Origin of the sequence: Nocardioides sp. GXQ0305 (assembly GCF_050880345.1) — a bacterium.
In the GTDB taxonomy this organism is placed as follows: Bacteria; Actinomycetota; Actinomycetes; order Propionibacteriales; family Nocardioidaceae; genus Nocardioides.
Window position 1 is genome coordinate 522,170 of record NZ_JBNYXG010000002.1, and the last position, 53,798, is coordinate 575,967.

The following is a 53,798-nucleotide window of genomic DNA, read 5'->3' on the forward strand; positions in this document are numbered from 1 at the left end:
TGGCCGCGATCCGGGCCGGTGACCAGGTCGCGGCGTCGCGCCCGGCCGGGGCCGCCGAGACGCTCACCCCCGGTGGGTCGCTGGCCGCGCTGCGGGACGCGGTCGAGGCCGGGGTGCCCGTGCTGATCGGGTACGTCGACAACCACGGCACCCGGACCGAGCGGCTCGTGCACCCGACCGCCGTCGAGGGCGGGCAGCTGGCGGCGTACGACGTCCGCAGCGAGGACCGGCGCCGGTTCGCGGTCCACCGGATCACCTCCGTACGCCCCGCCGGGCCTGCGCCCCGACCGTAGACTCCAGACGTGGACTTCGTGAGGTACGCCGAGGCGACGGCGGGGCTGCTCAACGCGGCGCTGCCCGACCGCGACGCCCTCGTGTCCCACCTGGTGGCCCGGGAGTGGCTGCACCCCTCCTGCACCGATCGTGACGCCAGCGTGCTGCGCCGGTTCCAGCGCGAGCTGCGACCGGTCTTCGAGGCCTCCGACGCGGCCGACGTCGAGGGCGTGATCGGCGGGCTCAACGAGCTGATGGAGAAGCACCCCCTCACCCCGATGATCTCCGACCACGACCCGGGCAACCTCCACCTGCACGTCGCGTCCCGGGCCGACTCGGTCTCCCAGCTGCTGATCGGTGAGGCGCTGCTCGGGCTGGCCACCCTGGTCTGCGACCTCGGCCCGACCCGGATGGGGGTGTGCGCCGCCGAGCGGTGCGACCACGTCTACGTCGACACCTCCCCCAACAAGTCCCGCCGCTACTGCTCGGACCGCTGCTCCTCGCGGGCCAACGTGGCCGCCTACCGCGCGCGACAGAAGGCCTCCGCTGTCTGAGGCGGAGCTCGCGGCCCGGTTGCGGGCGGCGGGGTGCGTCTTCGCCGAGGAGGAGGCCGCACTGCTGATCGGCGCCGCCTCCGGCCCGTCGCTGGAGGCCCTGGTCGGGCGACGCGTCGCCGGCGAGCCGCTGGAGCACCTGCTCGGCTGGGCCTCCTTCCACGGCCTCCGGGTCACCGTCACCCCCGGCGTGTTCGTCCCCCGCCGCCGTACCGAGCTGTTGGTGGACCTGGCGGTGTCGATACTTGGCCGCCGAAATCATCATTCCGGGCCGGCCGACGATGATTTCGGCGTCCAGCTATCGGCACCCCGCGTGGTCGACCTGTGCTGCGGGTCGGGGGCGGTCGGGGCGGCGGTGCAGCACGAGGTACCGGAGGCCGAGGTGTGGGCGGCGGACGTCGACCCGGTGGCGGTGGCCTGCGCGCGGCGCAACCTGCCGACGCAGCGAGTGGTCGAGGGCGACCTGTACGCCGCCCTGCCCGCCACGCTGCGGAACGCGGTCGACGTCGTGGTCGTCAACGCGCCGTACGTGCCCACCGACGCGATCGCCGACATGCCGCCCGAGGCCCGCGACCACGAGCCGCGGGTGGCGCTCGACGGCGGCGACGACGGGGTCGGCCTGCACCGCCGGGTCGCGGACGGCGTCCGCGACTGGCTCCGTCCCGGCGGCCGCCTGCTGGTCGAGACCTCGCGGCGTCAGGCCACCCTCACCGTCGCGGCGTGCGAGGCGGCCGGGCTCGAGGCGTCCGTCGAGACCGACGACGACCGGGACGCGACCGCGGTCGTTGCGGTGGCTCCGTAGGCTGGGCCGGTCATGACCCCACCCCACGAAGCCGCTCGCTGCGCTCACGCCTCCGCGGGGACCCCGGAATGAACGACGGTCCCCTCATCGTCCAGTCGGACAAGACGCTGCTGCTCGAGGTCGACCACGAGCAGGCGGCCGACTGCCGCAAGGCGATCGCGCCCTTCGCCGAGCTCGAGCGCAGCCCCGAGCACGTGCACACCTACCGGCTCACGCCGCTCGGCCTGTGGAACGCGCGGGCCGCCGGCCACGACGCCGAGCAGGTCGTCGACACCCTGCTCACCTACAGCCGGTACGCCGTCCCCCACGCGCTGCTCGTCGACGTCGCCGAGACGATGGCCCGCTACGGCCGGCTGCGGCTGGAGAAGCACCCCACCCACGGCCTGGTCCTCGCCAGCACCGACCGGCCGGTGCTGGAGGAGGTGCTGCGCGCGAAGAAGATCAAGGGAATGCTCGGCGCGCGCATCGGCGGGCCGGACGGGGACACCGTCGTCGTGCACCCCTCCGAGCGCGGCAACCTCAAGCAGGCGCTGCTCAAGCTGGGCTGGCCGGCCGAGGACTTCGCCGGCTACGTCGACGGCGAGGCGCACGCGATCGACCTCGCCGAGGACGGCTGGTCGCTGCGCGACTACCAGCGGGACGCGGCGGAGTCGTTCTGGCACGGCGGCTCGGGAGTCGTCGTGCTGCCGTGCGGTGCCGGCAAGACGATCGTCGGCGCGGCCGCGATGGCCCACGCCCGGGCGACCACGCTGATCCTGGTCACCAACACCGTCAGCGCCCGGCAGTGGAAGGACGAGCTGCTCCGGCGGACCAGCCTCACCGAGGACGAGATCGGCGAGTACTCCGGGTCGGTCAAGGAGGTGCGACCGGTCACGATCGCGACGTACCAGGTCATGACGACGCGCCGGAAGGGCGTCTACACCCACCTCGAGCTGCTCGACGCACGCGACTGGGGCCTGATCGTGTACGACGAGGTGCACCTCCTGCCGGCGCCGATCTTCCGGATGACCGCCGACCTGCAGGCGCGGCGCCGGATCGGGCTGACCGCGACCCTCGTGCGCGAGGACGGGCGCGAGGGCGACGTGTTCAGCCTGATCGGTCCCAAGCGGTACGACGCCCCGTGGAAGGACATCGAGTCCCAGGGCTGGATCGCGCCCGCCGACTGCGTCGAGGTCCGGGTGTCGCTGTCGGAGGGCGAGCGGCTGGCCTACGCCACGGCCGAGCCGGACGAGCGCTACCGGCTCGCCGCGTGCACCCCGGCGAAGACCCGGGTCGCCGAGCAGCTCGTGGCCCAGCACGCGGGCGAGCCGACGCTGGTGATCGGCCAGTACCTCGAGCAGCTCGACGAGATCGGCGCCGACCTCGACGCACCCGTCATCAAGGGCGACACCCCGGTCAGGGAGCGGCAGCGGCTGTTCGACGCGTTCCGCGGCGGCGAGCTGTCGCTGCTCGTCGTGTCCAAGGTCGCCAACTTCTCGATCGACCTGCCCGAGGCTGCGGTCGCGATCCAGGTCTCCGGTTCGTTCGGCTCCCGCCAGGAGGAGGCGCAGCGGCTCGGCCGGCTGCTGCGGCCCGGTCAGAGGGAGAAGGACGGCCCGCGAAAGGTCGCGCGCTTCTACGCGATCGTCTCCCGCGACACCGTCGACGCCGACTTCGCCGCCAACCGGCAGCGGTTCCTCGCCGAGCAGGGCTACGCCTACCGGATCCTCGACGCCGTCGACCTCTGAGCAGCCCCTCCTCGCCCGCCGGACCTGGCGCCTCCCTGGCGGGCGACCCGCGCGTGGGCGAGGATCGATGCCATGACGGAGCACGTCGTGGACCTCGCTGACCGGCTGGCCTCCTTCTCCGACCTATGGTCGCCGAAGGTGGTCGCCCGGATGAACGACTACGAGATCAAGGTCGTCAAGATCCAGGGCGACTTCACCTGGCACAGCCATCCCGACACCGACGAGCTCTTCCTGGTCGTCGACGGCGAGCTCACCATCCAGCTGCGCGACCGTGACGTCACCGTCGGCGCCGGGCAGCTGTACGTCGTCCCGCGGGGTGTCGAGCACTGTCCCCGCGCCGACGGCGAGGTGCACGCCCTGCTCATCGAGCCGCGCGGCGTGGTCAACACCGGCGACGCCGGAGGTCCGCTGACCGCGCCGCACGACGAGTCGCTCCTGTAGCGGTCAGCGCGCGTCGACGATGTCGTTCTCCAGCCACGGCGCCCGACCGTCACCGCCGATCGGCAGGCAGCGGACCACGACCCCGGTGGCCACGTCGAGCGCGACGTCGTACCCCGCCGGATAGACGCGTCCCCGGAGGTCGGCAGGCACCCGGGAGGGGTCGTCGAAGTCGGCCTGCAGCCCGGCCTCGCCGAACAACAGCTCGCAGCAGTTCCCGCCGCACCTCGGCTCGTACCCCGGCCCGGCCACCACCCGGGCCCGGAGCACGGGCCTGCCGGCGACCTCGGCCTCGCGGGGGGCCTCGACCCGTACGTCGTGGCTCAGCTCCACCGGGTCGAGCATCGCCACCCACGAGAAGTTCTCGAACATCGGGTCGTCGTAGTCGACGTCCCCGTCGCCCGGGCGCTCGGCGACCAGCCCGTCGGGCCGGTACGTCGGCGCGGCGAGGTGCGGCCACCGGCGGTCGCGCTCCGGCCACCTGCTGTAGGGCAGGCCGGTCTCGACGAACTCCCGCGCGTCGGCTGAGACGACCCGGGTCCGGCCGGGCCGCTCCACCCACGCCTCGACCTCGCCGCCGTACCTCGTGGTCGCCTCCGAGCGGTGCCGGAAGTGCAGCGACATCCACCGCCAGGGCGCGCTGCGCGCCAGGGCGTGGAAGGAGTCCTCGGTGGGTCGCACCTCGTCATGATGGGCGCCGAGCGACCCTGACCGCACCCTGATATCGGGCTCTCGGGGATGAATCCGGCGGCCGCGCGAGGCACGCTGGACGCATGACCACGACACCTGTCCCACGTACTCTCGTCCGTCCCCGGGACGACCGCTGGATCGCCGGCGTCTGCTCCGGGCTGGCGCGCCGGTTCGGCGTCTCGCCCAACACCGTGCGGCTGATCTTCGCCCTGAGCTGCCTGCTGCCCGGGCCGCAGTTCATCGCCTACATCGTGCTCTGGGTCCTGATGCCCGACGAGGGCTGACGCCGCCGCGCGAGCAGCAGCGACCAGGCCGCGCCGGCCAGGGCGACGACCGCGCCGGCCACGAAGGCCGCCGGGATGCCGCTGGCCTGGGCCAGCACCCCGGCGAGGATCGGGCCGAGGCCGAGCGCCAGGTCGATCGCGGCGGACGCGGTGCCGGAGGCGGCACCCCGCTCCGAGGGCGCGGCCGTCGCGAACACCGCCGTGAACAGCGCCGGCGTCGCGAACGCGACGCCCACCGACATCACGACCACGCCGGCCAGGAAGCCCGCCGGCGTCGCGAGCGCCGCCATCAGCACCAGGCCCACGGCGATGCCCGCGAGCGACACGGCGGCGAGCGGCAGCGGCGGCACCCGGTCGGGGACCCGCGCGAAGACCAGCCGACAGGCCACCACGACCAGTCCGTAGGCCAGCATCGGGACACCGGCGTTGTCGAAGCCGATCCGGCCGGCGTGCAGCGCGCCGAACGCGAGGAACCCGCTCACCGCCGCCAGCGAGGTCAGGAAGGCGACCGCCACCGGGATCGAGGGCCGGTGCAGCAGGTCGGAGTGGCCCCCGTCGCCGGCCTCCCGCTCCGGTTCGGCGATCAGCAGCGCCAGGACCGTGGCCAGCGCCACCAGCCCGGCCGAGACCTCCCACGCCACGACGAAACCGGCTTCGGACAGCACCCACGCCCCCAGCGGCGGACCGAGCGCGAAGCCGAGGTAGAGCCCGAGCGAGTTGTAGCTCAGCGCCTCCCCCAGCCGCTCGGCCGGCGCGAGGTCGGCCAGCAGGGCGAAGCCGGCCACGAAGAAGCCCGCCTCGGCCACCCCCTGCACGAGCCGGACCGCGACCACACCGGCCAGCGAGGTGACCAGCGGCAGCACGGCCATCCCCGCCGCACAGAGTGCGGCACCACCCACCATCAGCGCCCGGCGTCCGTGCCGGTCCGACAGCCGACCGGCGTACGGCCGGCACACGAGCGCGGTGATCGCGAAGGCCCCGAACGCCAGCCCCGCCCCCGCCTCCCCCGCAGCCACCGGACCGGTCGCCCAGCGGGGCAGGAGCAGCACCGCGACCCCGATGCCGGTGAAGTACGCGAGGTCGGCAGCCCCCAGCAGCACGAAGTCGCGTGTGACCAGCGGTGGCCGCCCCTCCCGGCTCATGGCGGCACGCTAGTCGCCCCCACGTACTCTCGGGAGCATGGCGACCCCGCTCCGTTCCCGGCTGGGCGAGGCGATCTTCCGGGTGACGGCCGGGCCCGACGGCCCCCGGCACCGCGAGCGGATCCACGGCCGCCCCGGACCACGGTGGTTCGAGCCCGACTCCCCCATCGGCCGCGTCCACGGCGACGCGTCGATGTTCATCGGTGGCATCCGGGCCCTGCTGCTGCAGACCCTCCACCCTGCCGCCATGGCCGGCGTGGCCGAGCACTCCGACTACCGCGCCGACATGCTCGGTCGGCTCGCCCGCACCAGCCGGTTCCTCGCCGTGACCACCTTCGGGCACGTCGACGACGCCCAGGCCGCGGTCGACGCGGTCCGCGCGATCCACGAGCGGGTGACCGGAACCCTGCCCGACGGGACGCCGTACGCCGCCAGCGACCCGCACCTGCTCCGCTGGGTGCACGTCGCCGAGGTCGACAGCTTCCTGCGCGCCCACCAGGTCTACGGGAAGCGACCGCTCGACGCCGCGGGCCGCGACACCTACGTCGCGCAGGCCGCCGAGATCGCGCGACGGCTCGGGGTCCTCGACCCGCCCACGACCGAGGCCGGGCTGGCGGCCGCCCTGGAGGGCTACCGGCCCGAGCTGCGGGCGACCGACCACGCGCGCGAGGCGGTGCGCCACGTCGTGCTCCGGCCGCCGATCGCGGTGCCCGCCCGGCCGGCGTACGCCGTGCTGGTCGCGGCGGCGATCGCGCTGATGCCGCGATGGAGCAGGCGGCCGCTGCGGCTGCCGTCGCTGCCCGTGTCGGAGCGGACGGTGGTCCGGGCGCTCGGCGCTGCCGCGACCCGCACGCTGCGCTGGGCGCTGAGCCCGGGCCGGGAGACGGCGCGCGGCCTCGCCGCACGGCGTACCGGCTGAGCCGACCGCTGCTTCAATGGCCCGCATGGACCTGGCCGGGCGCTGGCCGCTCGAGACGCACCTCGACGTGCGCGACGAGCTGCTCGCCGCCTGGGCCGGGCCGGACCGCGGCTACCACGACCTCCGCCACCTGGCCGAGGTGCTCGACCGGCTGACCGACCTGGGCTCCGACGACGACGTGGTGCGGCTGGCGGCGTGGTTCCACGACGGCGTGCACGACGGGGCCGCGGACGACGAGGAGCGCTCGGCGGTCTGGGCCGAGCGCGTGCTGCCCGCGGGACTCGGCCGGGAGGTCGGGAGGCTGGTGCGGACGACCGAGCGGCACCGGCCGGACGAGGGCGACGAGCGCGGCCGGCTGCTGAGCGACGCCGACCTGGCGATCCTGGCGGCGCCGCCCGGGCGCTACGCCGAGTACGTCGCGGACGTACGCCGGGAGTACGCCGCGGTGCCTGACGACGACTTCGCACGCGGACGCGCGGCGGTGCTCGCCGACCTGTTGGCGAAGCCGTCGCTCTTCCACACCGACACGGCTCGTCGGCTCTGGGAGGACCGGGCCCGCGCCAACGTCACCGCCGAGCTGGCCCGGCTCGAGGAGGGGTGAGGCTCGCCCCGGCTCGGCGCCGAGCGAGGCCCTGGTCAACGCTGGGGCTTGCGGCGGCGCAGGCCGGCGGCCACCAGGCGGGAGACCAGGTCGCGGGACGTCACGGGGACGGCGCCGGCGGCGAGCATGTCGTCGTACCACTCCGACGGAACGTCGTAGTGGTCGCGGTCGAAGCCCCGTTCGGGGATGCCGACGGTGCGGGCGAAGGCGTGCAGCTCGTCGTACGACGTGTCGCTGGCCAGGTGCGACCAGAGGCGTCCACGTCCCGCCGCGTTGGGCGGGTCGATCAGGATCATCCGGCGTCGGCCCCGCGCACGCGGGCGACGGCGTCGTCGACCAGCAACCGCCACGAGCGCACGTGCCCGGCGTCGACCCAGGCCTTCGCGGTGCCGCCCGGTCGGGCCTGCGGCCCGAGGTGGAAGGACCGGACCCCGGCCCGGACGAACCACGGGACGTGCTCGCCGAGCAGTCCCTCGCCCGGCATCAGCAGCCCGGCGACCCGCGGGGACCGGGAGGCGAGGGCGAGCAGGTCGTCGTACCCGACCGCGAGACCCCGGGGCGACCCGGCCGAGCGGACGGCGACCAGCCCGAGCAGGTCGACCACCCGCGCCCAGGCCCGCTCGGCGTCGAGGGACGCGTCGATCGCCTGGTGGAAGGTCCACGGGACCCCCGGCAGCTGCTCGGCGAGGTGGGCGCACACCTCGGCGTCGACCTCGAGGTCGCCGTCGAGGAACCCGAAGGAGACGCCCGCGGCACCGCAGCCGAGGTAGTCCTCGGCCAGCCCTGCGAGCCGGGTCAGCTCGCCCCCGGTGGTCGTCCACGAGTCGGTGAGCCGGAGCAGGCAGAACACGGGGAGGTCGGTCTCGCGGCACACCGTCGAGACGGTCGCGGGCTCCGGCGAGCGGTCGCCGTCGTCCGCGAGGTGCAGCCGGTCGGCCCCACCCTCGTCGGCCCCGGCGACGTCGCCCGGACCGCGCACCGCGACCTCCAGCAGCGGCTGGTCCATGGGGTCACTCTAGGACCGCGGGCCCTCCCACCGGTGTGGGCGCGCGAGGCACAATGGCCGAATGGACCACCGGCTGTTCCTCGCAGCCCGTGCGCTCGTGCTGGCCGACCTCGAGGCCCGTCAGCAGGCGACGGCGGCCGTGGTCTCGGCCCTCGAGGAGGCGGTCGCCTCGCGCCGGTGGTGGGCCGAGCAGTGGCCCGAGGGCGAGGTGTACGTCGCCGGGTTGGTCGCGCAGGACGTGCAGGACGCGGTCGTCGACGCCGGGGGTCGCTGGCCGGAGTGCCGGATCTGCCGACGCGGGCCGGTGCACGCTCTCCACATCCAGCCGGACCTCGGAGGACCGGACCCGGTGTGGGTGTGCGAGGAGTCGGGGACCGCGGTGGCCGAGCTCGGTCGCCTCAGCTTTCCCGGTCCCGGAGGTTGATCAGCTGTCCCGGCCGAGCTGGACCCAGAGGGTGAACCGGTCGGCCCGGTAGACCGAGCGCGACACCTCGACGACCTTGCCGCGCGACAGCGAACGGCGCGAGTGGCGCAGCACCGGGCTGCCGACCGGCACCTCGAGCATCTCGGCCTCGTCGGGCGACGCGACGTCGGCCGCGACGGAGTCCTCGGCCCTGGTGGGCCTCAGGCCACGGGCGCCGAGCGCCTCGTACAGGCTCGTCGGCATGCCGCTCTGCAGGAAGCCGGGGATCAGGACCTCGTTGAGGTAGGCGTCCTCGATGCACATCGGCGTGCCGTCGGCACGTCGCAGCCGCTTCCACCGGATCACCGGGTCGCCCGGCGTGATCTCGAGGGCGCGCGCCACGCCCGGTCCCGCCTGGTCGCGACGGGCGAGCAGGTTCTGCGACTCGGCGAGCATGCCCCGGGCCGTCATCTCCTCGGTGAACCCGCGCAGCCGGCCGATGCCGCGCCGCGGGTGGGACACGAAGGTGCCCCGGCCGGGCACCCGCTCGAGGAGCCCCTCGGCGACCAGGGCGTCCAGCGCCTGGCGCACCGTCATCCGGGCGACGCGGAACCGCTGCACGAGCTCCCGCTCCGAGGGCGCGGCCGTGCCGGGCTGGGCCTCACGGACCAGCCCCCGCACGTACTCCCGCACCTGCACGTGCTTGGGCACGTGACCATGCTCGGACAACAGGGCTTCCACGGTCGCGAGGGTACGCGGGGGCGCGGCCCCCCGTCCCCGGAATGGCCAACCTCGCCCTGTCGAACAGATGTTCGATTCCGTGGTAGCGTCCGGACCATGCAGTTCCAGGGGACGCTGTTCGACGCCGAACCCGGGCCCGCCCCGAGCGGCCCGCGGCCCCTCCGCCCCGAGCGCACCCCGCTCACCCGGGGCGCCTGGATCGACGTGCAGCGCAGCTGGCTGGTCGACCCCGACGAGGTGCTGACCACGATGGCCCACGACGTCCCGTGGCGTGCCGAGCGGCGACAGATGTACGACCGGGTCGTCGACGTCCCGCGCCTGGTCCACACCTACGGGGTCGGGGAACCGCTGCCCCACCCGGCGCTCGAGGCGGCCCGCGACGCGCTCTCGGCGCACTACCTGCCCGAGCTGGGCGAGCCGTTCGTGACCGCCGGGTGCTGCTACTACCGCGACGGCCGCGACAGCGTCGCCTGGCACGGCGACCGGATCGGTCGCGGGCGGAGCGTCGACACCATGGTCGCCATCGTCTCGGTGGGCGACCCGCGCCGGCTGGCGCTGCGCCCCCGCGGCGGCGGCGAGTCGATCGCCGTCGAGATGGGGCACGGCGACCTGGTCGTGATGGGCGGCTCGTGCCAGCGCACCTGGGAGCACAGCGTGCCCAAGGTCGCCGCGGCCGGGCCCCGGATGTCGGTCCAGTTCCGACCGCTCAACGTGTTCTGAGTTCGAGCCCTCAGTCGCGCGAGGCCAGCCACCAGATGACGGCGACGACCACGACCAGCACGGCGACCGCGGGCTTCCAGTACGTCCGCGCGAGCACCGGCAGCACGGTCGCGCCGAGGTCGATGGCGTCGTCCTGCTCCGACGGCTGGCGCGGCGCGGGAGGTGGGGGTCCCGCAGCCGGCGAGGTCGCCGCGGCGGGCGCACCCGCCGAGGCAGCCGGCGCCTGCGGTTCCGGCGCCGGCGCCTCAGCGGGGGTCTCGGTGGCCCTCTCCGTCGCGGCCGCCGGATCCGGCGTCGCCGCAGGCTCGGCGGGGGCGGCCCCCGTCTCGGTGTCCGCACCGAGCCGCTGCTCCAGGCACGCGACGAACTGGCCGAGCAGCTTGTCCGAGACGTCCTTGATCACGTTGCCACGACCGAACTGGGCCGCCTTGCCCGTGATGCTGAGGTCGGTGCTGACCTCCACGTCGGTGGAGCCCGGACTCGCTTCGGTCATGGTCGCGGTCACCACCGCGCCTGCGGTCCCGTTGCCGCGCTTGTCCTTGCCCTTGGCGTCGATGACCATCCGGTGGCCGGCCTCGTCCTTCTCGACGAAGGTGCCGCTGCCGTTGTAGACGAGCGCGATCGGGCCCAGCTTGACCTTCACCGTGCCCGAGAACGACTCGGTGTCCGCCTCGGTGACCGTCGCGCCCGGGAAGCACCCGGCCACACCCTCGATGTCACTGAAGTGGGCCCAGGTCTCCTCGACCCCGGCGGGGACGGTGAACCGGTGCTGCAGCTCCACCCGTCAGGCTCCTGCGGCCGCGAGCACGGCGCGTCGGGTCAGCACCGTCGCGATGTGCCGTCGGTAGTCGGCGTCGCCGTTGAGGTCCGAGGGCGGGTCGGTGCCCTCGGCGGCCCGGTCGGCCGCCGCACGTACGCCGTCCTCGGTCGCCTCGGCGCCGGCCAGCGACTCCTCGACCCCGGTCGCGCGGACCGGCGTGGAGCCCATGTTGGTCAGCCCGATCCGGGCCTCGGCGATGGTGCCGCCCTCGACCCGGACCGTCGCGGCGACGGCCACGATCGGCCACTGGTGGACGATGCGCACGAACTTCTCGTAGTGCGAGCCCCAGCCGGTGTGCTTGGGCACCCGGACCTCGGTGAGGATCTCGTCGTCGCCGATCGCGGTCTCGAAGAAGTCCACGAAGAACTCCGACGCCGGCACCGTGCGGGTCCCGCCGCTGCCGGCGATCACGAACTCCGCGCCGAGCGACAGGGCACCGGCCCCCAGGTCGCCCGCGGGGTCGGCGTGGGCGAGCGCCCCACCGAAGGTGCCGCGGTGGCGGATCTGCGAGTCGGCCAGCAGGTCGGTCGCCTTGGCGATCACCCCGGCGTGCTCCCGCACCAGGTCGCTGGTGCGGACGTCGTGGTGGGTCGTCATGGCCCCGATGACCAGCGCGTCACCGTCGTCACGGATGCCGCGCAGCGAGTCGATCCGACCGAGGTCGATCACGGTCTCCGGCGCGTTGAGCCGCATCCGGAGCACGGGCAGCAGGCTCTGGCCGCCCGCGATGATCTTGGCGTCGTCGCCGTGCTCGGCGAGCGCGGCCAGGGCGTCCTCGACCGACGTCGGGGCGACGTAGTCGAACTGTGCGGGGATCACTGGGCACCTCCCGTGGTCCGGTCGGCGGTGCCTGACGTGCCCGTCGACTCGTCGAAGTGGGCTGCGGCGGCACCCGTGGTCGGGTCGGCTCCGCCCGCCCCGGCGTCGTGGATCGCGCGCCACACCCGCTCGGGCGTGCACGGCATCTGGATGTCGGTCACGCCCAGGTGGCGTACGGCGTCGATCACCGCGTTGACCACGGCGGGCGTGGACGCGATGGTCCCGGCCTCGCCCACGCCCTTCGTGCCGAGCATCGTGTACGTCGACGGGGACGTCGTGTGGTCGGTCTCGAAGCTGATGGTGTCGGCCGCGGTCGGCAGCAGGTAGTCGACGAACGACCCCGAGACCAGCGTGCCGGAGTCGTCGTGGACCGCCTCCTCCCACAGTGCCTGGGCGATGCCCTGGACCAGGCCACCGTGGACCTGCCCGGACACGATGAGCGGATTGATGATGGTGCCGATGTCGTCCACGGAGACGTACTTGCGCATCGTGACGCCGCCGGTCTCGGTGTCGACCTCCATCGCGCACAGGTGCGTCCCGTGGGGGAAGGAGAAGTTGTCCGGGTCGAAGCTCGCTGACGCGTCGATCGACGGCTCGGCGCCCTCCGGCAGGTCGTGCCCCGTGAACGCGGCGAGCGCGATGTCCGTGATGCCGATCGCCTTGTCGGTCCCGCGCACGCCGAACCGGCCGCCTGAGAACTCGAGGTCCTGGACGTCCGCCTCGAGGAGATGGGCCGCGATCGGCTTGGCCTTCTCGATCACCTTGTCAGCGGCGCGAACGACGGCCTCTCCGCCGACCACCAGGGACCGCGAGCCGTAGGTGTCCATGCCGTGGTAGGACACCTGCGTGTCGCCATGCAGGACCTCGACGTCCTCGAACGGCACCCCGAGCCGGTCGGCGACGATCTGGCTGAACGCCGTCTCGTGGCCCTGGCCGTGCGGCGACGTCCCCGTGACCACCTCCACCTTGCCGGTCGCCAGCATCCGGATGTCGGCATGGTCCCAGCCGCCGGCCGCGTAGTTGAGCTGGCCGAGGATCCGCGACGGCGCCAGTCCGCACATCTCGGTGAACGTCGAGACTCCGATGCCGAGCTGCACCCGGTCGCCGGCCTCCCGGCGCCGTCGCTGCTCGGCTCGGAGCTCGTCATAGCCGAACATCTGCTTGGCCTTCTCGGTGGCCGCGTCGTAGTTGCCGGAGTCGTAGGTCATCCCGGCGACCGTGGTGAACGGGAACTCGTCGTGCCCGATCCAGTTGGCCGCGCGCACCTCGAGCGGGTCGCGCCCGAGCTCGGCGGCGAGCTCGTCCATGAGCCGCTCGATGGCGTACGTCGCCTCGGGTCGCCCGGCGCCACGGTAGGCGTCCACCCAGGTCTTGTTCGTGTAGACCGGCGTGAGGTTGAACTGGTAGGCGTCGAACTTGTAGATCGAGTTGAACATCCAGGCACCCAGGACCGGCACGCCCGTGCCCACCAGGGCGGCGTAGGCGCCCATGTCGGCCAGCAGGTCGACCTTGAGACCGGTGACCCGCCCCTCCTTCGTCGCCGCCAGGGTGAGTCGCTGCCACTGGTCGCGACCGTGGTGCCCGGCCATCAGGGACTCCGACCGGGTTTCGGTGTACTTGACCGGCTTGCCCATCCGGCGGCCCACGCAGAACGTGATCCACTCCTCCGGGATGATCGCCAGCTTGCCCCCGAACCCGCCCCCGACGTCCGGGGCGACGACCCGGATCTTGGACTCGGGCACGCCTGTCGTGGCAGCGAGCGCGAAGCGGACGATGTGCGGGACCTGGGTGGAGCTCCACAGCGAGATCTGCTCGCCGGTCGGATCGCACACGATCGAGCGCGGCTCCATGAACGCCGGGATCAGCCGCTGCTGGCGGTACTCGCGCTCGATGAGCACGCCCTCGGCTCGGGCGGCCTCGATGGCCTCGTCCACGGCGCCGCCACTCCCCTGACCTGCGGAGTCGAGCTGCCAGAACGTCGCCTTGTTGGTTCCCAGGTCCGGGTGCGCCAAGACTGTGTCGTCGGAGGCCTGCTTGAGGTCGAGCGCTGCCGGCAGCTCTTCGTAGTCGACGTCGACCAGCTCGGCGGCGTCGCGAGCCTCGGCCGCCGACCGGGCCACCACCACGGCGACGACCTCGCCGGCGAAGGCCACGCGGTCCACGGCCATGGGGAGGTGCGTCGGCGACTTCTGGTCCTCGGTGATCGGCCACGCGGTGATCAGCGAGCCCTGGTCGTCGGCCACGTCACGGCCGGTGAGCACCGCCACGACGTTCGGTGCCGACTTCGCCGCCTGGGTCTCGATGCCTGTGATGTTCGCATGGGCGAACGGGCTGCGCACCATGGCCAGGTGGAGCATGCCCGGGAGCGTCAGGTTGTCGGTCCAGCGGGTCCGGCCCGTGATCAGCCGCTGGTCCTCCTTGCGGCGGCGGTCGCGGCCGATCTCGGCGACCGGGGCCTCCTGGGTGGCGGTCATGCGTGCGCACCCCCCTTGGCGGCGTGCAGCACGCTCTTGACGATGTTGTGGTAGCCGGTGCAGCGGCACAGGTTGCCCTCGAGGCCCTCGCGCACCTGCTGCTCGGTCGGGTCGGGCGTCTCGTTGAGCAGGTCGATCGACTGCATGATCATGCCCGGCGTGCAGAAGCCGCACTGCAGGCCGTGGCACTCCCGGAACGCCTCCTGGACCGGGTGGAGCTGTTCGCCCTGGGCCAGGCCCTCGATCGTGGTGACCTCGTGCCCGTCGGCCTGCACGGCCAGCACGTTGCACGACTTCACGCTGCGTCCGTCGAGGTGGACGGTGCAGGCGCCGCAGTTGCTGGTGTCGCACCCCACGACGGTGCCGGTCTTGCCGAGCTTCTCGCGCAGGTAGTGCACGAGCAGCATGCGGGGTTCGACGTCGTCGGTCACCTGGGCGCCGTCGACGGTGAGGCTGATCCGGGCCATGTGCGGCTCCTCCTCGGTTGTTGCCTGGAAGGGACAGGGCTGTGACCCCCCTCACGCTAGGCCCCCAAGGTTGGCCAGAGGTTGGGGGCAGGCCAGCCGTGCGCGAGGAACGAGCGCACGGCTGAGGCTGTCCCGGTCGAGCGAGCCCGCGACCGAGGGACGAGGTCGCGACGGCGAGCCGAGACCCAGCACGCCAATCGTGCGCGAGGAACGAGCGCACGGCTGAGGCTGTCCCGGTCGAGCGAGCCCGCGACCGAGGAACGAGGTCGCGACGGCGAGCCGAGACCCAGCAACCCGAGCGACCCAGCGGCCGAGCGGCCGAGCACTGGCGCCTCGGCGGTGGTCCGCCGCGGGAGACGCCTCGCCGGGCACCTTCGTGGCGCTTCGGGCGGCGGACCACCGGAAAGGTAGGTTCTGCCGCGATGGAGCCCCACGAGCTGCCGCTCGACCCGGATGCTGCGGCACCCCCCGGCACGGCCCACGTGCTCTCGGCGATCGCGGCCGGAGGAGCGCTGGGGTCGGGCGGTCGCGAGCTGGTGGAGCGCCTGGTGCCGGTCGTGGGCGGCTTCCCCTGGCCGACCTTCCTCGTCAACGTCACCGGGGCCCTGCTGATCGGGGTGCTGATGGTGGTGGTGACCGACGTCGTGACGGGGCGACCGCTGCTGCGTCCGTTCCTCGGGGTCGGCCTGCTGGGCGGCTGGACCACCTTCTCGACGTACGCCGTCGAGGCGCGCGAGCTGCTGGCCGCGGGCGCCCTCCCCACGGCGTCGGCGTACGTCCTGGGCAGCCTCGTCGTCGGGTTGCTGGCGACCTGGGCGGGGATCCTGGCCACCCGGCGGCTGGCCGTGGGGCCGGACCGATGAGCCTGCTGCTGGTGCTGCTCGGCGGCGCCGTCGGCGCACCCGTGCGCTACCTCGCCGACCGCTGGCTCACCGCCCGGCTGCCGGGGGACTTCCCGTGGGGCACGTTCGTGGTGAACGCGACCGGGTCGCTCGTGCTCGGGCTCCTCGCTGCGGCGGCTCCCGACTGGCTGGTGACGCTGGCCGGCGTCGGCTTCTGCGGTGCGCTGACGACCTTCTCGACGTTCTCCTTCGAGACCGTCCGGCTGCTCGAGGAGGGCCGACTGGTCCCCGCGCTGGGCAACGTGGCGGGGAGCGTCGTGGTGGGTGTGGCGGCCGCGGGGGTGGGGTGGTGGCTCGGCTCCTGAGGCCCGCTCAGCGGCGGGACGCGGCGAGCCGACCCTTGAGCAGGGCCTTGGCGGGGTGGTCGCGGGTGCCGAGCGCGGCCAGGCTGCGCTCCACGACCTCGGTGTCGTGGGGCGCGAGCTCGATGTAGCGCAGCACCGCCGTGGGGTCGGGGTCGGCGATCAGCGCCTCGCGCATGCTGACCGCGACGTAGTCGGCCAGCTCGACGAGCGCCGGCGCGTTGCTGCCCGGCAGCAGGTCGCCGCCGTACGCCGCGACGGCGGCCTTCATGTTGCCCTGGCCCAGCAACGCCAGGACGTCCTCGACGTCGGTGCGCACCGGCATCATCAGCCGGTAGGGACGCGAGGAGAGCTGGCCGCCGAGGGCCGAGCGCAGGTGGGACACCTCCGACTTCAGGGTCGACAGCGTCACCGCCTCCTCGCCGTAGACCATCGCGTGCAGCCGCTCGAGCGACAGCCCCTCGGGGTGCAGTCCGAGCAGCGCCAGGATCTCGGTCTGGCGACGGTTCAGCAGCAGCCGCTGCCCGTCGAGCCAGGCCTCGGCGGTCCCCAGCAGCGACAGCGTCAGGCCCGGGTCGGTCGGCGCGAACCCGCGCGTCACCGCGCCGAACCGGCGCGAGCGCGGCATCGCCGTCTCGATCAGCCGGGCCAGCACCCGCGCGGTCGCCAGGCCGATCGGGTGGGTGCGGTCCCAGGTCGTCGAGAGGTCGATGACCCCCAGCTGCTCGCCACTGACGGGGTCGTGCACCGGCGCCGCCCAGCACACCCAGTTGTGCACGATGGGCGCGAAGTGCTCGGCGCTGAAGACCATCGACGGGTCGCCGGTCCGCATCGCGATCGCCAGCGCGTTCGTGCCCACGCTGGCCTCGTCCCACCGGCCGGCGGGCACGAAGTTGACGGTCTCGGCCTTGCGGCGCATCACCCGGCCGCCGTAGGTCCACAGGATCCGGGTCTGCGCGTCGGTGACCGCGAGCACCAGGTCGCCGTCCTCGGCCGTCCGCCGCAGCTCGGACTCGACCCGCTCCACGGCCAGCTGGAGCGGGGACCCCGAGAAGTACGCCGCCGTCTCGGCCTCGTCGTCGAGCGGCGCCGCACTCACGTCGGGGGAGATCGCGGCGCCCGAGAGCTCCCAGCTCCGCAGGATCTCCGGGCGGATCTCGGGCTCGGCCGCGTCGCCGTGCTCCACGAACCGGGTCCAGGCGCGCACGGCGTCGGCCCTGCGGTCGCGCAGCTGCTGGTCGGCCTTCATGGTCCCCCCGACGACGGCGTGTGACTGGTGTCACGATAGCCCTGCGAGGCAATCCGGCGACCCCTCCGGCCGGGCGGTCACGGCACGAGGGATGACACCGTGCGTATGGTGTCCCCACTGGACGACGTGGAGGGGAGCCTCTGTGGAGAGCGCCAACTGGTTCACCTACGTGCGGGACAACTGGGAGTTCATCTTCGACGAGATCCTCGCCCACGCACGGATCGTGCTGATCGTGGTCGCCCTGGCGACGGTCACCTCGGTGCTGCTCGGCGTCTACATCCAGCGCCGCCCGGTCGCACGCGCCGTGGTGCTCGCACTGTCGGGCGTCGTGCTGACCATCCCGTCGCTGGCCCTGTTCGCCCTGTTCATCCCCCTCGTCGGGATCGGGAACCCGCCGGCGATGCTGGCCCTGTACCTGTACGCCCTGATGCCCATCCTGCGGAACACGGTCACCGGCCTGGACTCGGTCAGTCCGGCGATCGTCGAGTCCGCCAAGGGCATGGGGATGAACACCAGCCAGCAGCTCCTCAAGGTACGGATGCCGCTCGCGTGGCCGGTCATCATGGCCGGCGTCCGCATCTCCAGCCTGATGACCGTCGGCATCGCCGCCATCGCCATCCTGGTCGGCGGCGACGGTCTCGGGACCTTCATCCAGGGCGGGCTGACCCGCTTCGGCCTCCCCAACTCCGAGAACTCCGTCTGGACCGGGGTCGTGTTCACCGTGCTGCTCGGCCTGGTGCTCGACATCGCGTTCGCGACCGCCCAACGCTTCACCACCTCGCGGGGCCTGCGGGTCTGACTCCCCGCACACACCGCCGCAACCGACCGAGAGGAACATCGATGAGCGCCGAGGCGAAGATCCACCTCGACAAGGTGGCCAAGACCTATCCCGGCACCAAGGTACCGGCGGTGGAGGAGCTCAGCCTGGACATCCACGAGGGCGAGATCCTGGTGCTGGTCGGCCCGTCCGGCTGCGGCAAGAGCACGACGCTGCGCCTGATCAACCGGATGATCGAGCCCAGCAGCGGCCGGATCCTGCTCGACGGCGAGGACGTCACCAAGGCCAACCCCGACAAGCTGCGGCGTCGGATCGGCTATGTCATCCAGCAGATCGGCCTCTTCCCCCACCAGACCATCTCCCAGAACATCGCGACGGTCCCGAAGATGCTCGGATGGGACAAGGACAAGGCGCGGGCGCGCAGCGAGGAGCTGCTCGGCATGGTCGGACTCGATCCCGAGCAGTACCGCGACCGCTACCCCAAGGAGCTCTCCGGCGGCCAGGCCCAGCGCGTGGGCGTCGCCCGGGCGCTGGGGGCCGACCCCGACATCATGCTGATGGACGAGCCGTTCGGGGCGATCGACCCGATCACCCGCGACCGGCTGCAGAACGAGTTCCTACGGCTGCAGGGAGAGCTCCACAAGACGATCGTGTTCGTCACCCACGACATCGACGAGGCGATCAAGATGGGGGACAAGATCGCGATCCTGGGTGAGCGGAGCAGGATCCGCCAGATCGACACCCCGGAGCGGATCCTCGCCTACCCCGTCGACGACTTCGTCGACGACTTCATCGGCACCGGGTCGACGATCAAGGGCCTGAACTTCCTCAAGGTCAGCTCGCTCACGCTGACCGACTACCCGACGATGGGACCCGACGACTCCGCCGACGCGGCCCGGTCCCTCCTGCGGCAGCAGGGGCACGAGTGGCTGGTCCAGCTCGACGCCGAGCGCAAGCCGGTGCGCTGGGTGCACGCCGACCACCTCGACGGTGCGGCGAGCGGCGACCGCGGTGAGCCGGTCGGCGACCTGCTGAGGTCCGACGACACCCTGTTCCACGCCCTGGAGCTGATGGTCCAGAGCGCCTCCGGCGAGACCTGCGTGGTCGACGACCACGGCACCTTCCAGGGGGTCGTCACGATGGTCGACCTCTCGAAGGCGATCCGGCGGGCCCAGCACGAGGCGCGGTTGCACTACGAGGAGCTGGAGGCGCACGCATGAGCGGTTTCGTCGGCACCGCGGACGACGTCGCCGAAGCCCCTGCCCAGGTCGGGGAGGACGCTGCGGCTCCGGCCGCCACGCGACGGGCGCGCGCCATCAAGGCGGCCGGGCTCTGGCTGGCGCCGGTGGTCATCGCGGTGCTCGGGCTGCTCCTGTACCTCTACTACGGCAACGTCATGGACGAGGCCAACAGCACCGTGAAGTCGGCGCTGGCCTGGGACACCAAGCTGTGGCCCCAGACGGTCCGGATCATCTACATCGCCTTCTGGTCCACCCTGATCGTGATCCTGGTCGCGGTGCCGCTGGGCATCGGGCTCACCCGGCCCGCGCTGCGGCGGATCAGCCCCGCCATCCTCACCATCGCCAACTCCGGCCAGGCGCTGCCGGCGTACGGGCTGCTGGTCATCTTCCTCGGCATCATGGGCCAGGGCGCGCTCACCGCGATCGTGGCCCTGTCGCTGTACGCACTGCTGCCGGTGCTGCGCAACACCATGGTCGGGCTCGACGGGGTCGATCGCAGCGTGATCGAAGCCGGACGCGGCATGGGCATGACCCGGCTGCAGGCGCTGACCCGGATCGAGCTCCCGCTGGCCGTCCCGATCATCATCGCGGGCGTGCGGACGGCGATGATCCTCAACATCGGCATGGCCACGCTGGCGTTCCTGATCGGTGGCGGCGGACTCGGCATCACCATCCAGACCGGACTGAAGCTCAACCAGGACCCGATCCTGATCGTCGGCGCCTGGCTGGTGGCCCTGGTGGCCCTCACCTTCGACTGGTTCGGCGCCCTGGCCGAGCGCTACCTCAAGCCGCGGGGCCTGTGACGATTTCTTCACCCCCGGGGTGATTTCGGGCAGATCCGGGCATGAACGGGCGTGATCGAGACGAAATCGTTGCCTTCTCCCCCCTCGTCGGGGCTCGGCGTGAGCGGAGCGATTCCCTAAGGTAAGAGCGCCCACGGCGCCAGTGGGTGCGTCGTCGATCGTCGGTCCCGACCTCGGGAGTCCCCGGGAGCGTCGTGGGTCGTCGACGTATTCGCCGGCCGTGGGGGTCCTGCACGTTGACTGAAGGGTGTACCGATGCGCAACCGTAGGAAATTGCTCGCCGCTCCGCTCGCCGTCGTCCTGGGGATGACCTTGGCCGCGTGCGGGGGCGACGACGGGGGGTCCGGTGGCGGCGGCGACCGTCTCGAGGGGGTGTCCCTCACCGTGGGCTCCAAGGACTTCACCGAGAACATCCTCGTCGGCGAGATGCTCGTCCAGGCCCTCCAGAACGAGGGTGCCGACGTCACCAGCCAGACGAACCTCGGCGGCACCTCGGTCGCCCGGGACGCGCTGCTCAACGACGAGATCGACGTGTACCCCGAGTACAACGGCACCGGTTGGACGGTCCACCTCAAGCAGGAGAACCCGAGCCAGGACCCCGAGGAGCTGTTCACGGTCACCGCGGAGAAGGACCTCGAGGAGAACGACATCAAGTGGGTCGGCCGGTCGCCGTTCAACGACACCTACGGCTTCGCCGCCAACGGTGACCTGGCCGAGCAGGAGGGCGGCTTCGACTTCCAGTCGATGGCCGACTACCTCGAGGCCAACCCCGACACCACCGTCTGCATGGAGACCGAGTTCCCGGACCGCCCCGACGGCCTGGTGCTGTGGGAGGAGGCCACTGGCTACGAGATCCCGCAGTCGCAGATCCAGATCCTCGACACCGGTCTGATCTACACCGAGACCAGTGACGGCAACTGCGACTTCGGCGAGGTGTTCACCACCGACGGCCGGATCCAGGCGCTCAACCTCGAGCTGGTCGAGGACCCGGGCGTCATGATCCTCTACAACCTCTCGTTCACCTGGCAGAACGCGGTCTACGAGGAGCACGCCGAGGTCTACGACGAGATCGCCGACACCATCTTCGCCGAGCTCGACGAGGAGAAGATGGCCGAGCTCAACGGTCTGGTCGACGTCGAGGGCCAGCCGGTCGAGCAGGTCGCCACGCAGTACCTCGAGGAGATCGGGATGCTCTGAGGCCCACCTCAGCTGATCGACGAACGGCGCCGCCGGGTCACCGACCCGGCGGCGTCGTCGCGTCCGGGGATGACACCGCCCCCCTTCGGCGTTGCCGAGGTGAGCAGAAGCCATCACGAGGAGCGCCCATGACCACCATCGTCGTCGTCGGAGGCACTGGTTACACCGGTGGCCACATCGTCAGGGAGGCTGCCTCACGCGGTCACCAGGTGATCGCCGTCAGCCGGTCGTTACCGAGCGAGGAGGTGCCCGGTGTCCGCTACGAGACCGGCGCGGCCGAGGACGTCGTTCCGCGGGTCGTGCCGGAGGCCGACGTCGTGGTCGCTGCGGTCTCCCCCCGCGGAGACATGTCGGGGCGACTGGTCGGGCTCTACCGCACTCTCGCGGCCCTGTCCCGCGACGCGGGCGCCCGCTACGTCCAGGTGGGCGGTTTCAGCTCGCTGCGCCCTGCCGAAGGTGCTCCCCGATTCGTGGAGGGTGAGCTGCCCGAGCAGTTCCGCGACGAGGCGCTCGAGGGCGAGGCGACGCGCGCGATGCTGGTCGAGGAGGCACCCGAGGGCCTGGACTGGCTCTTCGTGAGCCCGGCGGGCAGCTACGGGGCGTGGGCGGCCGGTGAACGCACCGGGAGCTACCGGCTCGGTGGAGAGGTGGCGCTGTTCGACCCCGCGGGCGAGTCCAGCATCTCCGGCGCCGACTTCGCGTTGGCCGTGCTCGACGAGATCGACCGGCCGCGCCACCACCGCGAGCACGTCGGCGTCGCCTACTGACCCGTGTCCGGGTGGTCGGCACCTGGCCCGGCGTCCGGCTAGTGGTGGATCCGCCCCTCGCGGGAGCCGAGCCGGTCCCCGGAACCGCCCCACTGCATCGCGACGATCTCGGCGGCGATGCTGATCGCGGTCTCCTCCGGTGTACGGGCGCCGAGGTCGAGGCCGATCGGGCTGGAGAGCAGTGCGATCTCCTTCTCGCCGAGGCCGGCCTCACGCAGCCGCTCCAGGCGGTCCTCGTGGGTCCGGCGGCTACCCATCGCGCCGACGTACGCCGGCCGCTGCTCCTCGGGGAGCCGGAGCGCGACCTCCAGCAGCGGGACGTCGAACTTGGGGTCGTGGGTGAGCACCGCCAGCACCGTACGTCGGTCGATGCGTCCGGCCGCGACCTCGGCCTCGAGGTAGCGGTGCGGCCAGTCGACGACCACCTCGTCGGCGTCCGGGAACCGGCTGTGGGTGGCGAACACGGGGCGGGCGTCGCAGACGGTGACGTGGTAGCCGAGGAAGCTCCCCACCCGGGCCACCGCGGCCGCGAAGTCGATGGCACCGAAGACCAGCATCCGTGGCTTGGGGGCGAACGCCCACACGAACACCCGCATCCCCTCGCCCCGCCGCTCGCCGTCGGGACCGTAGGTCAGCGTCGCGTTGTGCCCCGCCGCCAGCAGCCCGAGCACGTCGTCCCGGACCGCGTCGTCTGCCCGCTCGGAGCCCAGCGAAGCGGTAGTCCAGTGAGAAGTGGCCCCTGGATCGGCCGCGTCAGGGGCCACTTGTCGCTGGAGTACCGCATCGTCCGGGCGGACCACCAGGCGGCGGCCGAGGCGGGTGGGGTCGGGGTGCTCGATGACGGTGGCGAGGGCGACGGGACGGCCGGCCGCGACGTCGGCGGCGATCTCGCCGAGCTCGGGGAAGGTCTCCCGGCTCACCTTCTCGACGTACACGTCGAGGATGCCGCCGCAGGTGAGCCCGACGGCGAAGGCGTCGTCGTCGGAGACGCCGTAGCGCTGGAGGACCGGCTCGCCGGACGCGACGACCGACTGCGCGAGCTCGTAGACCGCGCCCTCGACGCAGCCGCCCGAGACCGAGCCCACCGCGCTCTCGTCGGGCCCGACCAGCATCGACGCGCCGGCCGGCCGCGGGGCCGACTCGAACGTCGCGACGACCGTACCGACGCCGACGGTCTCGCCGGCCTCCCACCACTCCATCAGCTCCGACAGCACGTCACGCACGGGACACCAGCTCCGTCAGCTCGGCGAAGGTGGCGAGCGAGTGCCCGGCCACGAAGTCGTCACAGTGCGGCAAGGCGGCCCGTACGCCGGCCTGCACCGGCTCGTAGCCCGACTTGCCGCGGTGGGGGTTGACCCAGACCACCCGGTGGGCGACGCGCTGCAGCCGCTCCATCTGCTCGGCGAGCAGCTCGGTGCCGCCGCGCTCCCATCCGTCGCTGAACACCACCACGACGGCGCCGCGCGCCAGCCCCCGCTGACCCCAGCGGGTGAGGAACATCTGCAGCGTCTCGCCCAGGCGGGTTCCGCCGGACCAGTCGGGCACCGTCTCTCCGGCGGCGACGATGGCCCGGTCGGGGTCGCGCAGCCGCATCGCGCGGGTCACGTGGGTGAGCCGGGTGCCGAGCGTGAACGTCTCGACCGACGAGCCACCGGTCCGGGTCCAGCGGTGCGCCAGCCGCAGCAGCGCGTCGGCGTACCCGCTCATCGAGCCGGACACGTCCACCAGCAGCACCACCCGGCGCGGTCGCGTCGCTCGGCGCCGCCACGCGATGTCTGCGGGCTCCCCCATCCGGCGCAGGCTCGCCCGGAGCGTGCGCTGCGCGTCGAGGTCACCGCGGTGCCAGCGCCGGTGCCGGGCGGTACGCCGCAGCGGCGGCCGGCAGACCAGACCGTCGAACAGCGCCGCCAGCCGCTGCTTCTCGGCCGCCGTGAGCGCGGCGACGTCGCGGTGCCGCAGCACCTCGGTGGCGCTGGCCGCGGCGCGCACCACCTCGTCGGGGCCACCGGGACCGCCGTCGTCCTCGGGCTCCGACTCCGGGAACGACGTGACCGGGGTCGACGGCGTCGCGGGTCGGGGCCGCGGCAGCCCGTCGCGGTGGTCGAAGAACGCCCAGAACACCTGGTCGAAGCGCTCGAGGTCGTCCGGGCCGGCACAGAGCGTCGCCCGGCCGGCGCGGCGTACCGAGCTCTGGTCGTCGGCACCTACCAGCGCCGTCGCCGCGAGGAAGCCCTGCGCCCGGTCGGAGGTGACCGGCACCCCGGCGGCCCGCAGCGCACGCGTGAAGGCCAGCAGGATCTCGTCGCCACTCCTCACCGGTGGTTGAGGAGGTCGCTCTGCGACCGTCTCGAAACCACTCATCGCGCCAGCATCCGGTCCAGCGCCTGCTTCACCCGGTCGGCGTCCTCGCGGTACTTCACCAGCGCGCCGAGCGTGGTCGCGGCCGCCTCGAGGTCGAGGTCCGTGGTGCCGAGGTGGTTCAGGGCCCGGGCCCAGTCGAGGGTCTCGGCCACGCCCGGCGGCTTGAGCAGGTCGTCGCGGGCGCGCAGCTGCTGGACGACGCCGACGACCTGCCGGGCCAGCGCCTCGCTGACCTCGGGCGCGCGCGAGCGGACGATCGCCACCTCGCGGTCGAGGCCGGGGTGGTCGATCCAGTGGTAGAGGCAGCGCCGCTTCAGCGCGTCGTGCAGCTCGCGGGTGCGGTTGGAGGTGAGCACCACGAGCGGTGGGGTCGCGGCGGCGACGGTGCCCAGCTCGGGGATGCTGACCTGGTACGTCGACAGCACCTCGAGCAGGAACGCCTCGAACTCGTCGTCGGCCCGGTCGACCTCGTCGACCAGCAGCACGGCCGGCGCCTGCTGCAGCGCCTGCAGCACGGGTCGCGCCAGGAGGAAGCGCTCCTGGAACAGCGACTTCTCGGTCTCCTCGACGCTCCCCCCGACGGCCCCACCGTCACCGTGCACGGCCTCGAGCGTGCGCAGGTGGAGGATCTGCCGCGGGAAGTCCCAGTCGTAGAGGGCCTGGGTCGCGTCGATGCCCTCGTAGCACTGCAGCCGCACGAGCGGCAGGTCGAGTGCCTCGGCGACCGCCTCGGCCAACGCGGTCTTGCCGGTGCCGGGCTCACCCTCGAGCAGCAGCGGCCGCTCCATGCGCAGCGCGAGGAACAGCACGGTGGCCAGCTCGTCGTCGGCGAGGTAGCCGGTCGCGCCGAGGCGCTCGGCGAGCCCGGCGGCGCTGGTGGAGTTCCCGGAGGCCATGCCTCAAGGCTACGACCGCGGTGTTGGAGCTTGGTTGGATCCTGCGGGCTGGTCGTCCCCACGCGTCGCCAGACGCCCCTCGACGCGGGCCGCGAGCGTGTCGGCCAGGAGCCGCGAGACCGGCAGGTCGAGGCCGAGGTCCTCGGCGGTGACCACCACGTCGCGCAGGTCCTTGCGCCACGACCGCTGCTCGAGCGGCGTGCCGATGTCGTCGTAGGTGCGGACCATCTCGTCGAAGAAGCCCCAGTTGCGGGTCACCCACGACTCTCCGAGGCTCGTCGACACCGCAGCGAGGACGTCGTGCTCCTCGACGCCGTACGCCGCCGCCACCTCGAGCCCCTCGTGCACCCCGGCGAGTGCGGCGAACAGCATGACCTGGTTGGCCAGCTTGACCGCGGCACCGGCGCCGGGGCCACCGACGTGGTGGAGGTCCGAGGCGAGGTGGCGGAGGACCGGACGGACCCGGTCGACCGCGGCGTCGGACCCGCCGACCATGATCGTGAGCTCACCGGCCGCGGCGCGCTCCGGCCCGCCGCTGACCGGGGCGTCGACGACCGCGACCCCGTGCCGGTCGCCCTCGCGGACCAGATCGGTCACGGTCGCGGGGAGCAGGGTGCTGTGCAGCACCACCACCGCGTCCCGGGGAAGGACACCGAGCAGCCCGCCCTCCCCGGTCAGGAGCTCGGTGGCAGCCCCGTCGTCGGGCACGACCACCATCAGCGTGGTGCAGCCGGAGAGGCCCGAGGGCGCGGCGGCCGGCTCGGCGCCGAGGCCGGCCAGCCCGGCGACCCGTGACTCGTCGACGTCCCAGACCCGCAGCGCGACCCCGCACGCCAGCAGCCGCTCGGCCATGGGTCGCCCGAGGCTGCCCAGGCCGACCAGGCCGACGGCCGGGACGCGCCCGGCCATCACGCGGCCGGTCGGGCGGCGAGCATCCGGCTCGACCGCCGCATCTGGCTGGCGGCGTACAGCGTGAGCGCCCCGACCACCAGGCCCATCGGCGGGAAGGTGAAGGCCCCCACCACCGACAGCGCCAGGCCGAGCATCGCGATCCGGCGCCAGGTGCGGGCCCGGGCCACCTCGACCGCAGGGTCGGCGGGACGGGCGGCCTCGGCGCGTCCGCGCGCCCCGCTGCCCAGCACGCCCCACAGGAGCGCGGCCGCCGCCACCGCGGCGAGCAGCAGTGCGGCGCCGACGTCACCCCGGTCGAGGCGAAGCAGCGACAACAGCGCGAGGCACCCGCCGGTGACCATGCTTCCGTAGCGCATCCCCGTCACCCCGCGAACAGCTGCCAGGTCGACAGCGCGCCGAGTGACACGAGGAAGAGACCGGACAGCAGCACCCACCAGCGCGCGGCCGGCCGCAGCCGGTAACCGGGCGGCAGCACCTTGTGCTCGGTCCAGACGATGGCCAGGCAGAACACGCCACTCATCAGGAGGCCGCCCAGCACCGAGGCCGGGGTGACGATGACGACGAGCTCACCGACCGTCCAGACCAGCGCGAGCGCCGCGACCAGCATGTAGCCGTACATGTACGGGCGGACGGCGCGCTGCCCGGCGAGCCGGACCTTCTCGGAGACCGCGCCGAGGCTCTCGTACGCCGTGTAGCTGTACATCTCCCAGAAGGCGTAGAGCGAGCCGAAGAAGGCGAAGAACACCGCGACGAAGTAGAGGTACTCGAACGCGGGGTGGACCGCGGTGAGGAAACCCGCCTGGTGGGTGAGGGTCTGGTCGTCGTCGGGGATCAGCCGTGCCTCCGACAGCAGCGACGCGCCGTTGGTCATGAACATCGAGGCGAAGACCACGATGGCCGCGAACGAGATCAGGGTGTCGCCGAGCGGGACCCGGGACCAGGCCCGCGCCTTGTCCTGCTCGCCGGCGTCCGCGGGGAGCGGCAGCCGGACGCCGCGACGGCCGGCGTCGACGTACCGCTCGGAGAGGGCCTGGACCTCGCGGTGGGCCAGCATCCCCCAGCGCTTCTCTCGCAGCATGCCGCTGTAGGCGATGTAGTCGTAGGTGCCGCCACCTATCGCGCCGAGGTAGGCGCCCAGCTCCAGCCAGGTCGGCCGCTCCGCGATCGACGGGTAGTCCTGGGCGACCCAGCCGGGGTACTCGGGCAGGCTCGGGACCAGGCCGCCCAGCACACCGAGCCAGTTCGGCTCCAGCACCACGACGCTGATCGCGACCGCGAGCAGCATGAAGCCGACGATGACCGTCTGGGCCTTCTCGAGCCGGTCGTAGCCGCCGACCCACGAGAGGATCGCGGACAGCACGATCAGGAACGTCGCCCACGCGGCGCCGGAGCCGATCGTGTTCTCGCTGATCAGGTCGCCGATGCCGAGGCCGAGCCCGCTCACCCACGACGGGACGACCGCGATGGACGTCGCCCCGAAGACGATCGGGAACCACCCGCGCGGACCGGGGAAGAGGGTGGCCCAGCGGGTCATCAGGTGCTCGCCGGCGACGACGGTGTAGCGGTTCATCGAGTACGCCAGCGCCGCCTTGGTGACCGCGGCGACGATGAACGCCCACAGCAGGGTGTAGCCGAAGATCGAGCCGCCCCGCGAGGCGAAGATCATCTCGCCGCTGCCGATGTTGGCCGAGGCGATGATCGCGCCCGGCCCCAGCACGCTGAACGCGCCCACCAGGGTCAGCCGGTGCCGCAGTCGCTCCGGCGGCTCGGGGAAGGTCAGCCGGCCCGGGTCGACCGGGGCGCTGCGGGGGGTGGTGCTCATGCCTCGTCTCCTTGTCCTGCGGCGGCGCGTTCCATGGCGTGCAGCTTCTCGACCCGCCGCCGGAAGTCGGGGTCGGTGCTGAAGGTGGCTCCCAGGAAGGAGCGGATGACGTCCTCGGCGATGAGCGGCCCCACGATCCAGGCGCCCAGGCACAGCACGTTGACGTCGTCGTGCTCGACGCCCTGGTGGGCGCAGTAGGAGTCGTGGCAGAGCGCCGCCCGGATGCCGGGCACCTTGTTGGCGGCGATGGACGCCCCTACGCCCGTGCCGCAGAGCAGGATGCCGCGGTCGGCCTCGCCCGCCAGCACCGGCCGGCAGACGTCCCGGGTGACGTCCGGGAAGTCCACGGGCTCCTCGGTGTCGGTCCCCACGTCGACCACCTCGTGCCCGAGGTCGGCGAGCAGCCGGAGCACGTGCGGTTTCAGGCCGAGGCCTGCGTGGTCATTGCCGAGCGCTAGTCTCATGGTCGTCCTCCGGTGGGGTGGGGTCGGTCAGGTCGGTGGTCCGGGGGATGGCGGTCTGGGCGCCGACCCGGGTGACGGCGATCGACGCCGCGGTGACGGCGCGCCGTACGGCGGGGTGGTGGTCCTCGCCCGCCGCGAGCGCGGCCGCGAGGTAGCCGGTGAAGGTGTCGCCGGCGCCGACGGTGTCGAGCGCCTCGACGGGCGGTGCGGGGCAGCGGACCGGTGTCCGGCCGGGCCGGCAGAGCAGGGCGCCCTCGGCGCCGAGGGTGACCACGACGTCGAGCCGCTCGCGTTCGGCCAGGCCGGCCGCCAGCTCCTCGACCGTGCCGTCCGACCCCCTGGCGACGGCGCGCGCCTCGTGCTCGTTGACCACGAGCAGGTCGATGTCGCCGAGCAGGCCGGGCACCGGGCCGTCGAGCGGGGCCGCGTTGAGCACCACCCGGGCACCTGCCCGACGGGCCGTGCGTGCGGCCTCGCGGGTGACCGGCAGCGGGACCTCGAGCTGGACGAGGAGCACGTCGCCGGTGGTCGTCCCCCGGAGGCCCGCGGCGACGTCGCCGGACTCCCACCGCGCGTTGGCGCCGGGGCCGATCGCGATCACGTTCTCGCCGCCGTCCTCGACGAGGATCGTCGCGGTCCCGGTGGGTACGTCGGCGAGTCGGCGTACGCCGCTGACGTCGACGCCGTCGGCGACCAGCGCGGAGACCACGAGCTCGCCGCCCTCGTCGGTCCCGCAGGCCCCGACCAGGCAGGTCTCTGCGCCGGCCCGGGCCGCGGCCACCGCCTGGTTGGCGCCCTTGCCGCCGGGGTGGCGCTGCAGGTCGTCACCGGCGACCGTCTCGCCCGCGCGCGGGAGCCGGCGGACCCGGGTCACCAGGTCGACGTTGAGGCTGCCGAGCACCACGACGCGTCCCATCAGCGCCGTCCCCGGACCGAGCGGGCGCTGTCGCGTCGTACCAAGGAGACCTCGAGCACCTCGTGCCGCTCGGCGCCGCCCGGCACCGCGTGCTCGAGCAGCAGGGTGGCCGCCCGCCGACCGAGCTCGTGGATCGGCTGCCGGACGGTGGTCAGCGCGGGGCGCAGGTAGCCGGCCAGGTGGATGTCGTCGAACCCGACGAGGCTGACGTCGTCGGGCACGCGGAAGCCCGCCTCGTCGAGTGCGCGCAGCGCCCCGACGGCCGCCAGGTCGTTGCTGCAGAAGACCGCCGAGAACTCCCGGCGTCGCCGCAGCAGGGTGCGCAGGGCGTCGTACCCGCCGGCCTCGCCGAAGTCTCCGTGGACGACGAGGGCGTCGTCGACCTCCAGCCCGGACGCCGCCAGCGCCTCCTGGTGGCCGGCGAGGCGCTCCTGCGCGACGGAGAGGCGGGCGGGCCCGGCCACGTGGGCGATCCGCTCGTGGCCGAGCTCCACGAGGTGCTCGGTGGCGATCCGGCCTCCGGAACGGTGGTCCGCGCGGACCGACCACCGGGCGGGGAGACCGGTGTCCCGGTCGACGGTCACCAGCGGCATCCCCGCGAGGGCGCCGCCGAGGGCGTCGTCGGGGGCGAGCCCACCCACCAGCACGACCCCGTCGACCCGCTTGCGCCGGAGGTGCCGGAGCTCGCGGACGGCGGTGGACGCGTCCTCGCCGGTCTGGCACAGCAGCAGCAGGTTCTCGCGCTCGTTGGCGACGGCCTGGATCCCGGCGACCAGCTCGGGGAAGAACGGGTTGGTGATGTCGGGCACCAGCACGGCGATGGTGCCGGTGGCCCCGCCGTGCAGGCTCCGGGCGAGGTCGTTGGGCTGGTAGCCGAGCCGGGCCACGGCCTCGGTGATCCGCGCGCGGGTGGCCTCGCCCACGCGGCCGTTGCCGCTCAGGGCCCGGGAGACGGTGGCGACGGAGACCCCGGCGTCGGCGGCGATGTCGCGGATGGTGACCGTCATCGGGTCACCTCGCGCGCCGGTGCGCACACGGTTTCAGAGCGTTCACCCTGAGTTTGCGCAAACGTTTCCACGGCGTGACTGTAGTCACAGCCGGTGCGGGGGTGTCAAGGGGTCAGTCGCGCCGGTCGACGTCGCGACCGGTGGCGAGGTCGCCGCACTCGACCAGCACGACCTCCCGGCCGGCGAGGTAGCCGCGGGCTCCGGCGTCCCCGGCCACCGTCTCGACGATGCCGCCCCAGTGGTCGCGGCCGAGCAGCACCGGGTGGCCCGGCACCCCGTCGTACGTCGCGCGGGCGAGCGTCCCGGTCCCCGCGCCGGCCGCCACCACCCGTCGTACGACGGCGGCGTCGACGTCGGGCAGGTCGACCAGCGAGACGACGGCCGCCTCCGGTCCGGGGGGAAGGGCGGTCAGGCCGGCGCGCAGCGACGCGCCCATCCCCTCGGCCCAGTCGTCGGCCACCACGACCGAGACGGGACCCGCGGGCACCAGCCCGTCCGCCTCGCGCGCGGCCGCGCCGAGCACCACGGTGACGGCCGCACAGCCGCCCTCGACCAGGGTGGTGATGCTGCGCGCCAACCACGACGTGCCGTCGTCGTCGCGCAGCAGCGCCTTCGGGGCGCCCATCCGGCGCCCCGCGCCGGCGGCGAGCAGCAGCCCGTGGACGGTCACCCGCCCAGCGTGGCAGACCGCCCGCCGCCGGACGTCGGTCAGGCCGCCCGGAGCTGGCGGGACAGGCCGGCCAGCTGCTCGACCTCGTCGAGCAGCGCGGAGAGCTCGCCCTCGCGGCGGTCGGTCGGCACGAAGCCCTGCTCGCCGAAGTCGGTGAACAGCGACAGCGACACCTGGCAGCGGGCGGCGGGCATGGACATGTTCGCGGTGATCGAGCGCCAGTGCTCGACCGCGCGGACGCCCCCGTCGGCGCCGTAGGCGACGAAGGCGACGGCCTTCTTCTGCCACTCCGGGCCGAGCACGTCGAAGGCGTTCTTCATCGCAGCGGGGACGCTGTGGTTGTACTCCGGCGTCACGAACACGAAGCCGTCGAAGCCGTCGACGGCCTCGCTCCACCGGCGGGTGCTGCCGTTCTCGTACTGACGGTTCGCGGCGCCCGGGACGACCGGCTCACCGAGGAGGTCGAGGTCGTACTCCGCGACGTCGAGGATCTCGTAGTCGGCGCGCTCACGGGCCGCTGACTGCTTGGCGACCCACTCCGCGACGCCGGTGCCGAGGCGGCCGGGCCGGGTGCTGCCGAGGACGATGCCGATCTTCACTGTGATGCTCCTGAGGGGGTTGGATCCAGGGACACCCGCGAAACAAGTTGAAATCGCAATTATTCCGGGTAGGCGCCGCGTACACCTGTGTCAGATGCTCGTCGTAGGCGCCGCTGAACCCGCCCTCCTCCCCCCGGCGAAGAACTGGTCGGACGCAGCACGACCCGGCCGGCGGCCACCGACGCGACCCGGCCGTCGAGGGCGACGTCGGCGCGGCCCAGCATCTCCGGCGTCGGGACCATGCAGCGCCCGGTAGCCGCGTCCCCGGGAAGCGTCGGCTCGAGGGGGTCCGGCGTGACGGCGCAGAATGGGGACATGCACGACCGGACCGACGAGACCGGCGCGGCCCTCGAGGCAGCCATCGACGACCTGCTCGCCGAGCGGGCCCCGGGCGCGACCATCTGCCCCTCGGAGGCCGCCCGCGCGGTCGGCGGGGACGACTGGCGCGGCCTGATGGAGCCGGCACGCAGGGCCGCCGGCCGCCTCGTGGAGCGCGGCGAGGTTCGCATCACCCAGGGCGGAGAGGTCGTCGACCCGTCGGCCGCTTCCGGACCGATCCGGATCGGGCGCGCCCCCTGAGGCTCACCGGGTGGCGTAGCGCAGCAGCGCGACGCCGTTGCCGAAGCGCCGCGCCTCCAGGCAGTGCAGGGACGACGTCTCGTAGCCGTCCGGGAAGAGTCGCCGCCCACCGCCCTGGCTGACGGGGTGGACGAAGAGCCGGATCTCGTCGACCAGGCCGGCCTCGAGCACGGCGTGGCAGAGCCGGATGCTCCCGGTGAGGGTCATGTCGCCGTCGCCCTGCGTCCTCAGCTCGCGCAGCCGGTCCGGCCAGTCGGCGCCGAGCACGGTGGAGTTCTGCCACTCCGGATCGTTCATGGTGCTGGACACCACGTACTTCGGTGTCCGGTTCAGGACCTCGGTCACGCCGGTGGTGTCGTCGGTCTGGTGCGGCCAGAAGCCGCGGAAGTCCTCGAAGGTCTGCCGCCCGAGCAGCAGCAGCTCCTCGCGGGCCGACTGCTCGCGGGTCGCCGCGGCCACCTCCTCGTCCTGGTCGGTGGGATCGAACCAGTTCCCCAGGAACTCGATGGACCCGTCCAGGCTGATGTTCTGGGTGACCACGAAGCGTCGCAATGCTCGTCCTTCCGGTCCGTTGATCTCACCGTGCCGACCGGGCGCGGGTGCCGGACTCATCGCACGTCCGGCCTGCCGCCGCCTCGCGCGGCTGCTACCCCTCGCCCCCGGCGGACGCGGGGGTCGGGACCAGACCCTCGCGGTGCGCCGTCGCGACGAGCTCGGACCGGCGTCCGGCGTCGAGCTTGGCCAGGAGGTTGGACACGTGTCGCTCCACGGTGCGATGGCTGATGAAGAGCCGCCCGCCGATCGCGCGGTCGGTGAGGCCCAGGGCGACCAGGCCCAGCACCTCCCGCTCCCGGGCCGTGAGGCGGTAGCGGTTGTCGGCCGGCTCCTCGATGTCGACCGAGAGCCGCGCCCGCCGTCCGAGGCCGGCGCCGTGCTCGGCCAGGTGTCGGGCGCCGATCCGGTGGGCGCTCATGACCGCGAGCCGCAGCTGGTCCGCCGCGCTCTCGCGCGGGCCACCGGTGGCGAGCAGGGCCTCGGCCCACCGGAGTCGTGCGTACGACGTGTGGTAGGGGTCGCCGAAGCGCTCCCAGGCCGCAGCGGCCAGCGCCCAGGCCTCCGGGTCCCCCGACATCTCGGCATCGGCCGTCGCGAGGTCCGCGGCCGCCAGCGGGAGCACGGCCGGGAGACCCTCGAGCGTGACCCGCACCTGCTCGACCCACGGCCCGACGTCCTGGGTCGACCCGTCGGCCGCTGCGGCACGCGTCACCGAGGAGGCGACGGCCGCCTGGAAGCTGGCGACCTGGGTGGGGTCGAGCCGCCGGAGCACCTCCGCGACCAGCGGCTCGGCAGCCTGCCGGTCCCCGCTCCAGTGCGCGACCTCGAGCAGGGCCGCGTGGAGCGGCGCCACCAGCTGCGGGTCCAGGATGCGGTCGCCCTCCGACCGCGCCCGCTCCAGCAGCTCACGGGCCTCGCCGACCGCTCCACGGCCCAGCCGCAGCTGGCCCTCGCACAGGTCGGCGCGGACGGCATCGATGCCGTGGGGATCGAGCTCCCGGCACTCCTCGAGGAAGGGCTCGGCCTCGTCGAAGCGGCCCATGTGCACCAGCACCTCCGCGGCGTCGCAGCGACACCAGATCCCCTTGCGCCGACGCAGGCCCAGCTCGTCGCCCACCCGCACGCTCTCGCGGGCGACGTCGGCCGCCTCCTCCAGGCGCCCCGCGACCACGAGGGCACTGTGCAGGTTGACCAGCGCACGGGCGTTCTCGTCGACGTCGGCGAACTCCTCGTCGGCGATCCGGCGCGCCTCCCGGAGCTCGGCGATCGCCTCGTCGAACCGACCGGACATGGCCAGGTCCACCCCGAGGTTGCAGCGCGCGTGGCCCTCGATCGGGCGGCCGTCCGGGACCTGTCGGGCGACCGCGATCGCCTCCCGGGCCAGCTGCTCGGACTCCGCGCACCTGGCCGCGAGCATCAGGACCTGCGACAGACCTCCGAGCACCGCGGCGCGGGCACGGGTCGGCGGCTCCGGAGGCACCAGCGCGACCGCCTGTTCGTACGCCGCCAGCGCGCCCCGCCCGTCGCCGGCCATCCACAGGTAGCGGCCGAGCCGCTCGTGCAGCCAGCCCAACGCGTGCAGGTCGGCGGGATCCGTGGCCACGATCGCCTCCCGCACCAGGGCGGTGGCCCGGTCCGGGTCGGCCGCGAGGTGGGCCACCTCGGCGGCCCACCGGAGCAGCCGGGCCCGTGGGACGCCGAGCAACGACTCACCGTCGGGCACCTGGTCCAGCAACACGAGCGCGCGGTCGTAGTGGACCAGCGCCTCGGCGAACGCCAGACCGTCGAAGGCCTCGCGCGCCGCGTCGACCCGAGCGACGAGAGCACGCTCGGTGTCGCCGGCGGCGTCCCGGTGCCGGGCGATCCTGCCCGCCGTACCGCCGGGCCCGGCACCCGCCAGCGCCGGCGTCTCGGTGAGCGCCTCGGCGAGCCGGCGGTGGGTCCGGGCGGCCTCTCCCGGGAGCAGGCTCGCGGCCACCGCCTCCTGGAGCAGGGCGTGCCGGAACGCCAGCACGTCGCCGCGCGGCTCCAGCACGTGCGCCTCGACCGCCTCACGCAGCGCGGACTCGAGCCGCTGCGCGTGCACGTCCGACACGGCTTCGAGGAGGGCGTCGGGCACCTCGCGGCCGACCAGGCTCGCCGTGCGCAGGACCTGGCGGGTCGCCGGGCTCAGCGAGTCGAGCCGGGCGAGGAGCAGGCCGCGCACCGTCGCAGGGAGCTCGCGCTGCTCGGTCGGGCCCAGCGCGAGCAGCTCCTCGGCGAAGAACGGGTTGCCCTCCGCCCGGGACCAGACCTCGTCGAGCAGCCGGCGCGTGGGCGGCAGGCCGAGGATGTCGCTGACCTGTACGGCCTGCTCGTCACGGCTGAGCGGGTCGAGGCCGAGGTGCTGGTCCCCGGCCCGGACCAGCTCGGCGACGAAGCGGCCCAGCCCGGCCGGAACCGGGGCCTCGTCGCTGCGCAGGGTCAGCAGCATCAGGATCGCTCCGGCCTGCTGCCGCCCGAGCGCCGCCACGAGCTCCCGGGTGGAGGCGTCCATCCAGTGCACGTCCTCGAGCACCAGGACGACCGGCCCCCGCGCGGCGAGTCCGTCGAGCACGCCCGAGACGGCCTGGAAGAGCCGCCCGGCACCCGCCGAGCCGGTCGACGCGTCCTCGTGGAGCGACGGCACCAGGCGCCCCAGCTCCACGCCTGCCGGGCCGGCCCACCCGCGCACCGTGGCCACCCCCTCCCGCCGGACCAGCTCGGTGAGCACCTCCACCAGCGGCGCGTACGGCAGCGTCTGGTCGCCCGCGTCGACGCAGTGACCGACCAGGACGTCGGCCCGCCCCTCGACCCGGACGGCGAGCTCGGAGACGACCCGGGTCTTGCCGATCCCTGCCGGCCCCTCGAGCAGCGCGGGCGTGAGGCGACCCGACTCGACCACGCCGTCCACGAGCGAGGTGAGCCGTCGCAGCACGTCGTCGCGGCCGACGAGCGTCCGGCTCGCCGGGCGGCCGGGCGCGCGGCCGACGCCGGTCCCGGCCGTGGGGTCCATATCGGACAAGTATGGTCCGCGGCCGGGACCGGCGACAGGGTGCGAGCCCGGCGGCCTCAGCTGCCCGCGCGCACCGGGACGATCTGGTCCGCGACCAGTCCGTGCGCCTCGCGGTGCACGCGCGCGGCGGCCTCGGCGTCCGGGGCCTCGACCAGGCAGAAGACCTTGCCGCTGCCCTCGTCGAACCAGTACTGCTGGTAGTCCACGCCGTACGCGGCCTGGACCTCCACGTCGCGCCGGTGAGCCTCCCCGACCGCCTCGGCGGTGAGCCCCTCCACCTTCTCGTGCACGTCCATGAACAGGGTCATGACTTCCTCCTCGTGTGTTCGGAGGTGCCAGCGTGGGCGTGGTCGAGGCGGGCCACGTAGGGGGAACCACGCAGATCGGGCCGCCGGGACCACCCATACGACGGCACAGGGCCCCGGTTCCGTGGTGGAACCGGGGCCCTGCGTGCGTGTTGAGTGAGTTCGGACCACGGCTGAGGTTTCGAGACGCCTCGCACAGTCCCGCGCTTTGCGCGTGCCTGTGCCGACGCTCCTCAACCTGATCGCCCGACAGGCCTGCGCGCTCACGCGCGCAGGCCTTGAGCGATCAAAAGTCCATGCCTCCCATGCCGCCCATGTCACCGCCGCCGGGCGCGGCCGCGGCCTTCTCCGGCTTGTCGGCCACGACGGCCTCGGTGGTGAGGAACAGCGCGGCGATCGACGCGGCGTTCTGGAGCGCCGAGCGGGTCACCTTGGCCGGGTCGAGGATGCCGGCCTCGACCATGTCGACGTACTCGCCGGTGGCCGCGTCGAGGCCGTGGCCGGCCTGCAGCCCGCGGACCTTCTCCACGATGACGCCACCCTCGAGACCGGCGTTGACCGCGATCTGCTTGAGCGGGGCCTCGGTGGCGGCACGCACGATCGCGGCGCCGGTGGCCTCGTCGCCGGACAGGTCCAGCTTCTCGAAGGCGGACTCGGCGGCCTGCAGCAGCGCCACGCCACCGCCGGCCACGATGCCCTCCTCGACGGCCGCCTTCGCGTTGCGGACGGCGTCCTCGATCCGGTGCTTGCGCTCCTTGAGCTCGACCTCGGTGGCCGCACCGACCTGGATCACCGCGACGCCGCCGGCCAGCTTGGCCAGCCGCTCCTGCAGCTTCTCGCGGTCGTAGTCGGAGTCGCTCTTCTCGATCTCGGCACGGATCTGGTTGACCCGACCCTCGATCTGGCCGGTGTCGCCCGCACCCTCGACGATGGTGGTCTCGTCCTTGGTGATGACGACCTTGCGGGCCTGGCCGAGCAGCTCGAGTCCGGCGTTCTCCAGCTTCAGGCCGACCTCCTCGGAGATGACCTGGCCGCCCGTGAGGATCGCGATGTCCTGCAGCATGGCCTTGCGGCGGTCGCCGAAGCCCGGGGCCTTGACGGCGACGGACTTGAACGTGCCACGGATCTTGTTGACGACCAGCGTGGACAGCGCCTCGCCGTCGACGTCCTCGGCGATGATGACCAGCGGCTTGCCGGACTGCATGACCTTCTCGAGCAGCGGCAGCAGGTCCTTGACCGAGCTGACCTTGGAGTTGGCGATGAGGACGTAGGGGTCCTCGAGCACGGTCTCCATCCGCTCGGGGTCGGTGACGAAGTAGGCCGAGATGTAGCCCTTGTCGAACCGCATGCCCTCGGTGAGCTCGAGGTCGAGCCCGAAGGTGTTCGACTCCTCGACGGTGATGACGCCTTCCTTGCCGACCTTGTCCATCGCCTCGGCGATGATCTCGCCGACGGTGGTGTCGGCGGCGGAGATCGACGCGGTCGCGGCGATCTGCTCCTTGGTCTCGACGTCCTTGGCCATCCCGAGCAGCTGCTCGGCGACCTTGTCGACCGCGGTCTCGATGCCACGCTTGAGGCTCATCGGGTTGGCACCCGCGGCGACGTTGCGCAGACCCTCGCGGACCATCGCCTGGGCCAGGACGGTCGCCGTCGTCGTGCCGTCACCGGCGACGTCGTCGGTCTTCTTCGCGACCTCCTTGACCAGCTCGGCGCCGATCTTCTCGTAGGCGTCCTCGAGCTCGATCTCCTTGGCGATCGACACACCGTCGTTGGTGATCGTCGGGGCGCCCCACTTCTTCTCGAGCACGACGTTGCGGCCCTTGGGCCCGAGCGTGACCTTGACCGCGTCGGCGAGGGTGTTCATGCCCCGCTCCAGCCCGCGGCGGGCCTCCTCGTTGAAAGCAATCAGCTTCGGCATAACTCCTGCGATTCCTTCTGGGAGTCTGGTGGCACCCGGTGGGTTGCCCGCGACGGAACGGCCTGCCCGCGCCGACGAACCCTGCTCGCCGGTCGGTACGGACCTCAACGCACACCAGGTCGTGTGTTGTCACTCTCATGGTACGAGTGCCAATCCAATGTTTAGCACTCGGGGTGGGCGAGTGCAAACAGCTCTCGCGAGATCGTCGAGGTCCGGGCTGGGTGTCCGTACCCATGTGCGGGGCCCCGTCCGCCCGGACACTGGCGGCATGACCTCAGACACCGTCCCGTCTGCCACCCAGCACCCGCAGCCGCGCCCCGCCAGCCCGCGCCAGCTCGACTGGCTGCGGGGCGAGGTGGCGGCCTGGACCCGCGAGGGACTGCTCGCGCCCGGGCAGGCGGAGTCACTCCTCGGCCGCTACGACGCCAGTCGGCGGCACTCGGTCGGCCGCCTGCTCCTGGTGCTCGGCGCCGGCTTCGTCGGCGTGGGCGTGATCTGGCTGGTCGCCGCCAACCTGGACCAGCTCGGTCCGCTCGGCCGGTTCCTCCTCGTCGCGGCCGCCTGGCTGGGCCTCCTCGTGGGCAGCGAGGTGCTGGCCGCCCGCTCGGCAGCGCGCACGACTGCCTCCCGCGTGCTGGTCATGTCGCTGCGGACGCTGGCCTCGGTCGTCCTCGGTGCGGTCGTGTTCCAGGCAGCACAGAGCCTGCAGGTGCCGGCCTGGCAACCGGCCCTGCTCGGCTGGTGGGCCCTCGGCGCGCTGGTGCAGGCGTACGGCGTGCGCTCGGTCGGTCCGCTGCTGGTAGGCCTCGTGACCGGCCTGACCTGGCTCCTCTGGGTGGTCGTGGAGGATGCCCCGAGCGGTCTCGGCGTGGTGCTGGCGCTGCTGGCCGCGGCCACCGTCGCCGCCGGGCTCTCCGCGTTGCACACCCGGTTCGCCACAGAGTTCGCGGACGCGTGGCGCGAGGCGGGCGCCCTCCTCGTCCTCGTGGGGCTGTTCGCCGCCGCGCTCCCGTTCGTCACGGCCGACGGCTTCGCCTGGGACCGCTGGCTGGTCGGAGCGGTCGCCGCCGCAGTGCTCACCGTGGGCGCCGGCGCGGCCGTCGCGAGGGGACGGGACCGGCTCGAGCCGCTCGCCGCACTCGGGCTGGCTGCCGCGGCCCTGCTGCTGGTCGCCTGGGACACCGGCGCCGACGTCGACGTGCTCACCACGGGCGACTGGCTGCATGCTGTGGTCAGCGTCGCCGTCTACGTCGTGGTCGCGGTCGCCGTGGCCGTCCTCGGGACCCTGCGCGACAGCCGAACGCTCACCGCGACGGCCACCACCGCGCTGGTCGTGTTCGTGACGTTCCAGAGCTTCGCGGTGTTCGCCCGGATCATCGAGGGCGCCTGGCTGTTCGTGGTCCTCGGTCTGGTGTTCCTCGGGACCGGCGTGCTCTTCGACCGCACCAGACGCCGGCTCGCCGCGGTCATCGCGTCGTCCGAGGATCAGTCGTGAACCGCGTCGTGGTCGTCGCACTGGTGGCGGTCGCCCAGCTCGCGTTCGTCGGCGCCGCGGTCGCGCCCCAGCTCTCGAGTCGCCTCACCGGTGAGGACTACCGGATGGAGGTACGGCCGCTGGATCCGATCGACCCGTTCCGCGGTGCCTACGTCACCCTCGACTACCCCGGCCTGCAGGCCCCGGGCGGTTCGCAGCCCCCCAGCAGGGACGACGGACAGCGGGGTGCGGTCTACGTCCCCCTCGTCGAGCGGGACGGCACCTGGGTCGCCGCGGGCTGGCGCCGGACCCGTCCCGCGGAGGCGCCCTACCTCGCGTGCGACGACACCGACCGGGCGATCCACTGCGGGATCGAGTCGTACTTCGTGCCCCAGGACCGGGCTGCCGAGCTGGAGCGGCGCCTCGCGGAGCGAGGCGGGGTCGCGACCGTCCGGATCGACGACCGGGGCCACGCGACGGTCATCGACGTGCGCTGACCCAGCCCGCCGGCAGCGCCAGGAGCAACAGGCTGCGCAGCGGGGCGTGGTGCCCGAACGGGAGCTCGTCGTGCTGACCGAGCGCGTGCAGGACCGAGGGCAGCATCGCCTGTGCCGTGCGCTTGTAGCCCAGGCCGCTCGGGTGGAACCGGTCCAGGCTGAACATCTCGTCGGGATTCGTGACGAAGAACGGGCCGGCCACGTGGCGGAGCGAGACCGCGCGGGCGCCCGCGGCCGTCGCCGCGTCCCGCTGGGCCTCGGCCAGCTGGCGGGAGACCCGCGAGCCGAGCCCGCGCAACGGCTGCGGGACGTGCTGGAGGGCCCCGAGGTCGGGACAGGTGCCGACCACGACCTCGGCCCCCCGGGCACGGAGCGCCTCGACCGTCTCGACGAGGTGCCGCACGGACTCGCCGACGGGCACCCGGTGGGTGACGTCGTTGCCCCCGACCACCACGACGGCGACGTCGGGCCGGTAGGTCAGGGGCAGCGCCACCAGCTGGTCGGGCAGCGCACTCGACTCCGAGCCGACCACGGCCACGGTGCGCAGCCGGACGGGTCGGCGGGTCTGCTTGGCCAGGCCGCGGGCCAGGCGACCACCGAGCGTGTCCTTGCGCCGCTCGGCCCCGAGGCCGGCAGCGATCGAGTCCCCGAGCAGGACCAGCTCCACCGGCTCGCCCTCGTAGCGCTTCCGCCAGACCCGGTCGGCGTACGGCGGCTGCTCGCCGAGCGGCTTGCCGATCACCGCACGTACGGCGGCGGCCTGGCGCGCCAGGACGTGCCGGCCGCCGAGCCAGGCGCCGAGGGCCACGCCGCCGACGAGGGCGGCCGAGGTCACGAGAAGGCGGGAGCGCGACACCCACCTGTTGAACCACACCCACCTGAACGGCCGGCGAACTCGCCGCAGGCGGCGGGTGACGGGTCGGTCAGCCGCCCGCGACCGCCGGGATCACCGAGACCTGGGCGCCGTCGGGGGTGGGGGTCGCCAGGTTGTCCAGGAAGCGCACGTCGTCGTTGCCGACGTACACGTTCACGAACCGACGCAGCTCGCCCGTCTCGTCGACGATCCGTCCCTTGATGCCGGAGTGGTGGGTGTCGAGGTCCTCGAGGACCTCGGCGAGGGTGCCGCCCTCCGCGCTCACCTCCGACTCGCCGCCGGTGTAGGTGCGCAGGATGGTCGGGATCCGGACGGAGACGCTCATGGTGCCCCTTTCGGTGGTGCCCTGGTCGGGTGTGGTGCGACGTTAGTCGGCGAGGCCGGTGGCGGTGAAGGCCGCGTAGGACGGCTCGATGGTGGCGGCGGCACCGACCCGGTCGGCGACGGCGTCGAGCGTCTTCAGGCCCATGCCGGTGTTGATGATGACGGTCTCGAGCTCGGGGTCGAGCTGGCCGCTCTCGACCAGCTTTCGCAGCACCGCGGTCGTCGTCCCGCCCGCGGTCTCGGTGAAGATGCCCTCGGTCCGGGCAAGCAGCAGGATGCCCTCGCGCACCTCGTCGTCGGAGACGTCCTCCACCGCACCACCCGTGCGCCTGCAGATGTCCAGAACGTAGATGCCGTCGGCGGGGTTGCCGATGGCCAGTGACTTGGCGATGGTGTCGGGCTTCTGGGGACGGATCGCGTCGACCCCCGCCTTCCACGCGGTGGCGACCGGCGAGCAGCCCGTGGCCTGCGCGCCGTACACCTGGTAGGGCTTGTCCTCGACCAGCCCCAGCCGGATCAGCTCCTGGAAGGCCTTGTCGACCTTGGTCAGCTGGGCACCAGAGGCGACCGGGATCACGACCTGGTCGGGCAGCCGCCAGCCGAGCTGCTCGGCGATCTCGTACCCGAGGGTCTTGGAGCCCTCGGCGTAGTAGGGCCGGACGTTGACGTTGACGAACGCCCAGCCGTCCTCCTCGCCGGCGATCTCCGAGGCGAGCTTGTTGACGTCGTCGTAGTTGCCCTCCACCGCGACCAGCGAGTCGGTGTAGACCGCGGAGTTGACCTGCTTGGGCTTCTCGAGGTCGCTCGGGATGAACACCACGGTCTTCATCCCGGCGCGGGCACCGGCCGCGGCCACGGCGTTCGCGAGGTTGCCGGTCGACGGACACGCGAAGACCTTCGCGTCGAGCTCGCGAGCCGCGCTCAGCGCGCAGGCGACGACCCGGTCCTTGAAGGAGTTGGTCGGGTTGGTGGAGTCGTCCTTGACCCACAGCCGGCTCAGCCCCAGCGCGGCGGCGAGGTTGCGCGCCTCGAGCAGCCGGGTGAAACCGGGCTCGGTGTTGGGCGACTCCTCGATGTCGCTGGGGACCGGCAGCAGCGCCTTGTAGCGCCACATGTTGCGCGGCCCCGCCTCGATCTCCGCGCGGGTGACCGCGGGGTAGTCGTAGGCCACCTCGAGCGGCCCGAAGCACTCCGGACACGCGTAGTGGGGGCCCAGCGCGACCCGGTGCCCGCACTCGCGGCAGGCCAGGGAGGTGGCGTGCCCGAAGGCGCCGTCGCGCAGGGGGTGCGTCGCGGCCTCGACCAGCGTGGAGCTCAAGAGGATCCTCCTCCTCATCTTCCCCGCGGCGGCTCTCGCCGCGGGCCGGAATTGGCACCGTCTCCACGACGTGAGCGGTCGTGGCGGTTGCCGGGACGTCGACGGGCCGTTCCCTCAGTCCCTCTCGATGAGCTGGTGACGACTGTACGCGGCGCGTCTCAGCATGCGTCCGCGGGTCCCGCATCGTGGATGCCCGCGGATGGGGCGCTGCGGGTGACGGCGGACCAGCGTCGTCAGCGGGCGCGGGCGGTCAGGTCGCGCAGCAGGTCGAGCACGCCGTCCGGTCCCTTGACCAGCACGTCGGCGTGCTCGGCGAGGGCGTTCTCCTCCTCCGACAGCGAGCACACCAGGAGGGTCGGGAGGCCCCGCTCGCGGAGCTCGCCCACGGCCTCGAAGGCGTCGAGGTCGCCGAGGTCGTCGCCGATGAAGAGCATGCCGCCAGCGTCCTGCTCCTCGACGAAGGTGCGGACGGCCTGCCCCTTGGTCATCCCCGACGAGCGCACCTCGATGACGTTGCGGCCGGGCTCGAGCACCAGGTGGTGCCGTCCCGCGAGCTCGCGCAGGGGCTCCATCAGCCGGTCGCGGGCGGCGCGGGGGTCCGGCAGCCGCCGGGTGTGGACGGCGACCGCGAGTCCCTTCTCCTCCACGTGCGCGTCGGCCGCGTCGAACCGGCGAAGCAGCGCCGGCAGCTCGCGCTCGAACGTCGAGAGGCCCGCGGGCGGTCGGGGCGACACGACGCGGCGCCGGGTCGAGGACCACCGCTCGTTGCCGTACTGCCCGAAGACGAAGAGCTCCTTGCCGCGCTCGCCGATCTCGGCGCCCACGTCGTCGAGGTCACCGAGCGCGAGCGCCTGGCGGGCGGGGCGGCCGGTGATCACCGCCACCGCGCGAACCACCTCGGCCAGGTCGACCAGCACCCCCGGGGCGTCGGGGTGGATGCGGGCCTCGTCCGGGTCGTCGACGATCGGCGAGAGCACCCCGTCGAAGTCGAGGCCGACGACGCACCGGCCCGCAGCCTCGGCGTACGCCTCGAGTCGCCGCCCGGCCTCCGGGGACGTGAGCTCCATGTGTCCATCCCACCACGGCCGGGACGACGCGGCCTCCCGGGTCACCGGTGTTTCAACGCGCTGCCGCGCGCGCTCCGGCTCAGGCAGCGTCGGCGGTGAGGATGACCGTCAACCGGTCGCGCTTCATCGGCCCGGTCGCGGCCTCGGTCCGGTCGATGCCCAGGTCACGGGCCAGGATCGTGGCGGCCTGCTGGAGCCGCGGCGGGTAGTAGACGGTCGAGCTCGGGATGGTGCCGTACCAGTTGTCGGAGCCGACCACCTGCCAGCCGACCTGGGCGGCGGTCCCGGCAACCTGGCCGGCGAGACCGGTGATCCCGGAGTTGTTGTAGACCTCGACGTAGACCTCGCCGCGCTGGACCTGCGGCTTCTTCTTCTTGACCTCGGGCGGCTCGACGGTCCGCTGGGCCTCCGGGGTCTCGTTGCCCGACGGCTGGGAGACGGCGGTGACCTCGCGCTCGGTCGGCGCCTCGCCCCGGGTGGCGACGTAGGTGACCCCGGCCATCGCGATCGCGACGATGCTGAGGATCACGACGGGCGAGGGGAAGGCCACGCCGCGCTGGTTGCGCATGTGCATGACTCGCCTAGACCTCGAAGCCGAGCCGGCGGGCGGAGCGCTGGCGCTGCCGCGCGGCGCGCAGACGACGCAGCCTCCGGACGAGCAGGGGGTCGGCCTCGAGCGCCTCGGGGCGGTCGATGAGGGCGTTGAGGACCTGGTAGTAGCGGGTCGACGACATGTCGAACTTCTCGCGGACCGCGGTCTCCTTGGCGCCGGAGTACTTCCACCACTGCCGCTCGAACTCGAGGATCTCGCGGTCGCGGTCGCTCAGTCCGGGCTGCTCCGCGGACTGTCCGTGGAGGGCGTTCGCGGCGTCCATCGCAGCAAGTCTCCCCTGTGGTGGTGGTAGGACACGCCAAACTCTAGGCGACGAACCACAACGATGTCATTCGCATCGGGCGAGTCGCGGCCACGGGTCTCGCTGCGCCACGATGGGCCGATGCAGCCTGCCGCCGTCCGATGGGGGATCCTCGCCACCGGCTCGATCGCCCACAGCTTCGCCCGCGACCTCAGGGAGGTCCGGGGCGCCGCGCTGGCGGCGGTCGGGTCCCGGTCCGCGGAGTCGGCGGCCGAGCTCGCGAGGTCGTACGGCGCCGAGGGCTGCCGCGCGCACGGCTCCTACCAGGCGCTGGTCGCCGATCCGGACGTCGACGTCGTCTACGTCGCCTCCCCCCACGTGTTCCACCTCGAGCACGCGCGGATGGCGCTGGTGGCGGGCAAGCACGTGCTGTGCGAGAAGCCGCTCACCGTCAACCGGGCGGAGGCCGAGGAGATGGTGGCGCTGGCGGTCCGCCACGACCGGTTCCTGATGGAGGCGATGTGGACGGCCTGCCACCCGGTGGTGCGGGCGGTCGTCGCCGGGCTGGACGCCGGCCGGTTCGGCACCCCGCGTCAGCTGCACGCCGACTTCGGGTTCGCGACCCACCAGCCGCCCGGGCACCGGCTGCTCGACCCGGCGCTCGGTGGCGGCGCACTGCTCGACCTCGGCGTCTACCCGCTCACGCTCGCGGAGCTGCTGCTGGGACCCGTGGAGACGGCCGTCGCCGTGGCGTCCCTCGACGACCGCGGCGTCGATCGCGACGTCGCGATCGCCACCCGCCACCCCGGCGGGGCCGTCGGGGCGCTGTCCTGCTCGCTGACCGCCGACACCCCCACCTCCGCCGCGCTCTCGACCGACACCGGGGTGCTGCACCTGCCCACGCCGCTGCACCACCCGCCGTACGCCCTCTGGACGCCCTCCGGCGGCGAGACCGAGCGCATCGAGGGCGACGGGCCGGTGCTCGGCACCGGGCTCGGCAACGAGGCCGCGGAGGTCGGGCGGTGCCTCGCGGACGGACTGCGCGAGAGCCCGCTCGTCCCGCACGACCGGACGCTGCGGCTGCTCGGGCAGATGGACGGGATCCGGCGCCAGGTCGGCGTCCGCTACCCCGCCGACGGGTGAACCGACCGCAGCCGACTGGTCCTAGGGTGGTGTCGTGTCCCCCTCCGCACAGCTCGTGATCGTGGCCAACCGGCTGCCGGTCGACCGCGTCGACGAACCAGACGGCAGCAGGCGGTGGCGGCGTTCGCCCGGTGGCCTGGTCACCGCCCTCGACCCGGTGATGCGGGCCAACGACGGAGTCTGGATCGGCTGGGCCGGCGGGACCGAGACCGACCTGGAGCCCTTCGAGGACGACGGGCTGTCGCTGGTGCCCGTGCCGCTCTCCTCCGAGGAGATCGAGGGCTTCTACGAGGGCATGTCCAACGCGACGCTGTGGCCGATCTACCACGACGTGGTGGCCAAGCCGGAGTTCCACCGCGAGTGGTGGGACGCCTACGTCACCGTCAACCGCCGCTTCGCCGAGAAGGTCGTCAACGTGGCCGAGGAGGGCGCGACGGTCTGGGTCCACGACTACCAGCTGCAGCTGGTCCCGCAGATGCTGCGCGAGCTCCGGCCCGACCTGCGGATCGGGTTCTACCTGCACATCCCGTTCCCGCCCGCCGAGCTGTTCGCCCAGCTGCCGTGGCGGCGGCAGCTGCTGGAGGGCCTGCTCGGGGCCGACCTGGTGGGCTTCCAGATGAGCGGGGGCGCGGCCAACTTCGTCCGCCTGGTCCGGCAGCGGGTCGGCCACAAGACCCACCGCGACCTGGTCTACCTGCCCGACGGCCGCACCGTGCGTGCGGCGGCGTTCCCGATCTCGATCGACGCGGCCGGCTTCGAGGAGCTGGCCCGGAGCGAGGGCGTCGAGGAGCGGGCCACCGAGATCCGGGAGGCCCTCGGCGAGCCGCGCAAGGTGTTCCTCGGCATCGACCGGCTCGACTACACCAAAGGGATCATCGCCCGGCTTCGGGCGTTCAGCGAGCTGATCCAGGACGGCGAGCTCGACGTCGACGAGGCGGTGTTCGTGCAGGTCGCGACGCCGTCGCGGGAACGGGTCGAGCAGTACCGCATCCTCCGCGACGAGATCGACCGGCTGGTCGGACGGATCAACGGCGACCTCGGCAAGATCGGCCAGCCGGCCATCAGCTACCTGCACTCGTCCTACCCGCGCGAGGAGATGGCGGCGCTCTACCGCGCCGCCGACGTCATGGTGGTGACGCCCTACCGCGACGGGATGAACCTCGTCGCCAAGGAGTACGTCGCCTGCCGCTACGACGACGCCGGCGCGCTCGTCCTCTCCGAGTTCGCCGGCGCCTCCGACGAGCTGCGACAGGCGTGGCTGGTCAACCCCTACGACATCAACGGCATGAAGACCGCACTGCTCGACGCCTACCGGGCACCGGCGAAGGAGACGAGCCGCCGGATGCGGGCGATGCGCAAGACGGTCCTGCGGAAGGACGTGACCGCCTGGGCCCGGGCCTTCCTGAGCGGCCTCGCCGAGGTCCCTCCCGACCACGGCAAGCAGGTCAAGCCGCCGCGCGCCTCGTGACTACCAGAGGGGCCATCGGGCGCAGGGCGACCGGGCACCGGAGGTTCACGACCAGCCACCCCCGGAGGCTGAGGTGCGAGGCGGCCCGTTCGCGCTCCGGACGCGCACTCAGTCGTGGGTCTCGCCCACGCCGCTGACCTCCGGATCGGCGCCCATGATCGCGGTGATCTCCTCGGCGAGGTCGGGCCCGACCGCCCCCCAGCCGGGCCGGTAGCCGTAGACCTCGCGCAGCGACAGGCGGCTCCGCACGCCGTCCAGGCAGTCGACGTCGTCGGCCGTGACCAGGGCGGGGTGGACGACCCCGATCGCCTCGGAGACCTTGAGCAGGTCACGCCGCAGCGTCCGCACGTAGTTGGCCAGCCGCTCGCTCTTGAGGGTCGGGTCGAGCCCTCGCACGTAGCGGGGGTTCTGGGTGGCGACGCCCACCGGGCAGTGGTCGGTGTGGCACTTCTGCGCCTGGATGCAGCCGATCGACATCATGGCCTCACGTCCGACGGCGACCAGGTCGACGCCGAGCGCGAACGCCACGACGGCGTTCTCGGGGATGCCGAGCTTCCCGCCGCCGACGAAGGTCACCCGGTCGGCGATCCCGGCCTCGGCGAAGCGGCGGTAGACCTCGGCGAACCCGATCCGGAAGGGGTAGGCCACGGAGTCGGCGAAGATCATGGGCGCCGCGCCGGTGCCCCCCTCGCCGCCGTCGACGTTCACGAAGTCGACGCCCCGCTGCCCGCCGGCCATGTCGGCGACGAGGTGGTCCCAGAACTCGAGGTTGCCGACGGCCGACTTGATCCCGGTCGGGAGGCCGGTCTCGGTGGCGACCAGCTCCACGAAGTCGAGCATCGAGTCGACGTCGTGGAACGCGGTGTGCCGGCTCGGCGAGGCGCAGTCGACGCCCGGCGGGATGCCGCGGATCTCCGCGATCTCCTCGCTGACCTTGGCGCCGGGCAGCATCCCGCCGAGCCCGGGCTTGGCGCCCTGCGACAGCTTGATCTCGATGGCGCGGACCGGCGCCGACTCGACGGTCCTCCTGAGCCGCTCGAGGTCGAAGCGGCCCTCGGAGTCGCGGCACCCGAAGTACGCCGTCCCGATCTGGAACACCAGCTCCCCGCCGTTGCGGTGGTACGGCGAGATCGCGCCCTCGCCGGTGTTCTGCAGGCACCCCGCCTGCTCGGAGCCCCGGTTGAGCGCCTCGATCGCGTTGCGGGAGAGCGCTCCGAAGCTCATGCCGGAGACGTTGACGACCGACCGGGGACGGAACGCGCGGGCTCGGCCCCGCGGGCCGCCGAGCACCTTCGCCGACGGCAGCGCCACGCCCTCGCCGGCGTGCGGCGCGGTCGGGGCTCCCGGGCCGGTGAAGGTGCGGTGCTTGATGACCGGGTAGCCGGCGACGTTCTCGACGTCGTTGTCGGTGCCGAAGCCGAAGTAGTTGTTCTCGAGCTTGGAGCTGGCGTACACCCACCGACGCTGGTCGCGGCTGAAGGGGCGTTCCTCGTCGTTGGAGGTGACGATGTACTGGCGCAGCTCCGGACCGAACCGCTCGAGCTGGTAGCGCAGGTGCCCGATCAGCGGGAAGTTGCGCAGGATCGCGTGCTGCTTCTGGGTGAGGTCGTACGCCGTCATTGCCCCGAGTGCGCCCACGGTGAGGGCGCCGACCTTCCTCCAGTCCATGCGACCGGTTCTAGTCCTGATCCCCCGCCGTGTCGAGGAACGGGTAGTTTCGTGGCATGGATCTGGTGCCCAAGCCCGACCAGGTCGTGGCCGCCGCGAGCAACGTGGCCCACAAGGTGCTCTACGGAGGGCTGGCCGACCTGCGGCCGATGCCCCGGACCCTGATCGGCGAGGGGACCCTGCGCGAGGTCTACCACTACCGCCCCGCGGCCAAGGTGCGGGAGCAGGGCGACCCGGTTCTGTTGGTGACTCCGCTGGCCGCGCCGTCGCAGTGCTTCGACCTGCGGCGCGGGTGCTCGCTGGTGGAGCACTTCGTGGCCCAGGGCCGCCCGACCTACCTCGTCGAGTACGGCCAGGTCTCGTTCAAGGACCGCAACCTCGGCATGGAGCACTGGATCGACGAGGTGGTCCCGGCGGCGGTCCGCGAGGTCGCTGCCCACGCCGGTGACCGGAAGGTCCACGTCGTCGGCTGGTCGCTCGGCGGCATCTTCGCGCTGCTCACCGCCGCGGCCGACTCCGGCCTCCCGATCGGGTCGATCACCGTGCTCGGGTCGCCGTTCGACGTGAAGCAGGTGCCGCTCGTCGCCCCGCTCCGCCCGCTGCTGGCGCTGCCGGTGGTGGGTGCCCAGGGCCGCGGGGCGATCACCCGCGCCTACCAGGCGATGGGCGGGGCGCCGCAGCCGCTGGTGCGGTGGGCGTTCCAGCTCTCCTCGTTCCAGAAGCTGGTGACCAAGCCACTCGCGGTGGCCCAGAACCTCGACGACGCCGACTTCCTCGCCCAGCTCGAGGCCGTCGACCGGTTCACCGACAACATGATCGCCTACCCCGGCCGGACCTTCGGCCAGCTCTACCACCGCTTCCTCAAGGCCAACGCCCTCGTCGGCGGCAGCTTCGACCTGGGCGACCGGACGCTCCGGCTGGCCGACATCTCCGCGCCCGTCATGGTGTTCGGCGGCGCGACCGACGGGATCGCCCCGATCGCGGCGGTCAACGCGGTCGTGCCGCTGCTGACCGGGGCCGAGGAGGTGCGGTTCGAGGTCGTCCCGGGCGGTCACCTCGGCATGCTCACCGGTCGCGCCGCGCGCACGGCCACCTGGCCGCTGATGGACGAGTGGATCGACGAGTGGTCCGCCGGGGTCGACGCCGAGCCGGTCGCCCCGACCTCGCCCCCACGGCGTACGCCGTCGCGGGACTCGATCGGCACCAACCCGACGCGGCGCTACGGCTCGGCCGGGTCCCGCGCGCTCGGGCGCTGAGGTCAGTCCGCCAGTCCGCGGTCCTCGAGCCACCGGCGGGCGGCGGTCCTGGAGGCCCGGGCCAGCCACGCGTCGTACACGGTCTCCGCGAGCTCGTCGCGGCTGAGCCGGTCGAGGTGCGCGGCCCGCAGCAGCACCGACGGGTGGCCGTCGAAGTGGCTGGTGGTGAAGAACGGCGTCGACTCGTCGAGCACCAGCACCTGCTTGGCCTCGTCGGACTCCACCCAGAAGACGATGACGTCGTCGTACCGCTCGCCCGTCTCCGGGTCGACCGCGTCCGGACGCGGGTTGCGGAAGAACACGAAGCTGCGGCCCGAGACCTGGTAGACCGCCTGCCCGCCCGGCACCAGCTTCGCCCCGGGCATCGACAGCGCGAGCTCGTGGACGTCCGCGACCGTCGCGCGCCGGCTCATGGGGTCAGGGTAGGTGGGTGGGCCCGTCGGTTTCCCCGCTCAGCCGGGGAAACCTGCACCTGGTGGCCGAAGTTTCCTCCGCCAACCGTCGGTTTCCCCGCTCAGGCGGGGAAACCGACACGACGCCACCCGCTAGCGTCGCCCCCATGAGCGCGCTCGCGGGCCTGGTCGACCAGGGGCTGGTGGCACCGGACTGGGCCGAGGCGCTGGCCCCGGTCGACGAGCGGATCGAGGCGATGGGGCGGTTCCTGCGGGCGGAGATGGCGGCGGGCCGCTCCTACCTGCCGGCCGGGGACGCGATCCTGCGGGCGTTCCAGCGGCCGCTGGCCGAGGTGAAGGTGCTCGTCGTCGGCCAGGACCCCTACCCCACCCCCGGCCACCCGATCGGGCTCAGCTTCGCGGTCGCCCGCGACGTACGCCCGCTGCCGGGCAGCCTGCGCAACATCTACCAGGAGGTGCGCACCGACCTCGGCCTCGAGCCGCCGGACCACGGCGACCTGACGGCCTGGACCGAGCAGGGCGTGATGCTGCTCAACCGCGTGCTCACCGTCCGGCCGGGCGAGCCGGCCAGCCACCGCGGGCGTGGCTGGGAGGAGGTCACCTCCTGCGCCATCGACGCGCTCGCCGCCCGGGGCGGCCCGTGCGCGGCGATCCTGTGGGGCCGGGACGCGCAGTCCCTGAAGGGCCAGCTCGGCCCCATCCCGTGGGTGGCCTCGACGCACCCGTCGCCGCTGTCCGCCAGCCGGGGCTTCTTCGGGTCGCGCCCGTTCAGCCGCGTCGACCGGTTGCTCACCGAGCAGGGCGGCGCACCGGTGGCGTGGGGCCGCGGCTGGGAATAAAGTTGAACTCTCAACAATTGGTGAGGTCATGGACGAACGAATGCCGGCGCTCTACCTCGGCCACGGGGCGCCCCCGCTGCTCGACGACCCGGTCTGGTCCGGGCAGCTCGCCGCCTGGGCGGCCGACCTGCCGCGCCCGCAGGCGATCCTGATCGTCAGCGCCCACTGGGAGTCGGCCCCGGTGATGCTGTCGGCGAGTCACGCGCCGCTGGTCTACGACTTCGGCGGCTTCGCTCCCAGGTACTACCGGATGACCTACCAGACCCCCGACGCCTCGGCGCTGGCCCGTCGCGTCGCCGCGATGATGCCCGCGGCCGAGCCCGTCCACCAGCACCCCGGCCGCGGCCTCGACCACGGCGCCTGGGTGCCGCTGAAGATCATGTACCCCGACGCCGACATCCCCGTCCTGCAGATGTCACTGCCGACCCAGGACCCCACCCGGCTGCTCGCGCTGGGAGAGCGGCTCCGGCCGCTGCGCGACGAGGGCGTGCTGATCATCGGGTCCGGCTTCCTGACCCACGGTCTGCCGTTCCTGAGGGAGTTCCGGATCGACGCCGAGGCGCCCGGCTGGTCGGTCGACTTCGACGCCTGGGCCGGGGACGCGCTCGCGCGTGGCGACGTCGACGCGCTCGCGTCGTACGCCGACCGGGCGCCGGGCATGCCGTACGCCCACCCGACCGTCGAGCACTACACCCCGCTCTTCGTCACCCTCGGCGCCGCCACCGACAGCGAGGAACCCGGGGAGCAGGTCATCGACGGCTTCTGGATGGGGCTGTCCAAGCGGTCGTTGCAGGTCGCCTGAACCGCGCGTTTGTCTCCGCCGGTGACCGGCGGGAGGATCGGGTTCGTGCGCATCCTGTCGATCCAGTCCCACGTCGCCTACGGCCACGTCGGCAACTCCGCGGCCGTGTTCCCGCTGCAGCGGCTCGGCCACGAGGTGTGGCCGGTGCTGACCGTCAACTTCTCCAACCACACCGGGTACGGCGCCTGGCGCGGGCCGCTGATCGACCCCACCGACGTCACCGACGTGATCCAGGGCATCGAGGACCGCGGCGTGCTGCCGGGCTGTGACGCCGTGCTCTCGGGCTACCAGGGCAGCCCGGCCGTGGCGGACGTGGTGGTCGACGCGGTCAAGCGGGTCAAGGGCGCCAACCCCGCGGCGACGTACACCTGCGACCCCGTGATGGGGAACTCGACGTCCGGCTGCTTCGTCAACCCGGAGATCCCCCCGATCATCCGCGAGAAGGTGGTGCCGGTCGCCGACGTCCTGACGCCCAACCAGTTCGAGCTCGGCTTCCTCACCGGCACCGAGCCGTCGACGCTGGACGAGGTGCTCGCCAGCGCCGACCTCGCCCGGGCGATGGGGCCGCGCACGATCCTGGTCACCAGCGTCGAGACGGGCGCGGACACCATCGGGCTGATGGCGGTCGACGACGACGGCGCGTGGCTGGTCGAGACCCCCCTGCTCCCCCTCAAGGCCAACGGCTCCGGCGACATCACCGCCGCCCTCTTCACCGCCCACCTGCACACGACGGGCTCCGCCCAGCAGGCCGTCGAGCGCACGGTGAGCTCGGTCTTCGCGGTGCTGAAGGCGACCCTCGAGTCGGGCGAGCGCGAGCTGAGGCTGGTCGAGGCGCAGGACGCGATCGCCGAGCCTGGTGGGCGGTTCGTGGCCCGACAGGTCCGGTGACGACCGGGGCCGTCGTCGCGGCGTGTGCCTGAGCGTGCGCCGTGCCGCACGCTGGGGCACACGGCCGTTCTCGGAGCCGCGTGACGGGATCGAACCGTCGACATTCCGCTTACAAGGCGAACGCTCTACCAACTGAGCTAACGCGGCCAGGGCGCGGCACATGCTAGTCCGGCGGCCTCCTAGGGTGGAGCCGTGACCCACCTCGACGACTGGCCGGAGCTCGCCGAGCTGGCCGACCGCTACGGCGTCTCGCGGGAGTACTGGGACTGGCAGGGTCACCACGTCACCGTCCCGGTCGCCACCGTGCAGGCGGTCCTGGCAGCCCTGGACGTCGATGCGTCGACGGCGGAGTCGGTGCGCAGGGCGCTCGCCGAGCACGAGGTGGCCCCGTGGCGGAGGGTGGTGCCCCTGGTCACGGTCACCCGCGCGGGGAGCTCGACGGCCCTCCATGCCCACGCACCGCACGGCGACCCGGTCGAGGTCGAGGTCGAGACCGAGGACGGCGAGGTCGTGCGCGCGAGCCGCACGCACGACGTGGGCCCCGAGACCCGCGAGGTCGACGGGTCGTACGTCGACAGGCTCCGGTTCGACCTGCCCGACCTGCCGACGGGTTACCACACCGTGCGTGGCCGCACCGGCGACCGCGTCGAGGAGGGACTGCTCGTGGTGGCCCCGCAGCGGCTGGAGCTGCCCGACGCGCTCGCGCGGCAGGTGTGGGGCCTGATGACCCAGCTCTACTCGGTCCGCTCCCGCGAC

General features: G+C 73.0%; 60 protein-coding genes, 1 tRNA gene and 1 riboswitch (1 of these 62 cut by a window edge). Of the genes, 27 read left to right on the forward strand and 34 right to left on the reverse strand.

The annotated features are described in order from the left end of the window. The 5 genes from ACQ1X7_RS07415 to ACQ1X7_RS07435 all read left to right on the forward strand — a co-directional run. Positions 1-293 (forward strand): WYL domain-containing protein (locus ACQ1X7_RS07415; protein ID WP_432477526.1); only part of this gene is annotated, 293 nt, incomplete at its 5' end. Between the two features lie 9 nt (positions 294-302). Continuing rightward, on the forward strand, positions 303-827 hold the full coding sequence (locus tag ACQ1X7_RS07420; protein WP_432477527.1) for a CGNR zinc finger domain-containing protein: 525 nt from the start codon (positions 303-305) through the stop codon (positions 825-827). 19 nt (positions 828-846) lie between these two features. After that, positions 847-1,629 (forward strand): putative protein N(5)-glutamine methyltransferase, encoded by a 783-nt coding sequence (locus ACQ1X7_RS07425; RefSeq protein ID WP_432477528.1) that lies wholly within the window; start codon positions 847-849, stop codon positions 1,627-1,629. Between the two features lie 68 nt (positions 1,630-1,697). After that, positions 1,698-3,356: a DNA repair helicase XPB gene (locus ACQ1X7_RS07430; RefSeq protein ID WP_432477529.1), complete on the forward strand. Its 1,659-nt coding sequence runs from the start codon at positions 1,698-1,700 to the stop codon at positions 3,354-3,356. Positions 3,357-3,428: 72 nt separating this feature from the next. Continuing rightward, entirely contained in the window at positions 3,429-3,797 is a 369-nt protein-coding gene (locus ACQ1X7_RS07435) for a cupin domain-containing protein (RefSeq protein ID WP_432477530.1), read from the forward strand. 3 nt (positions 3,798-3,800) lie between these two features. On the opposite strand, the gene ACQ1X7_RS07440 is transcribed toward ACQ1X7_RS07435, so the two are convergent. Then, complete coding sequence (locus tag ACQ1X7_RS07440; RefSeq protein WP_432477531.1) at positions 3,801-4,475, reverse strand: hypothetical protein; 675 nt, start codon at positions 4,473-4,475, stop codon at positions 3,801-3,803. Positions 4,476-4,567: 92 nt separating this feature from the next. Here ACQ1X7_RS07440 and ACQ1X7_RS07445 point away from each other — a divergent pair, with 92 nt between their 5' ends. Further along, positions 4,568-4,768, forward strand: coding sequence for a PspC domain-containing protein (locus ACQ1X7_RS07445; RefSeq protein WP_432477532.1), 201 nt, complete (start codon positions 4,568-4,570; stop codon positions 4,766-4,768). On the opposite strand, the gene ACQ1X7_RS07450 is transcribed toward ACQ1X7_RS07445, so the two are convergent. Beyond that, complete coding sequence (locus tag ACQ1X7_RS07450; RefSeq protein WP_432477533.1) at positions 4,729-5,910, reverse strand: MFS transporter; 1,182 nt, start codon at positions 5,908-5,910, stop codon at positions 4,729-4,731. The two genes, ACQ1X7_RS07445 and ACQ1X7_RS07450, sit on opposite strands and share 40 nt — an antisense overlap. 37 nt (positions 5,911-5,947) lie before the next feature. Between ACQ1X7_RS07450 and ACQ1X7_RS07455 the strand changes: the two genes are divergently transcribed. Beyond that, the gene (locus ACQ1X7_RS07455; protein ID WP_432477534.1) at positions 5,948-6,829 is read left to right on the forward strand and encodes an oxygenase MpaB family protein; all 882 of its coding nucleotides are present in this window, start codon (positions 5,948-5,950) and stop codon (positions 6,827-6,829) included. A 25-nt stretch (positions 6,830-6,854) separates the two neighbouring features. After that, positions 6,855-7,430, forward strand: coding sequence for an HD domain-containing protein (locus ACQ1X7_RS07460; RefSeq protein WP_432477535.1), 576 nt, complete (start codon positions 6,855-6,857; stop codon positions 7,428-7,430). A gap of 35 nt (positions 7,431-7,465) precedes the next feature. Here ACQ1X7_RS07460 and ACQ1X7_RS07465 read toward each other — a convergent pair whose 3' ends face one another. Together ACQ1X7_RS07465 and ACQ1X7_RS07470 are read right to left on the reverse strand one after the other, a co-directional pair. After that, positions 7,466-7,726: a DUF4031 domain-containing protein gene (locus ACQ1X7_RS07465; protein WP_432477536.1), complete on the reverse strand. Its 261-nt coding sequence runs from the start codon at positions 7,724-7,726 to the stop codon at positions 7,466-7,468. Beyond that, positions 7,723-8,436 (reverse strand): copper homeostasis protein CutC, encoded by a 714-nt coding sequence (locus ACQ1X7_RS07470; RefSeq protein WP_432477537.1) that lies wholly within the window; start codon positions 8,434-8,436, stop codon positions 7,723-7,725. Before ACQ1X7_RS07470 ends, ACQ1X7_RS07465 begins: the two co-directional genes overlap by 4 nt. Before the next feature lie 61 nt (positions 8,437-8,497). Between ACQ1X7_RS07470 and ACQ1X7_RS07475 the strand changes: the two genes are divergently transcribed. Next, positions 8,498-8,860: a hypothetical protein gene (locus ACQ1X7_RS07475; protein ID WP_432477538.1), complete on the forward strand. Its 363-nt coding sequence runs from the start codon at positions 8,498-8,500 to the stop codon at positions 8,858-8,860. Here the strand turns inward: ACQ1X7_RS07475 and ACQ1X7_RS07480 are convergent, their stop codons facing one another. Continuing rightward, on the reverse strand, positions 8,861-9,550 hold the full coding sequence (locus ACQ1X7_RS07480) for a GntR family transcriptional regulator (RefSeq protein WP_432477539.1): 690 nt from the start codon (positions 9,548-9,550) through the stop codon (positions 8,861-8,863). It abuts the gene before it with no gap. A 126-nt stretch (positions 9,551-9,676) separates the two neighbouring features. Between ACQ1X7_RS07480 and ACQ1X7_RS07485 the strand changes: the two genes are divergently transcribed. Further along, on the forward strand, positions 9,677-10,300 hold the full coding sequence (locus tag ACQ1X7_RS07485; protein WP_432477540.1) for an alpha-ketoglutarate-dependent dioxygenase AlkB: 624 nt from the start codon (positions 9,677-9,679) through the stop codon (positions 10,298-10,300). Positions 10,301-10,310: 10 nt separating this feature from the next. Here ACQ1X7_RS07485 and ACQ1X7_RS07490 read toward each other — a convergent pair whose 3' ends face one another. The 4 genes from ACQ1X7_RS07490 to ACQ1X7_RS07505 are packed head-to-tail and all read right to left on the reverse strand — an operon-like array spanning position 10,311 to position 14,880. Continuing rightward, positions 10,311-11,081: an SRPBCC family protein gene (locus tag ACQ1X7_RS07490; RefSeq protein WP_432477541.1), complete on the reverse strand. Its 771-nt coding sequence runs from the start codon at positions 11,079-11,081 to the stop codon at positions 10,311-10,313. Positions 11,082-11,084: 3 nt separating this feature from the next. Then, positions 11,085-11,939, reverse strand: a complete 855-nt coding sequence (locus tag ACQ1X7_RS07495; RefSeq protein WP_432477542.1) for an FAD binding domain-containing protein — start codon at positions 11,937-11,939, stop codon at positions 11,085-11,087. Next, complete coding sequence (locus tag ACQ1X7_RS07500) at positions 11,936-14,413, reverse strand: xanthine dehydrogenase family protein molybdopterin-binding subunit (protein WP_432477543.1); 2,478 nt, start codon at positions 14,411-14,413, stop codon at positions 11,936-11,938. Before ACQ1X7_RS07500 ends, ACQ1X7_RS07495 begins: the two co-directional genes overlap by 4 nt. Continuing rightward, positions 14,410-14,880, reverse strand: coding sequence for a (2Fe-2S)-binding protein (locus ACQ1X7_RS07505; protein ID WP_432477544.1), 471 nt, complete (start codon positions 14,878-14,880; stop codon positions 14,410-14,412). The genes ACQ1X7_RS07500 and ACQ1X7_RS07505 overlap by 4 nt, the downstream gene beginning before the upstream one ends. Before the next feature lie 422 nt (positions 14,881-15,302). Here ACQ1X7_RS07505 and ACQ1X7_RS07510 point away from each other — a divergent pair, with 422 nt between their 5' ends. Further along, a complete protein-coding gene (locus ACQ1X7_RS07510) occupies positions 15,303-15,743 on the forward strand; it encodes a fluoride efflux transporter FluC (protein WP_432477545.1) in 441 nt (146 codons plus the stop codon). Continuing rightward, positions 15,740-16,087 carry a fluoride efflux transporter CrcB gene (crcB, locus tag ACQ1X7_RS07515; protein ID WP_432477546.1) on the forward strand — a complete coding sequence of 116 codons (348 nt, stop codon included), beginning with the start codon at positions 15,740-15,742 and terminating at the stop codon, positions 16,085-16,087. The genes ACQ1X7_RS07510 and crcB overlap by 4 nt, the downstream gene beginning before the upstream one ends. Before the next feature lie 7 nt (positions 16,088-16,094). Here crcB and ACQ1X7_RS07520 read toward each other — a convergent pair whose 3' ends face one another. After that, the gene (locus tag ACQ1X7_RS07520) at positions 16,095-17,333 is read right to left on the reverse strand and encodes a transcriptional regulator (protein ID WP_432477547.1); all 1,239 of its coding nucleotides are present in this window, start codon (positions 17,331-17,333) and stop codon (positions 16,095-16,097) included. A 142-nt stretch (positions 17,334-17,475) separates the two neighbouring features. On the opposite strand from ACQ1X7_RS07520, the gene ACQ1X7_RS07525 reads away from it, so the two are divergent. The 5 genes from ACQ1X7_RS07525 (at position 17,476) to ACQ1X7_RS07545 (ending at position 22,119) form a co-directional block, all read left to right on the forward strand. Continuing rightward, positions 17,476-18,132: an ABC transporter permease gene (locus tag ACQ1X7_RS07525; protein ID WP_432477548.1), complete on the forward strand. Its 657-nt coding sequence runs from the start codon at positions 17,476-17,478 to the stop codon at positions 18,130-18,132. Between the two features lie 41 nt (positions 18,133-18,173). Beyond that, the gene (locus ACQ1X7_RS07530; protein ID WP_432477549.1) at positions 18,174-19,331 is read left to right on the forward strand and encodes a betaine/proline/choline family ABC transporter ATP-binding protein; all 1,158 of its coding nucleotides are present in this window, start codon (positions 18,174-18,176) and stop codon (positions 19,329-19,331) included. Further along, positions 19,328-20,155 (forward strand): ABC transporter permease, encoded by an 828-nt coding sequence (locus ACQ1X7_RS07535; protein ID WP_432477550.1) that lies wholly within the window; start codon positions 19,328-19,330, stop codon positions 20,153-20,155. Before ACQ1X7_RS07530 ends, ACQ1X7_RS07535 begins: the two co-directional genes overlap by 4 nt. 255 nt (positions 20,156-20,410) lie before the next feature. Further along, positions 20,411-21,352, forward strand: a complete 942-nt coding sequence (locus ACQ1X7_RS07540; RefSeq protein ID WP_432477551.1) for a glycine betaine ABC transporter substrate-binding protein — start codon at positions 20,411-20,413, stop codon at positions 21,350-21,352. A gap of 128 nt (positions 21,353-21,480) precedes the next feature. Then, positions 21,481-22,119 carry an NAD(P)-dependent oxidoreductase gene (locus tag ACQ1X7_RS07545; protein WP_432477552.1) on the forward strand — a complete coding sequence of 213 codons (639 nt, stop codon included), beginning with the start codon at positions 21,481-21,483 and terminating at the stop codon, positions 22,117-22,119. A gap of 38 nt (positions 22,120-22,157) precedes the next feature. Here ACQ1X7_RS07545 and ACQ1X7_RS07550 read toward each other — a convergent pair whose 3' ends face one another. From ACQ1X7_RS07550 to ACQ1X7_RS07600, 11 genes are all read right to left on the reverse strand, one after another. Beyond that, on the reverse strand, positions 22,158-23,342 hold the full coding sequence (locus tag ACQ1X7_RS07550; protein WP_432477553.1) for an XdhC family protein: 1,185 nt from the start codon (positions 23,340-23,342) through the stop codon (positions 22,158-22,160). Next, positions 23,335-24,480 (reverse strand): vWA domain-containing protein, encoded by a 1,146-nt coding sequence (locus ACQ1X7_RS07555; protein WP_432477554.1) that lies wholly within the window; start codon positions 24,478-24,480, stop codon positions 23,335-23,337. Before ACQ1X7_RS07555 ends, ACQ1X7_RS07550 begins: the two co-directional genes overlap by 8 nt. Continuing rightward, positions 24,477-25,376, reverse strand: coding sequence for an AAA family ATPase (locus ACQ1X7_RS07560; RefSeq protein WP_432477555.1), 900 nt, complete (start codon positions 25,374-25,376; stop codon positions 24,477-24,479). Before ACQ1X7_RS07560 ends, ACQ1X7_RS07555 begins: the two co-directional genes overlap by 4 nt. A gap of 9 nt (positions 25,377-25,385) precedes the next feature. Beyond that, positions 25,386-26,285 carry an NAD(P)-dependent oxidoreductase gene (locus tag ACQ1X7_RS07565; protein ID WP_432477556.1) on the reverse strand — a complete coding sequence of 300 codons (900 nt, stop codon included), beginning with the start codon at positions 26,283-26,285 and terminating at the stop codon, positions 25,386-25,388. Then, positions 26,285-26,644: a hypothetical protein gene (locus ACQ1X7_RS07570; protein WP_432477557.1), complete on the reverse strand. Its 360-nt coding sequence runs from the start codon at positions 26,642-26,644 to the stop codon at positions 26,285-26,287. Before ACQ1X7_RS07570 ends, ACQ1X7_RS07565 begins: the two co-directional genes overlap by 1 nt. A gap of 5 nt (positions 26,645-26,649) precedes the next feature. Further along, complete coding sequence (locus ACQ1X7_RS07575) at positions 26,650-28,110, reverse strand: Nramp family divalent metal transporter (protein ID WP_432477558.1); 1,461 nt, start codon at positions 28,108-28,110, stop codon at positions 26,650-26,652. Next, positions 28,107-28,574: a ribose 5-phosphate isomerase B gene (gene rpiB, locus ACQ1X7_RS07580; protein WP_432477559.1), complete on the reverse strand. Its 468-nt coding sequence runs from the start codon at positions 28,572-28,574 to the stop codon at positions 28,107-28,109. The genes ACQ1X7_RS07575 and rpiB overlap by 4 nt, the downstream gene beginning before the upstream one ends. Next, a complete protein-coding gene (locus tag ACQ1X7_RS07585; RefSeq protein ID WP_432477560.1) occupies positions 28,552-29,490 on the reverse strand; it encodes a ribokinase in 939 nt (312 codons plus the stop codon). The genes rpiB and ACQ1X7_RS07585 overlap by 23 nt, the downstream gene beginning before the upstream one ends. Beyond that, positions 29,490-30,497, reverse strand: coding sequence for a LacI family DNA-binding transcriptional regulator (locus ACQ1X7_RS07590; protein ID WP_432477561.1), 1,008 nt, complete (start codon positions 30,495-30,497; stop codon positions 29,490-29,492). The genes ACQ1X7_RS07585 and ACQ1X7_RS07590 overlap by 1 nt, the downstream gene beginning before the upstream one ends. Before the next feature lie 112 nt (positions 30,498-30,609). Further along, positions 30,610-31,167 (reverse strand): nucleotidyltransferase family protein, encoded by a 558-nt coding sequence (locus tag ACQ1X7_RS07595; protein WP_432477562.1) that lies wholly within the window; start codon positions 31,165-31,167, stop codon positions 30,610-30,612. Between the two features lie 38 nt (positions 31,168-31,205). Continuing rightward, complete coding sequence (locus ACQ1X7_RS07600; RefSeq protein ID WP_432477563.1) at positions 31,206-31,766, reverse strand: NADPH-dependent FMN reductase; 561 nt, start codon at positions 31,764-31,766, stop codon at positions 31,206-31,208. A gap of 315 nt (positions 31,767-32,081) precedes the next feature. Here ACQ1X7_RS07600 and ACQ1X7_RS07605 point away from each other — a divergent pair, with 315 nt between their 5' ends. Next, positions 32,082-32,345 (forward strand): DUF3253 domain-containing protein, encoded by a 264-nt coding sequence (locus ACQ1X7_RS07605; RefSeq protein WP_432477564.1) that lies wholly within the window; start codon positions 32,082-32,084, stop codon positions 32,343-32,345. 3 nt (positions 32,346-32,348) lie between these two features. Here the strand turns inward: ACQ1X7_RS07605 and ACQ1X7_RS07610 are convergent, their stop codons facing one another. The 4 genes from ACQ1X7_RS07610 to groL all read right to left on the reverse strand — a co-directional run bounded on the left by ACQ1X7_RS07610 (position 32,349) and on the right by groL (position 38,157). Continuing rightward, entirely contained in the window at positions 32,349-32,885 is a 537-nt protein-coding gene (locus ACQ1X7_RS07610; protein ID WP_432477565.1) for a dihydrofolate reductase family protein, read from the reverse strand. A 106-nt stretch (positions 32,886-32,991) separates the two neighbouring features. Then, positions 32,992-35,934, reverse strand: coding sequence for an ATP-binding protein (locus ACQ1X7_RS07615; RefSeq protein ID WP_432477566.1), 2,943 nt, complete (start codon positions 35,932-35,934; stop codon positions 32,992-32,994). Between the two features lie 56 nt (positions 35,935-35,990). Next, positions 35,991-36,242 (reverse strand): DUF4242 domain-containing protein, encoded by a 252-nt coding sequence (locus ACQ1X7_RS07620; RefSeq protein WP_432477567.1) that lies wholly within the window; start codon positions 36,240-36,242, stop codon positions 35,991-35,993. A 283-nt stretch (positions 36,243-36,525) separates the two neighbouring features. Further along, a complete protein-coding gene (groL, locus tag ACQ1X7_RS07625) occupies positions 36,526-38,157 on the reverse strand; it encodes a chaperonin GroEL (RefSeq protein WP_432477568.1) in 1,632 nt (543 codons plus the stop codon). A 268-nt stretch (positions 38,158-38,425) separates the two neighbouring features. Here groL and ACQ1X7_RS07630 point away from each other — a divergent pair, with 268 nt between their 5' ends. Continuing rightward, the gene (locus ACQ1X7_RS07630) at positions 38,426-39,652 is read left to right on the forward strand and encodes a DUF2157 domain-containing protein (protein WP_432477569.1); all 1,227 of its coding nucleotides are present in this window, start codon (positions 38,426-38,428) and stop codon (positions 39,650-39,652) included. Further along, entirely contained in the window at positions 39,649-40,128 is a 480-nt protein-coding gene (locus ACQ1X7_RS07635) for a GDYXXLXY domain-containing protein (protein ID WP_432477570.1), read from the forward strand. The genes ACQ1X7_RS07630 and ACQ1X7_RS07635 overlap by 4 nt, the downstream gene beginning before the upstream one ends. Here ACQ1X7_RS07635 and ACQ1X7_RS07640 read toward each other — a convergent pair. From ACQ1X7_RS07640 to ACQ1X7_RS07665, 6 genes are all read right to left on the reverse strand, one after another. Beyond that, positions 40,112-40,963 carry an SGNH/GDSL hydrolase family protein gene (locus tag ACQ1X7_RS07640; protein WP_432477571.1) on the reverse strand — a complete coding sequence of 284 codons (852 nt, stop codon included), beginning with the start codon at positions 40,961-40,963 and terminating at the stop codon, positions 40,112-40,114. The two genes, ACQ1X7_RS07635 and ACQ1X7_RS07640, sit on opposite strands and share 17 nt — an antisense overlap. An 88-nt stretch (positions 40,964-41,051) precedes the next feature. Next, positions 41,052-41,327, reverse strand: coding sequence for a MoaD/ThiS family protein (locus ACQ1X7_RS07645; RefSeq protein WP_432477572.1), 276 nt, complete (start codon positions 41,325-41,327; stop codon positions 41,052-41,054). Between the two features lie 42 nt (positions 41,328-41,369). After that, positions 41,370-42,644 (reverse strand): threonine synthase, encoded by a 1,275-nt coding sequence (gene thrC / locus ACQ1X7_RS07650; RefSeq protein WP_432477573.1) that lies wholly within the window; start codon positions 42,642-42,644, stop codon positions 41,370-41,372. 11 nt (positions 42,645-42,655) lie between these two features. Next, positions 42,656-42,778, reverse strand: a riboswitch (SAM riboswitch). A 99-nt stretch (positions 42,779-42,877) separates the two neighbouring features. Beyond that, complete coding sequence (gene otsB, locus ACQ1X7_RS07655; protein ID WP_432477574.1) at positions 42,878-43,711, reverse strand: trehalose-phosphatase; 834 nt, start codon at positions 43,709-43,711, stop codon at positions 42,878-42,880. A gap of 79 nt (positions 43,712-43,790) precedes the next feature. Beyond that, on the reverse strand, positions 43,791-44,285 hold the full coding sequence (locus tag ACQ1X7_RS07660) for a LytR C-terminal domain-containing protein (protein ID WP_432477575.1): 495 nt from the start codon (positions 44,283-44,285) through the stop codon (positions 43,791-43,793). A 7-nt stretch (positions 44,286-44,292) separates the two neighbouring features. Beyond that, complete coding sequence (locus ACQ1X7_RS07665) at positions 44,293-44,586, reverse strand: DUF3263 domain-containing protein (RefSeq protein ID WP_432477576.1); 294 nt, start codon at positions 44,584-44,586, stop codon at positions 44,293-44,295. A 120-nt stretch (positions 44,587-44,706) separates the two neighbouring features. Between ACQ1X7_RS07665 and ACQ1X7_RS07670 the strand changes: the two genes are divergently transcribed. Beyond that, the gene (locus ACQ1X7_RS07670) at positions 44,707-45,708 is read left to right on the forward strand and encodes a Gfo/Idh/MocA family protein (RefSeq protein ID WP_432477577.1); all 1,002 of its coding nucleotides are present in this window, start codon (positions 44,707-44,709) and stop codon (positions 45,706-45,708) included. A gap of 34 nt (positions 45,709-45,742) precedes the next feature. Continuing rightward, positions 45,743-47,176, forward strand: coding sequence for an alpha,alpha-trehalose-phosphate synthase (UDP-forming) (locus ACQ1X7_RS07675; protein ID WP_432477578.1), 1,434 nt, complete (start codon positions 45,743-45,745; stop codon positions 47,174-47,176). Positions 47,177-47,284: 108 nt separating this feature from the next. Here ACQ1X7_RS07675 and ACQ1X7_RS07680 read toward each other — a convergent pair whose 3' ends face one another. Next, positions 47,285-48,844, reverse strand: coding sequence for a glutamate synthase-related protein (locus tag ACQ1X7_RS07680; RefSeq protein ID WP_432477579.1), 1,560 nt, complete (start codon positions 48,842-48,844; stop codon positions 47,285-47,287). Between the two features lie 56 nt (positions 48,845-48,900). On the opposite strand from ACQ1X7_RS07680, the gene ACQ1X7_RS07685 reads away from it, so the two are divergent. Beyond that, complete coding sequence (locus ACQ1X7_RS07685) at positions 48,901-50,100, forward strand: alpha/beta fold hydrolase (RefSeq protein WP_432477580.1); 1,200 nt, start codon at positions 48,901-48,903, stop codon at positions 50,098-50,100. A 2-nt stretch (positions 50,101-50,102) separates the two neighbouring features. Here ACQ1X7_RS07685 and ACQ1X7_RS07690 read toward each other — a convergent pair whose 3' ends face one another. Beyond that, on the reverse strand, positions 50,103-50,513 hold the full coding sequence (locus ACQ1X7_RS07690) for a hypothetical protein (protein ID WP_432477581.1): 411 nt from the start codon (positions 50,511-50,513) through the stop codon (positions 50,103-50,105). A gap of 146 nt (positions 50,514-50,659) precedes the next feature. Here ACQ1X7_RS07690 and ACQ1X7_RS07695 point away from each other — a divergent pair, with 146 nt between their 5' ends. The 3 genes from ACQ1X7_RS07695 to pdxY are packed head-to-tail and all read left to right on the forward strand — an operon-like array spanning position 50,660 to position 53,042. After that, positions 50,660-51,352, forward strand: coding sequence for a uracil-DNA glycosylase (locus tag ACQ1X7_RS07695; protein WP_432477582.1), 693 nt, complete (start codon positions 50,660-50,662; stop codon positions 51,350-51,352). A 28-nt stretch (positions 51,353-51,380) separates the two neighbouring features. After that, positions 51,381-52,154, forward strand: a complete 774-nt coding sequence (locus ACQ1X7_RS07700) for a dioxygenase family protein (RefSeq protein ID WP_432477583.1) — start codon at positions 51,381-51,383, stop codon at positions 52,152-52,154. Between the two features lie 45 nt (positions 52,155-52,199). Next, entirely contained in the window at positions 52,200-53,042 is an 843-nt protein-coding gene (gene pdxY, locus ACQ1X7_RS07705) for a pyridoxal kinase PdxY (RefSeq protein WP_432477584.1), read from the forward strand. A gap of 74 nt (positions 53,043-53,116) precedes the next feature. Here the strand turns inward: pdxY and ACQ1X7_RS07710 are convergent. Beyond that, positions 53,117-53,189 (reverse strand) — tRNA-Thr (locus ACQ1X7_RS07710). A gap of 45 nt (positions 53,190-53,234) precedes the next feature. Here ACQ1X7_RS07710 and malQ point away from each other — a divergent pair. Continuing rightward, on the forward strand, positions 53,235-53,798 hold the 5' portion of the coding sequence (malQ, locus tag ACQ1X7_RS07715) for a 4-alpha-glucanotransferase (protein WP_432477585.1). 1,554 nt of this gene lie beyond the right edge of the window; only the first 564 of its 2,118 coding nucleotides appear in the window; it begins with the start codon at positions 53,235-53,237; the stop codon falls past the right edge of the window.

Bases quoted from the DNA above. Each gene is read 5' to 3' on its own strand.
- ACQ1X7_RS07430 (WP_432477529.1), top strand. From the start codon at position 1,698: ATGAACGACGGTCCCCTCATCGTCCAGTCGGACAAGACGCTGCTGCTC.
- ACQ1X7_RS07435 (WP_432477530.1), top strand. From the start codon at position 3,429: ATGACGGAGCACGTCGTGGACCTCGCTGACCGGCTGGCCTCCTTCTCC.
- ACQ1X7_RS07445 (WP_432477532.1), top strand. From the start codon at position 4,568: ATGACCACGACACCTGTCCCACGTACTCTCGTCCGTCCCCGGGACGAC.
- ACQ1X7_RS07450 (WP_432477533.1), bottom strand. From the start codon at position 5,910: ATGAGCCGGGAGGGGCGGCCACCGCTGGTCACACGCGACTTCGTGCTG.
- ACQ1X7_RS07455 (WP_432477534.1), top strand. From the start codon at position 5,948: ATGGCGACCCCGCTCCGTTCCCGGCTGGGCGAGGCGATCTTCCGGGTG.
- ACQ1X7_RS07460 (WP_432477535.1), top strand. From the start codon at position 6,855: ATGGACCTGGCCGGGCGCTGGCCGCTCGAGACGCACCTCGACGTGCGC.
- ACQ1X7_RS07465 (WP_432477536.1), bottom strand. From the start codon at position 7,726: ATGATCCTGATCGACCCGCCCAACGCGGCGGGACGTGGACGCCTCTGG.
- ACQ1X7_RS07470 (WP_432477537.1), bottom strand. From the start codon at position 8,436: ATGGACCAGCCGCTGCTGGAGGTCGCGGTGCGCGGTCCGGGCGACGTC.
- ACQ1X7_RS07475 (WP_432477538.1), top strand. From the start codon at position 8,498: ATGGACCACCGGCTGTTCCTCGCAGCCCGTGCGCTCGTGCTGGCCGAC.
- ACQ1X7_RS07485 (WP_432477540.1), top strand. From the start codon at position 9,677: ATGCAGTTCCAGGGGACGCTGTTCGACGCCGAACCCGGGCCCGCCCCG.
- ACQ1X7_RS07500 (WP_432477543.1), bottom strand. From the start codon at position 14,413: ATGACCGCCACCCAGGAGGCCCCGGTCGCCGAGATCGGCCGCGACCGC.
- ACQ1X7_RS07505 (WP_432477544.1), bottom strand. From the start codon at position 14,880: ATGGCCCGGATCAGCCTCACCGTCGACGGCGCCCAGGTGACCGACGAC.
- ACQ1X7_RS07510 (WP_432477545.1), top strand. From the start codon at position 15,303: ATGGAGCCCCACGAGCTGCCGCTCGACCCGGATGCTGCGGCACCCCCC.
- crcB (WP_432477546.1), top strand. From the start codon at position 15,740: ATGAGCCTGCTGCTGGTGCTGCTCGGCGGCGCCGTCGGCGCACCCGTG.
- ACQ1X7_RS07520 (WP_432477547.1), bottom strand. From the start codon at position 17,333: ATGAAGGCCGACCAGCAGCTGCGCGACCGCAGGGCCGACGCCGTGCGC.
- ACQ1X7_RS07530 (WP_432477549.1), top strand. From the start codon at position 18,174: ATGAGCGCCGAGGCGAAGATCCACCTCGACAAGGTGGCCAAGACCTAT.
- ACQ1X7_RS07535 (WP_432477550.1), top strand. From the start codon at position 19,328: ATGAGCGGTTTCGTCGGCACCGCGGACGACGTCGCCGAAGCCCCTGCC.
- ACQ1X7_RS07540 (WP_432477551.1), top strand. From the start codon at position 20,411: ATGCGCAACCGTAGGAAATTGCTCGCCGCTCCGCTCGCCGTCGTCCTG.
- ACQ1X7_RS07545 (WP_432477552.1), top strand. From the start codon at position 21,481: ATGACCACCATCGTCGTCGTCGGAGGCACTGGTTACACCGGTGGCCAC.
- ACQ1X7_RS07555 (WP_432477554.1), bottom strand. From the start codon at position 24,480: ATGAGTGGTTTCGAGACGGTCGCAGAGCGACCTCCTCAACCACCGGTG.
- ACQ1X7_RS07560 (WP_432477555.1), bottom strand. From the start codon at position 25,376: ATGGCCTCCGGGAACTCCACCAGCGCCGCCGGGCTCGCCGAGCGCCTC.
- ACQ1X7_RS07565 (WP_432477556.1), bottom strand. From the start codon at position 26,285: ATGGCCGGGCGCGTCCCGGCCGTCGGCCTGGTCGGCCTGGGCAGCCTC.
- ACQ1X7_RS07570 (WP_432477557.1), bottom strand. From the start codon at position 26,644: ATGCGCTACGGAAGCATGGTCACCGGCGGGTGCCTCGCGCTGTTGTCG.
- ACQ1X7_RS07575 (WP_432477558.1), bottom strand. From the start codon at position 28,110: ATGAGCACCACCCCCCGCAGCGCCCCGGTCGACCCGGGCCGGCTGACC.
- rpiB (WP_432477559.1), bottom strand. From the start codon at position 28,574: ATGAGACTAGCGCTCGGCAATGACCACGCAGGCCTCGGCCTGAAACCG.
- ACQ1X7_RS07585 (WP_432477560.1), bottom strand. From the start codon at position 29,490: ATGGGACGCGTCGTGGTGCTCGGCAGCCTCAACGTCGACCTGGTGACC.
- ACQ1X7_RS07590 (WP_432477561.1), bottom strand. From the start codon at position 30,497: ATGACGGTCACCATCCGCGACATCGCCGCCGACGCCGGGGTCTCCGTC.
- ACQ1X7_RS07605 (WP_432477564.1), top strand. From the start codon at position 32,082: ATGCACGACCGGACCGACGAGACCGGCGCGGCCCTCGAGGCAGCCATC.
- ACQ1X7_RS07615 (WP_432477566.1), bottom strand. From the start codon at position 35,934: ATGGACCCCACGGCCGGGACCGGCGTCGGCCGCGCGCCCGGCCGCCCG.
- ACQ1X7_RS07620 (WP_432477567.1), bottom strand. From the start codon at position 36,242: ATGACCCTGTTCATGGACGTGCACGAGAAGGTGGAGGGGCTCACCGCC.
- groL (WP_432477568.1), bottom strand. From the start codon at position 38,157: ATGCCGAAGCTGATTGCTTTCAACGAGGAGGCCCGCCGCGGGCTGGAG.
- ACQ1X7_RS07630 (WP_432477569.1), top strand. From the start codon at position 38,426: ATGACCTCAGACACCGTCCCGTCTGCCACCCAGCACCCGCAGCCGCGC.
- ACQ1X7_RS07645 (WP_432477572.1), bottom strand. From the start codon at position 41,327: ATGAGCGTCTCCGTCCGGATCCCGACCATCCTGCGCACCTACACCGGC.
- otsB (WP_432477574.1), bottom strand. From the start codon at position 43,711: ATGGAGCTCACGTCCCCGGAGGCCGGGCGGCGACTCGAGGCGTACGCC.
- ACQ1X7_RS07660 (WP_432477575.1), bottom strand. From the start codon at position 44,285: ATGCACATGCGCAACCAGCGCGGCGTGGCCTTCCCCTCGCCCGTCGTG.
- ACQ1X7_RS07665 (WP_432477576.1), bottom strand. From the start codon at position 44,586: ATGGACGCCGCGAACGCCCTCCACGGACAGTCCGCGGAGCAGCCCGGA.
- ACQ1X7_RS07670 (WP_432477577.1), top strand. From the start codon at position 44,707: ATGCAGCCTGCCGCCGTCCGATGGGGGATCCTCGCCACCGGCTCGATC.
- ACQ1X7_RS07680 (WP_432477579.1), bottom strand. From the start codon at position 48,844: ATGGACTGGAGGAAGGTCGGCGCCCTCACCGTGGGCGCACTCGGGGCA.
- ACQ1X7_RS07685 (WP_432477580.1), top strand. From the start codon at position 48,901: ATGGATCTGGTGCCCAAGCCCGACCAGGTCGTGGCCGCCGCGAGCAAC.
- ACQ1X7_RS07690 (WP_432477581.1), bottom strand. From the start codon at position 50,513: ATGAGCCGGCGCGCGACGGTCGCGGACGTCCACGAGCTCGCGCTGTCG.
- ACQ1X7_RS07695 (WP_432477582.1), top strand. From the start codon at position 50,660: ATGAGCGCGCTCGCGGGCCTGGTCGACCAGGGGCTGGTGGCACCGGAC.
- ACQ1X7_RS07700 (WP_432477583.1), top strand. From the start codon at position 51,381: ATGGACGAACGAATGCCGGCGCTCTACCTCGGCCACGGGGCGCCCCCG.